Source organism: Candidatus Methylomirabilota bacterium (assembly GCA_035764725.1).
Lineage (GTDB): Bacteria > Methylomirabilota > Methylomirabilia > Rokubacteriales > CSP1-6 > DASRWT01.
On sequence record DASTYT010000052.1, the window covers coordinates 1 to 57,671 of the forward strand.

Consider the following 57,671-nt stretch of genomic DNA (forward strand, 5'->3'; position numbering starts at 1 on the left):
GGCGCCGAAAGAAAGTCAAGGTGGTCTCCCCGAAGCGCCGCGTCTTCCAGAGGCTCAGCACCCCGGGCGCGTCGGGCAGCGGCGACTTGGTGGCGTGCTGGAACACCACCACGGCATCCGGGGCGAGGCAGGCGCCGGTCGCGATGGCCTCCAGGACCGCGGCCGCCCGCGGCGACGCGTAGGGCGGATCGGCGAAGGCCACCGCGAAGCGGGCGCCGGCCGCTCCGAGCTCCTCGACCGCGCGCGCGGCGTCGTCGCGTATAATCCGCGCGCGATCGGCCAGGCTTAGTCGGTCCACGTTGTCGCGGAGGGCGCGCAGGGCGTGCGGGTCCTGCTCCACGAAGACCGCGGACGGGGCGCCGCGCGACAGCGCCTCGATCCCCACGCCGCCTGCCCCCGCGAACAGATCGAGGAAGGGGCCGTCAGTGAGATAGGGCATGAGCGTATCGAGGCACGCGATGCGCACCTGGTCCGTGGTGGGCCGGGTGACGCGGCCCTTCGGCGTCACGAGGCGCTGACCCTTGAGCGCGCCGGCGAGAACCTTCATCAGCCGACGCTTGCGAGGTCGAGCCGCCCGCGCCAACGGGCGAGCAGCGCCGCCCGGAGTCCACGGTGCTCGGACTGGGCGAGGTCCGGGTCGCGGGCAACGAGGGCGAAGGCCTCCTGCCGTGCTTCCTCAAGGAGCGCGGCGTCACGCCGGAGGTCGGCGATCCGGAAGGCGGGCAGCCCGGACTGGCGGGTGCCGATGAAGTCGCCGGGCCCGCGGATGTCGAGGTCGACCTCGGCGATCTTGAACCCATCGCCGGTCTCCTCCATGGCGGCCAGCCGCCGGCGCGCGTCGTCGGACGTCCCGGCGCTCATGAGGATACAGTAGCTCTTGTCGCTCCCCCGCCCCACGCGCCCGCGCAGCTGGTGGAGCTGGGAGAGCCCGAAGCGCTCGGCATGCTCCACGAGCATCACGGTGGCGTTCGACACGTCGATGCCCACCTCGATCACCGTGGTCGACACGAGGAGGTCGATGGCGCCGCGTCGGAACTCCGTCATGACCGCGTCCTTCTCGGCGAAGCCCATGCGTCCGTGGAGCAGCCCAACGCGGAACTCGGGAAAGACGTCGTCCTGCAGTCGCTTCGCCATGTCCGTGGCCGCACGCAGGTCCAGCACCTCCGACTCCTCGACGAGGGGATAGACCACGTAGACCTGCCGCCCGGCCCTCATCTGCTCCCGCAGGAAGGCGTAGACCCGGGGCCGACCCTTCTCATCGCGCACACCGGTGACGATGCGCTGACGGCCGGGCGGCATCTCGTCCAGCACGGAGACGTCGAGGTCACCGTAGAGTGTGAGGGCGAGCGTGCGCGGGATAGGCGTCGCCGTCATCACGAGCACGTCCGGGCTCTCGCCCTTCGCGCGCAGGACCGCGCGCTGGACCACGCCGAAGCGATGCTGCTCGTCGACGACGGCGAGCCCGAGACGCTTGAAGCCCACGGTCTTCTGCACGAGGGCGTGGGTGCCCACCACGCAGCCCGTCGCGCCCGCGCGCAGCGCGTCCAGCCGCTCGCGGCGGGCCTTGCCGCGCGTGGCATTGGTGAGCAGCGTGACGTCCACGCCCAGCGGTACAAGCAGGCGCCCCAGCGTCATGGCGTGCTGCTCTGCGAGGATCTCGGTAGGGGCCATGAGGGCAGCCTGGTAGCCGGACTCGATGGTGGTGAGGATCGCGAGGCAGGCCACGACCGTCTTGCCCGAGCCGACATCGCCCTGGAGCAGGCGGTTCATGGGATACGGCGCCGCCATATCCGCGCGGATTTCCTTCCACACCCGCTCCTGTGCGCCGGTGAGTGCGAACGGCAGAGCGGCCCGTAGTCGCCGCCCCAGCTCGCCGGGCGGGTTGAGCGAGAGTCCGGGCCGGCGCCCCTCGCGGCTGCGGCGAATGGCGAGCCCCACTTCGAGGAGAAGGAGATCGTCGAAGACCAGTCGCCGGCGGCCGGACGCCTGCTCCGCTTCCGTGGCGGGGAAGTGGCCAGCCCGGAGCGCGGCGCCGATGGGCAAGAGCCCCCGACGCGCCAGCACCCCGGGGGGCAACGGCTCCGGCATCGCCCCCGCGTGCGCGTCCACTAGGCGCTTCTGCAGGGCACGGAAGGGGCGCTGATTGAGGCCGGCCGTGCTCGGGTACACGGGGACGAGGCGACCCGTGTGAAGCGTCTCGTCCTCGGCGTCCTCGACGATCTCGTAGTCGTCCACGCGCATCTCGAGGGCGCCGCTCCCGCGATTGGGCGGCTGGATCTTGCCGTGCACGATGAGACGTTGACCGCGCTGGATGACCCGCGCGAGGTACGACTGCCCGAAGAAGACCGCTCGAAGAAAGCCGGTGGCGTCCCGCAGCGTGACGAAGAGGGGTATCTGGGGCCGGCCTCGCGGCGGCGGGCTCACGCCCGCCACCGTGCCCGCGCACGTGCGGGCCTCCGGCCCCACCGCGAGGCGCCCCAGCGGAGTGAGCTGGCTACGATCCTCGTGCCGCCGCGGCAGGTGCAGGAGCGCGTCCGCCACGGTATTGATCCCGAGCTTGGCGTAGAGCTTGGCGCGCTGGGGGCCGACGCCGCGGAGGAACTGGAGTGGGGTGTCGAGGTTTTCCGGCCGCGACGGGGAGGCGGGCGTCGTGGTTGAGACTATCGGGCGCTGCCGTTTGGTCGCCAACCGGTTGCCTCGCCTTGGACCCATGCTATAAAAAGGAGGCCGTCCCCCGCCACGTTTGGTATCACGCATCATCATCCTCAAGCAATTCCACCATCTTCCGAGGCACTGCGGTTGCCCGAAGTATGATCCTCCCGCCTGCCTGACCCTAGCCGCTGAGGACTGCGGGGCCTGCGCTTTAACCAGCGACCCCTGGGTTATGCTTCAGCCTCGCTGAACCCAATTCCAAAGGACACCAAGAACGCGGCCAAGGACGTACCCGAACGCCCCCGTTGTGGCGATCAAAGCGATGGCGCGCCCCAGGACGAACGAACCGACGGCGTATGGCGGCGTGATGAAGTGCAGCCAGAACACAAGATCGATGAATCCTTGCGCCCATCCCAGGAGTACGAGCACTGACCACATGAAGTGCCAGCCCGCGTAAAGGGACCCCAGCACCAGTCCGAGCTTGTGCGTATTCATCGCTCCTCCCTAGCCCTTGATGTTCCCGGCCCGAGGAAGGCGACCCTCCGCGATAGGTCGAACCGGTGAAGCACCTTCACGACCTCGCCGAGGTCCTTGTACGCGAAGCCCGCTTCCTCCGCGACGCCCGACTTCGAGGCGGCCCGGACCACGATCCCGCGCGCCTCCATGTCCCCCATGAGCTGCTCGCCCCAGACGCGCCGCTTCGCCTGGGCTCGGGACATCGTCCGGCCCGTACCATGGACGGTAGAGCCGAAGGTCTCCGTCATCGCGTGGGCGGTATCCCAGGAGGAGCGCCGAGCCGAATCGCTTCACGTAGTCCATGCCGATCTGGTGTCCGAACCCACAAGAGTCACCATGGAGCATCACAAGCACTTGGCCCGGCCGGTCGACGCCGAGAGCGCGAGCGAGCGCCGCGTGGAGCACTCCGTCCGGCGGCACCACCTGGATCTCGAGGTAGTGATTCCCGGATCTCAGCGTGCCGAGCTGCTGGAGGCCGCGCGAGATGGCCCGCTCGCTGACTTGCTCGGGGGCGGCACCGGGGAGACAGCCGCCGCCTTCGATCCCGTCGAGGTCCTCCGGCCAGCCGTATTCGCGGTCGATGCACCAGCGGGCGCCCTGCACCATGACGTCCCGGAACTCGCTGTTGTCGAGACGCACGAATACCCGTCCACCGACTCCGGTGGGAACGGCTGCAAGGAGCGCTTCGATCACCTCCGTCAGGCGAGGGCGCACCCCCGCCTCGGTGAGGGCGGTGCGGACGAGAGCATCCCGCAGTTGATGTCGAATCCGATTCCTCCCGGAGAGATGATGCCGGTGTCCGCGCGAAAGGCGGCGACCCCCCGATGGGGAAGCCGTAACCCCCGTGCCCGTCCGACATGCAGAGGGCGGCGCGGACGATGCCGGGCAGGCACGTGACATTGGTGACTTGCTCGAGCATGTCGAGCCGGCTGGCGGTCAGGATCACGCGGCGTTCCACGCGCCCGTCGAGAGTGGCGGCCTCGACCATGAGCTGAGCGAAGGCGCAAGCTGCCGTCTCGAGCACCCGCCATTGGCCCATGGAGGGCTCGCGGCCAACGGCCCGGCGCGCGGGGGAACGGTCACCGGCCGCCCCCGCGCACCGAGCTCCGGGCTACTCGGCCTTCACGGAGATCAGGTTGCCCTTGGCCCTCGGGGCTTTCGGCATCGCCACGGTGAGCAAGCCGTTCTTGTAAACGGCCGTGACCTTGCTCCCTTTTCCTCCTTCTCGTGCTTCTTCTCCCCCTTGATCATAAGCATCTGGCCCTCGAGGGACACCGAGATGTCCTTGGAGTCGATGCCTGGGATCTCGGCCTTCACTACGAGGGCGTCCTTGGTCTCCGAGATGTCCAGCATCGGCGTCCACTCACCGAACACGCGCATCTCGCCCACTGACTTTTCTTGCATCGCGGGCGCCACCGAGGATCAGCGGAAAGTCGCAGGCTTGGCGAGGCGGCCGGACCGGATGCTGGGGCATGCATGCCGCAGACCGCGAGAATGGCGTGGCCGCTGGGACCAGCAAAGATCTTGTCGTCGCGATACGGCAAGGGTTTCACGGGCTATCACCCTTTCCTTGGAGCTTCGCAATTGCGATGCCAGTTCCCGCATGGCGGCAATCGCATAGTTGCCATCGCTTTCGGGACCCGGCCCCGATCGCGAAGTGGGGCGCGGCTGTCCCGCCGGGACAAAATCGCACCAGGCTTCGTTCGGCGCTGCGGCGGATTCCGGTCGGTGCGAACTGGGTAACCGCACGCTCGGCCGAAGTCCTTTGGGAAGCGGGCTCGGCCCTTCAACTAGGCGCGCTCTCATGTCTTCTCGCTTCGAAGGGGACAACGCGCGGCCCCGCGCTTCGTCAGGACGTGACCTCTGCGCTACCGGCTGGCTCGGCGGTTGCACGTTCTGAGAGCTCAAAGGGGCGAGCGACCGGGGCGTTCGACGCTTCCGGACGAAAAAGGGGAACGCCATGCCGAAGACGATTGCGGTCAAGCCAGTGGTGACCGCCTCGACCCGGATGACGGTCGCCGAGGCTGCCCGGGCGATGCGGTCCAAGAACCTCGGCGCCCTGGTCGTGGTCAACGCCGGCCGGCCGGTGGGGGTGCTCACCGACCGCGACATCGTGATGAATGTGGTGGCGCAGGGGAAGGATCCAGACGAGGCTCGGGTCGGTGACGTAATGCACGGGAAGCCGACGGTTCTCCAGGAGGACGCGAGCCTACTCGATGCCGCGCAGATGTTCGCGCGGACTGGCGTCCGCCGGCTTCCGGTCGTCGACCGGCACGGCGAGCTTGCGGGAATCATCGCGATCGACGACCTCATCATCCTGCTCGGCAACGAGATGGGGCACGTCGCGGCAGCGCGGGCCGCGGGGCTGTGCCGTCCCGGAACTCGGTCGATCGGCGCCGCGTAGCCGCCGAGTCCGCGCCCGCGGGAAGGGCTGAATGATGGGGAACAAGGTCGGCGACCTGATGAGCAAGCCGCAAGCCTGGTCGTGGTCGAGAACGATCGACTGGTTGGGATCCTCACTGGGCGCGATCTGCTGCGCGCTCGGACGGACCCCCACCGCAAGGAGAACCACGTGAGGCTCACCATCTCCGTCATCAAGGCCGATGTGGGATCTATCGGGGGGCATACCAAGCCGTCCCAGCGGATGCTCGACTCGGCGAACCTGCGCATCCGTGACGCGATCAAGACGGGCCTCCTCATGGATGGCCTCGTGACTCACACGGGTGACGACATCGCCCTCATCATGAGCCATCCACTCACGCCAGGGACGCCCGCCGTCCACCGGTTCGCGTGGGATACCTTCCTGGCGGCCACGGACGTGGCCAAGGCGGCAGGGCTTTACGGGGCCGGCCAGGACCTCCTCGTTGACGCGCCCTCGGCCAATATCCGCGGCGCGGGGCCCGCGGTGGCGGAGATCGAGATCGACCGGGATCCCGCCGATAAAGAGCGTCCCGCCGAGCCCTTCCTGGTCTTCGCGGGGGACAAGTGCAGCCCCGGAGCCTACAACTATCCGCTCTATTCGGTCTTCTGCGACCCCATGCACAATGGCGGGCTCCTGCTGAGCCCCAAGCTCCACCGTGGCTTCACGTTGACCATCATCGACATGGATCACAAGGGTCACGACGGCGACCGCATCATCCACCTGGACGTCCCCGAGCGGGTGTGGGACGTGGCCGCCTTGCTCCAGAATCCGGACCGGTTTGCTATTGAAGCGATCCATTCTCGCCACAGCCCCGATGAGCAGATCGTCGCCGTCTCCGCGACTCGCCTTCACAATATCGCGGGCAAGTACACCGGCAAGGACGATCCCGTGGCCATCGTGCGGACGCAAGGAATCTTCCCCGCCCCGGAGGAAGTGATCGAACCCTATACCCTCGGCCACTTCGTGACGGGGGACTGCCGGGGCTCCCATGTCATGCCGCTGATGCCGGTGGCGATCAACACGGCCGTCGCGGGACCGTATTGCCTGCCCATCATCTCGTGCATTGCCTTCTCGATGGACGCGCGCGGCCGATTCACAGAGGAGTGGCTGGATCTGTTTGGCAACGTGGCATGGGATGCCACGCGGCTCAAGGTGCAGCAGAAGGCCGACGAATGGCGCCGCCAGGGCTTCCTCGGACCCACCATGGCCTCGCACGCCGAGCTGAGCTATACAGGCATCGTCGATACCCTGGAGACGCTCGAACGCGAGTTCACCTCGCGGGCCGAGCGCGAGCTGACCGCGCCGGTGGCCTGACGGCTGCCCCTCCCTCGGGCGGCTGGCCTAGCGCCCAGCCCTCGGCGCCGATCAGCGGGACGAAGGCGACCGCTTCGAGCTCCTCGCGCTCGTAGCGGTCGTCCCCCGCCCGGCCCGTGCACGTCCGTCGGACCAGCCGCTGCCCGACCCGCCAGCTTCCGACGGGCATCACCAGGCGACTGCCCACCGCGAGCTGGTCGAGCAGGGGCTGGGGCACTCGCGGGCCGCCGGCGGTGACGATGATGACGTCATACGGCGCATGTTCGGGCCAGCCAAGGGTTCCATTAGCGTGACGCACGTGGATAGACCTCCGCGACCAGGGTCGAGAGCACCGCCGTCGAGTAGCCGGAACCGGTGCCGATCTCGAGCGCCCGGTCGGCCGGCTGCGGGCGCGCCGCCTCGATCATGAGCGCTACGATGTACGGCTGCGAGATGGTCTGCCCTTCCTCGATGGGCAGGGGCTCGTCTGCGTACGCGTCCATCGCGGCGCCACTCGGGCACGAATCGCTCCCGCGGCACCGTACGCATGGCTTCCAGCACCGCCGGGTCGTGAACCCCGCGGCGGGCGATCTGCGTCTCCACCATGCGGTCGCGCTGGGCCTTGAAGTCGTTCATGTCGCCCCCGCCGGAGAGGTGGCAGGCGAGCCGGTCGAGACGGGTCGCCGATAGAGAGGTCTTTGAGTACGTCGCGCACTTCTCGCCGGTTCGCTTGCGCCGGAGCTTTTGGGTGGATGTGACTTCTTCCGCCGCTCCGACAACTCAGCCGAAGGGACCGTGGAGCACTTGATCCCCGCGTAAGGCGGCACCTTCGCGTTCGTATCGCGAATGTAGTCTCCCGGAGCTTGTCGAGCGACTCCTCGAACACGGTGACGAGCGCCGCGTGTACCCCCCGACGCGCCGCCAGAACAGCCGCGCGAGTGTGTCCTCGGCCACCTCTCCGGCCTCAGGCCTCGACGAGCTGGTTCTGAAGGGCGCGCAGGATGTCCACGTAGCTGATGATTCCCAGGACCTCGCGCGTGTCGGGTCGGATCACCGGGAGGGCCCCGACCCTGCCCTCGAGCAGGAGCCCGATCACGTCGGCCACCTCGGTCTCGGGGCGGACGGAGATGACGTCCGCGCTCATGCTTTCGATGACCGGGCGCGCGAGCTCGGCCCGGGCCGCGGAAGCCCCTCGAGGGCGAGCATGCGGCCGATGTCGAGGGTGCCGAGGTCTCGATCGCTCAACATGCCGACGAGAGCGCCGTCCTGGACCACCGGCACGTGCCGAATCTCCAACTCGCACATGAGGTCCCAGGCCTCGCCAATGCTCGCCTTGGGATCTACCGTCATCAGGTGGCGTGCAATCATGGCGTCCTCCCTCCTGTCATGGCCCTCCTTCCGGGGACCGAGCAAGGGGCCGCTTACCCTTCCGCTCCCCAGCGCTCGGGCTTCGAGAGCACGCCCTCCTCGAGGAGTGCCACGAAGCCACGGATGATATCGGTGGCCGTGAGCATGCCGACGAGCCGGTCTCCCTCGACTACCGGAAGGGCGCTGATCCGCTGCTCCCGGAGCATCTGAGCCGCGCGGCGGATGTCGGTATCGGGCCGGACGCTCACCACACCCCAGGTCATGACGTCACGAACGGTGAGGATGTTGAGGGCGCGGCTCATGTTGCCGAGCTGCTCCTGTATCGCCGGCTCGAGGATGACCTGTCGGAGATCCCGATCGCTCACGATCCCGGCCAGACGTTTTCCCTCCAGCACGGGCAGATGCCGGATCTTTCGGGTCTGCATCTGCTTCCAGGCCTTCCCCACGGGCGTGTCCAGGCCCACCGCCAACGAGGTGCGGGACATCAGATCCTTCACGCGCAGCGCACGCTCCGGCCAGCCGAGCGCCTCGATATCGGTCACCGCCCGTCCCCGGCGTTTGGCCGCCCTCGTCCGAATGTCACGGGTGAGTGCTCTCTTGGGATGCCGCATGAAATTCCTCCCCTCGTATCCACGGTGCATGTACCACCCGAGGGAGAGGGTGCATTGCAGGTGCCAAGCGGAGGTGCCGCCAAAACGGGGGCTTGGACGCGCCGTGATATCCTGCGGCACCGTGAACGATGAGTCCCTGGGGCGGCGGTGCCCACATGGGGAGCACGTGCCCCAGACGGGGGCGCACAAATCGAACGCGCCATCGGCCTTCTTCCAGCACGAATCTGGCCGTTCCGGGAGGGAGAGACCCCCGTGACTGACTCGGCGCATGACAACGAGCCCCGCTCTACCTCAGCGTTCGACGCCCTCCTCCCCCCTCGCATGGCCGAGCGCGCAGAGGAAACCGGGGCGCGGAAGGCCGCCCTGGACCTCCCCGCGCTCTCAGTCCTGAGCGTTCTGGCGGGAGCCTTCATCGCGCTCGGCGCGGTCTTCTTCACCGTCGCCCTCGCCGGCGCCGGCGACTCGCCCTCCGGATCCGTGCGTATCCTCGCGGGAGTCGCCTTCAGCCTCGGCCTGGTGCTCGTCATCGTGGGCGGTGCCGAGCTCTTTACCGGGAATAGCCTCGTCGTCATGGCATGGGCCGCGCGCCGCATCTCCGCGCGCTCGCTCCTCCGCAATTGGGCGATCACGTACGTCGGCAACTTCGCCGGCGCGGTCGCGACCGCCGGACTCGTGGTCATGGCAGGAACTTACCGGATCGAGGGCGTCGGTGACGTCGCGCTGCGAGTCGCCGCACACAAGGTCGATCTGGGCTTCGGACAGGCGATGGCCCTCGGCATACTCTGCAACGGTCTCGTCTGCCTAGCGGTCTGGCTCACCCACAGCGCCCGCTCCACCGCCGACCGCGTGCTCGTCATCGTGCCGCCCATCACGGCGTTCGTGGCCTCCGGGTTCGAGCACTCGATCGCCAACATGTACTTCGTGCCGTTCGCGCTGCTGCTCGCGTGGAGCGACCCTGCCTTCGTCGCCGCGCATGGTCCGGAACGGATCAGCGAGACGCTCACCTGGGGACGGTTCCTCGTCGCGAACCTCCTCCCGGTCACGCTCGGCAATCTCATTGGCGGCGTTGGGCTCGTGGGGGCGGTCTACTGGTTCGTGTATCTCCGGCGTCGCCTGGGCCCCTAAGCATCCGCGGGATCGCGCCCCAAGGATCGACCGGTCGGCCGCACGGATGCCTCACTTTCGACGGGTCGCATGGCGAGGGGGGCGGATAGATCCCGCGGGCGGCGCTCGCGCTCGCCGTGGCGACGGCGCGCCAGCTCCGGATCGTCCGCATCCGGCCCGGGCGGCCACGGCCGGGGCTCCAGCCGCAACACCTGGCGGTCGTGCGGGCGCTCGCCAAGGTCAGTGGCGCACGCGTGGAGGGTGATGCCCTCGACTCGACCGCGCTCACCTTCGAGCCGGGGCGTATCGCGGCCGGTGCCCATCGGATCGACATCGAGGCGATCCGTGGGAGCGCGGCTCCACGACGCTTGCTTACGAGGCCCTGCTGCCTCTCGCGCGCGCGGCCCTCCCCTCCACCCTCACCCTCACCGGCGCGGGCGGCGGGGGCGCTCGTCCCCGTCCGGGTCCGGGATCTGCACGTGCTCGTCAAGGAGCTGAAGCGAAGGGGCATCTACACCATCGCGCGGGTCGTTGCCAACGACGTGCTCGCCCGCCATCGGCCCGAGTGGGCGCTCACCGACGTCCGGACGGGCCGTCCCTGGGTGGACAACGAGCGTCTCGCCGGGCTCGACCCGTTCCGCGAGGAGGCGTGGGACTACATGATCGCGGTGGCGCGCGAGGCCGCCAGCAAGGGGTTCCAGGAGATCCAGTTCGACTACCTCCGTTTCCCCGCTGATGGTGAGCTCGGCCACGTGCGCTACTCCCGGCCGAGCACGCAATCGACCCGACACAGGCCATCACGGGTTTCCTCACTCGCGCCCGCACCGCCCTCGATGGGACCGGCGCCCTCATCGCCCTCGACATCTTCGGCTATGTGGCCTTCAACTCCACCGACAGCGAGATTGGCCAGCGGATCGAGGGTCTCGCCCCGTGGGTCGACGGCTGCTGCCCCATGGCCTACCCGTCGGCCTATCATCGGGGGATACCCGGCTCGGCTTTCCCCATCCCGTCGTCCACCCGGAGGAAGTCGTCTTCGAGACCGTTGAGCGAACGCGGGTGCGCGCCGCCCACGGCGGCGCACAGGTGCACCCATGGATCCAGGATTTTCGTGACTACGCCTTCGACCGGCGGTCCTTCACGGCCGCCGAGGTCCGGGCCAGATGCGCGCGGCCGAAGCGGCGGGCGCCGCGGGATGGATGATCTGGAATCCCCGGACGACTACACGGCTGAGGCGCTCGATCCTCGCCCTCCTCCATGAGTGGGCCGCCGCTTCCCGATGCGGCCGAGGAACGCGCGCTCGCCGCACGTGGGGACCCTGAGGCGGCACGCCTCCGACAGCTTCTCTCCCGGCTCCTCGCCCACCACCAGGAGGTCGGTCTTCCGCGACACGGAGTCGGTGACGCGGCCGCCCAGCGCCTCGATCCGGTCCCTCGCCTCGTCACGCGAGAAGCGCCGGAGCGTCCCGGTCAGCACCACGGTCTTCCCGGGGGGGGCCGCTGGCCCTCGGCGCCTCCCGCTCCTCCATCGCGACGCCACTCGCGGCGAGACGCTCGATGACCCACCAATTGCTGGACTCGCCCAGGAACTTCACGACCGACTGGCGATGGGGGGGGGCCGACGCCCCGGATGGCGGCGATCTCGGGGGCGGTGGCGCGAGCCAGCCCGGGGGAGGCTGTGGAAGCGACCGGCGAGGAGCTGCCCCGCGTGCTCGCCCACCATCCGGATGCCGAGACCGTGGAGCAGCCGACCGAGCCCTCGCCGCCGCGACCTCTCGATGGCGTCCACCAGGTTCTGCGCCGACTTCGTCGCGAAGCTGGAAGGCGCGTCAGCTGGGCCGGTGTCAGGCGGTAGAGATCGGCGAAGTCGCCGACGAGGCCGCGGTCCACGAGCGCGGCGATCGTCTGCTCGCCCAGGCCCTCGATGTCCATCGCGCGCCGCGAGCCCCAGTGGCGAAGACGCTCCTTGAGCTGCGCTGGGCAGGCGCTGTTCCGACACCGCCAGTAGGCTTCCCCCTCCGGGCGCATCGCGAGGCCGCCGCAGGCGGGGCAATGGGTGGGGAAATGGAATGGCCCGGCCCGTCCACGGCGCCGGCACCAGGAGGACGGTGTCCCCCACCCGGATGTCCTTGCGACGGATCTCGTCCTCGTTGTGCGGCTCGCGTTGCGGATCACCGCTCCCCCCACCGCCACCGGCTCGAGCGGGACCACCGGGGTCAGCGTCCCCGTCTTGCCGACCTGCACCTCGATGCCCCGCACCCCGCGTGGCGGCCTGTCGCGGGGTGAACTTCAGCGCGATCGCCCAGCGTGGGTGATGTCCGGTGGAGCCGAGTCGCTCCGGAAGGACAAGATCATCGACCTTGTTGCGCGGGTTGATCGTGAACCCGGCCCGACGGAGGGCCTCGAGCTCCTGCCAATGGGTGTCGAAGCGGCCGCCGCGCAGATGGCTGATCTGGTAGATGGAGAGGTCGAGAGGGCGGCGCGCGGTGACGGTGGGGTCCTTCTTACGCACCGAGCCCGCGGCGGCATTGCGCGGGCGAAGGCCTCTTCGCCGCGTGCCTCCAACCCTCGGTTCAGCCGCGCGAAGGCGGCCCGCGGCATGTAGATCTCGCCGCGGACCTCCACCTCGTCGGCGCCCCCCAGCGCGCCCGCGAGCGAAGCGAGCACCGCGGGGACGGTGCGGAGGTTCGGCGTGACACGTCCTCGCCGACGCGGCCATCGCCGCGCGTGGCCCCCCGCAAGAGCCGGCCCCGGCGATAGAGCAGCACAACCCCGAGGCCGTCGATCTTCGGCATGCCAGGGCGCCGTGACCGTCACGGATAGGCGCCGATGATCTCGGCGCACCCGGGAGTGCATACGCCGGACCGGACGATCAGCTGCAGCATGTCAGCCCACGTCCGAGCTCGCAGGGGCGCGTCATCATGGCCGGGCGTGAACCGAGAGCACCGGACACGGGGCGAGTCGCACCACGCGCTCGGCCACGCTGCCCAGCAGTGCGCGGGGGCCGCCCGATCGCCCCCGAGTGCCGATTACGACGAGGTCGGCGCGTTCGTCGGTCGTGAGATCCACGATCTCCTCGTATGGGATGCCGATCCGCACCGCCAGCCGTACGCGGCGACCCTCGGCCCTCGCGGTCTCCGCCCATTTCGTGAGCTTGTCGTCCGCCCAGCGGCGCAGCGCGGCCCGGACTTCGGCGAGCCGTGCTCGCGTGAGCGGTCCGCCCACAAGTCGAGGCGCCTCGGGTACGACATGGGTTAGGACGATCTCGGCATCCGAGAGCGCGGCCAGCCGCCTGGCATGGGCCCACGCCTCCTCGGATGCCGGGGAGAAGTCCACCGCGACGACGATACGATGATATCCAGTCCCGTCCATCGCGCGCGCCCTAGTGCGACAGCATATCGCCGTAGGTCGGCGTCAGAGATGGCGGCATCACGTTATAGCCCCGTCAGATGGGCCGGATGCTCGGCAGCCCGCGGGAAGGCCATGTCGAGGTGGCCGAGGAGGTCGGGCCATTGTTTGCGATGATAAGCGGATCCTTCAGCGACACGCCGTCCTCCTTGTGCGAGGGCCAGACGATCCAAACCTCTCTGCCGATGAACCACTCGTGAGAAGAGCAACGGCGATGCCACGAAGGGTTCAGCCGTATTTCGTGGATCTTGATCGCACTCCGCGAGGCCGCGGCGCGCGCCCGGGCCGAGGCCCGCTCGCCCCGATTGGGACAACCGTGCCCCGCGTGAATTGACTTGCGAAGGTCAGGGCCCCGCGCGTCTTTCGGTGCGAATCTGAGGAGCGTAGAGGAGCGTGCACGCACAGGGCTCAACCCTGTGTCGTGCCCGTCTACTTCGCCTACCATAATAAGGCCCTCTTTAGCTTTGCCACGGTTGGGCAAAAGATCGAGTGGATGCGTGCCAACCCTCGGGTTTGTGTCGAGGTCGACGAGATCGTGAGCCCGCAGCAATGGGTGAGTGTGGTCGTCCTCGGTCGCTACGAGGAACTGCCCGACACGCCAGAGTGGCAGAGTACCCGCGCCGTCGCACACAAGCTTCTCGAGAAATCTGCCATGTGGTGGGAGCCAGAGTACGTTGAATCGTCCGGGCCGCGCCCGCTGGTGCCGATCTTCTACCGCATTCGGGTCGATCGGATGACCGGCCACCGCGCCGTTCCTCGACCCGGTGGCATCGCCTGACACGAGGTTGTCGCATGAGGTCGCCAGGGATTCCTTGAATTCACTCCCGGTTTCGGCTATAAAAGGGCGCCGCATCCGACAACCTCGTCGGGACATCTCGGTCGCCACCACGAAGGAGCCAGCCCCATGCCTCAGCGCTGCGACATCTGCGGGAAGGGTCCCGCGGTCGGTCACCGCATCAGCCACGCGCACAACGTCACCGCCCGGCGCTGGATGCCCAATCTCGTGTCGATGCGGGGCAGCGTCGGCGGGGGCCGCCCCAAGCGCCTGCGCGTCTGCACGCGGTGCCTCAAGGCCGGCAAAGTGACGAAGGTCCTCTAGAGCAAGAAAACGGGGGGCTCGGCGCCCCCCGTTCTCCGTATGTAGGGTATGAGTCCCGGTGGGAGGCCGCCACCCCCCACCGCTCAGCACGTCGCTAACTTACTTCTTCTTCTTCTTGGCCGCCTTCTTCTTCGCCATCGGAGCGTCACCTCCTTTCGTGTGCGATCGTCGATGCGTCTACTTCCTCCTGCCCTTCTTCATCGCCTTCTTCTTCTTTCCGCCCTTCTTCGCGGCTCTACGCTTTGCCATGTGAGGCTCACCCCCTTCCCTTCCCGTCAGTACCCCATCGCCTCACGCCGCAAGTGGGCGGCCTGCTCCCGCCCGCGACGCTCATAGCGATAGAGATCGACGTACAGCTGGGGCAGGCACACGACCGGAAGCCCCCCCTTGGTCACCGGCGCGTAGAACACGCCGTCGTCATAGGGCTCAAGGAGATTGACGTTGCCTTCGCCTTCGGCGGGCCGCAGGCTGAGACCCGCCATCACCGGCGCGGGATCACCCTCGACGTAGCAGTGGATGGCGGGGAAGCGGACGCTCGGCGCGATCAGCGCGGCCCCGGCGTGGAGGGTGAACGCGTAGCGCCGGCCCTCGGCGTGACAGACCCGCGCCAGCTCGGCCACGAGTTTCCGGGTGATGCGCTCGGTCGTGAAGCAGCTCTCCGCGCGATTTTGCCGGAACGTATACGCGTCCCGCCAGGCCTCGAGTAGCTCACCGGCCTTGGAGAGACGGATGCGCTGATGCTCGCCCCGCTCGATCCAGGAGAGATCCTCCATCCGCTTCACGACGTTGTGGGCGTGTCCCAGGCTCACGTCGGCGGCCTTGGCGAGCTCCTCGAGGCGCCAGGCATGCTGGGGATCGACCAGCAGCACGCGCGCCACCCGGCTGGCTCGCGGCGCGAAGAGCGAGCGCAGCGGCCGTGTCGAGGGGCGGAGGTTCGGCCTCCCCTCCCTTTCGATCAGCACGTGATCGAAGGAGAGATAACAGTTTCCCGAGAGATCTAGATAGCCCATGCCGGCTCGGCGCAGCAGAGCGGCGCTCTGCGGGCTCACGTACTCGGCCACCGCGAGGGGATACGCACTCGGCAGGTCCCGGCGCAGCTCGCCCAAGCGCGAAATCGACTCGCGGATCTGACGGGGTTGTCCCACGGAAGTGAATTCGAGCACCAGCGTCGAGTCGACCGGTCCCATCTTGAAACGGACTAGAAGATCCGCACGTTGGCTGCCGACAGGGTATTCCTCCAGCTCTTCCCATGCTGCGGCGCGCGGGAAGAGCTCCCGGAGCCTTTGCCCCGCCAACTGCCTGATGTCTCGCGGCTTCGCCATGGTTTCACTTGTTCCGTCATTTTCAGCGTCTGCTGAAACAATACGAACAAACGAAATCCCTTGTCAAGCGAAAATCGGGGAAATTGGCTGGGAACGGGAGCGCGCAGGCTAGTCGCCCTGCTCGATCCCGTCCATGGTCTCGTCGTCGAGCCCGAAGTAGTGACCGACCTCGTGGATCACGACATCTCGCACGAGGTCAGCCATCTCCTGGGGGTCGGCGCAGTCTTCCTCGATGGGCCCCTGGTAGATGTGAATGGTGTCCGGCAAGACGTTCCCGTAGCCGGAGTCGCGCCGAGTGAGATCGACCCCGCGATAGAGGCCGTAGAGCGTGTCGGGAGGCTCGATGCCCATCTCGGCCAGGGTGGCCGCGTCGGCCCAGTCCTCGACGACGACGGCGACGTTCTCGATGCGATCGCGGAAGGGATGGGGCAGGCGGCGCAAGGCCCGATGAACGAGGGCCTCGAACTCGGCGCGCGTCATGGGCGGGGCGGAGGCTAGAGGCCTCTCACGCGCTCGACGTTGATGACGTCCTTGACGTCGCGGATGGCCTGCATGATGGCCTGAAGCTGCTTGAGATCCTCGACCTCGACTACGAAGTTGTTGATGCCCTTCCGGTCCTCGGTCACCGTGATGTCTGCCTTGGTGATGTTGCCCCTGCCCGAGGAGATGGCGGTGGTGATCTCGGCGAGGAGGCCTGGGCGGTCGCGCCCGATGTAGACGGCGATGCGGACGGGCCGCTTGGCCGGCCCGCTCCCCTCCCACTCCACCGCCACCAGCCGCTCCTTGTCCAGCACGTTCTTGGCCACGGTCAGGCAGTCGCGCGCGTGCACGGTGAGTCCGCGGCCGCGGGTGATGAACCCGACGATGCTGTCGCCGGGCACCGGCGAGCAGCACTTCCCGAACCGCACCATGAGGTCGTCGACCCCTCGGATCCGCACCGCGCTCTCGCTCTTGCGCGCGGCCTTGTGGGGCACACGCTCGACCTGCTCGTGCACCGCCCCGGGGGCGACTCGGCCCAGCACCTGCTGGACGGACGTCTTGCCGTAGCCGATCGACGCCAGGAGATCGTCCACGGTGGGGAAGCCGAGCTCGGCGCCGACCTTGCGGATGTCGTCGCCGGCCAGCAGGGTGGCCGACGTGAGGCGGTACTTCTTCGTCTCCCGCTCGAACAGCTCCCGCCCCAGCTCGAGCGATCGCGCGCGCTCCTCGACCTTGAGCCACTGGTTGATCTTGGCCCGGGCGCGGTTGGACTTGGCGATCTTGAGCCAGTCACGGCTCGGATGCTGCCCCGGGGAGGTGACGACCTCGACGATGTCGCCCTGCCGGAGCGTGTAGCGGAGGGGAACCAGCTTGCCATTGACCTTCGCGCCGACACAGTGATGGCCTACGTCGGTATGCACGGTGTAGGCGAAGTCGATGGGCGTGGCCCCCTCCGGGAGCGCCTTCACGTCGCCCTTCGGGGTGAACACGTAGACCTCGTCCGGGAAGAGGTCGAGGCGCACGGTGTCCAGGAACTCCTTGGGGTCCTTGACTTCCTTCTGGGACTCCATGAGCTGGCGGAGCCACGTGAATGCGTCGTCGAAGCGGTCCCGGTCGCTCCGGCGCTCCTTGTAGAGCCAGTGGGCCGCGATGCCCTCCTCCGCGATCCGGTGCATCTCGAGGGTGCGGATCTGGATCTCCACCGGGTCGCCCTTGGGACCGATCACGGTGGTGTGGAGGGACTGGTACATGTTCACCTTGGGCATCGCGATGAAGTCCTTGAAGCGGCCGGGCACCGGCTTCCACAGCGAGTGGATCACCCCGAGCGCCCCGTAGCAGTCGCGCACGGACTTCGTGATCACGCGGACCGCGGTGAGATCGTAGATCTCGTCGAACTCGCGCCCGCCCTCGTGCATCTTCTTCCAGATCGAGTAGAAGTGCTTGGGCCGGCCGCTGATCCGGGCCTCGATTCCCACCTCGCCGAGCTTGTCCTGGAGGAAGGCGATGACCTGGTTGATCTCGGCCTCGCGCTCGAGGCGCCGCTTGGCCACCCGCCGCATCAGCTCCTGGTAGGAGTCGGGGTGCATGACGCGGAGGGCGAGGTCCTCCAGCTCCGCCTTGACCTTGGCCATGCCGAGGCGGTGGGCGAGCGGCGCGTAGATGTCCAACGTCTCCTGGGCGATCTTCTTGGCCTTCTCGGGCGGCAGGTAGCCGAGCGTCCGCATGTTGTGGAGGCGGTCGGCGAGCTTGATCATGAGCACGCGGATGTCGCGCGCCATCGCCACCACCATCTTGCGAAAGTTCTCGGCCTGCCGCTCCTCGCGCGACGAGAAGGCCAGCTTGCCGATCTTGGTCACTCCGTCCACCAGCTCGGCGATGTCGGCGCCGAACTCGCGGACGAGGTCGTCCTTGGTGGTCTGGGTGTCCTCGAGAACGTCGTGGAGGAGGCCGGCGGTCACCGTCGTCACGTCCATCTTGAAGTCGACGAGGAGGCCGGCGACCTCCAGGGGATGCGAGAGGTAGGGCTCGCCGGAGGCGCGCTGCTGCCCGAGGTGGGATTGCTCGGAGAACCGGTAGGCGCGCTCGACGAGCCCCAGATCAGCCGTGGGCTGATACTTCGGGATCTCGTCGATCAGCGTCTGGAGCTGGGTCAACCCGTTCCCTCCCTAGGTTGACCATTAATGTTGCCACGTAAGTTGGCACAACGCCAGACATTTTTCGCGGTCGCGATCAGGCCTTGGCGGGGACCTTGCCTCCGGCGGGGGCCTTCCCGCGGCTCCAGTTCTCCCAGTCGAGGATCAGCGCCGCCGCCGCCACGGATGAGTAGGTCCCGGTGACCACCCCGATGACGAGGGCGAAGGCAAAGTCGCGCAGCACCTCGCCCCCGAAAAGGAAGAGGACGAAGGCCGAGAGGAACGTGGTGAACGAGGTCAGCAGGGTCCGGGACAGGGTCTGGTTGATGGCGGAGTTGATGAGGCCGGCCAGGCCGGGGCCCCGCCGCGTCCCCCGCCCGCGGGTCTCCCGAATGCGGTCGAACACCACGATGGTGTCGTTGATCGAGTAGCCGACGATGGTGAGGAGGGCGGCGAGGACGGGCAGCGAGATCTCGCGGCCGGTGATGGAGAGCGCGCCCAGCGTCACCATCACGTCGTGGGCCAACGCGAGGACGGAGACCACGCCGCCGCGGTAGTCGAACCGGATGGCGACGTAGACGAGGATGCCCGCCATGCCGGCGAGCACCGCGTAGAGCGCCTGGAGCTGGAGGTCGCGTCCCACCTGGGGTCCCACGAACTCCACCCGCCGGATCTCCAGCGCGCCGTCACCCGTCGCCGAGAGGGCGGTCTGCACCGCCTTGGTGAGCTCGTCCGACTTCCGGTCGCTCTGGGGCAGCCGCACCAGGTACTCCTGCGGATCGCCGAACTGCTGGATCACCGCGGTGCCGAGCCCGATGCGGTCCAGGCCTCGCCGCACGTGGTCCACGGTGACCGGCTTCTCGTAGCGCAGCTGGATCAAGGTGCCCCCGGTGAAGTCGATGCCGTAGTTGAGCCCGCCGTGCAGCACGATCGAGACGATCGAGACGATCACAGCGCCCAGCGACGCCAGATAGAACCAGCGCCGCTTGCCCACGAAGTCATAGTTGGTGTTGACGAAGATCTGCAGCATGCCGGCTCCGGTGTTCTCCTAGATCGAGATCGACTCGATGCGCCGCGGGCCCATGTAGATGAGGTCGAAGATCAGGCGGGTGAAGAACACCGCGGTGAAGAGGCTGGCGAGGATGCCGATGGCCAGCGAGACCGCGAAGCCCTTCACGGGGCCCGTGCCGAACTCGTAGAGGATGGCCGCGGACACGAGCACGGTCACGTGCGTATCGATGACGGTGCGGAAGGCCCGCGCGAAGCCCGCGTCGATGGCCGCGCGCACGGTCTTCCCCGCCCGCAGCTCCTCGCGGATGCGCTCGAAGATGAGGATGTTGGTATCCACCGCCATGCCGATCGTGAGCACGATGCCCGCGATGCCCGGCAGGGTCAGCGTCGCATGGAAGCCCGCCATGGCCGCGAGCAGGATCAGGAGGTTGAGGCCGAGGGCGAGGTTGGCGATGAGGCCGGACAGGCGATAGAAGATGAGCATGAACACGACCACCGAGGCGGCCGCGGCGATGGTGGACCACACGCCCCTCTGGATCGAGTCCACCCCGAGTGACGGCCCCACCGTGCGCTCCTCGAGCACCTGGACGGGCGCGGGCAGCGCGCCCGCGCGCAGCACGATGGCGAGGTCGGTGGCCTCCTCCGCGGTGAAGCCCCCGGTGATCTGCGCCTGTCCGGAGGGGATGCGCTCCCGGATCACCGGCGCCGAGTGGACGTTGCCGTCGAGGACGATGGCCAGCCGCTTGCCCACGCTGGCCTCGGTCAGCTCGGAGAACACCCGGGCCCCTGCGGGATTGAACTCCACCGACACGTAGGGCTCGCCGGTGTTCTGGTCGATGGACACCCGCGCGGTGGACAGATCCGCGCCGGTAAGCACCGCCTTCTTGCCCACCACGTAGGGGATGCGACGCTCCTCCCGCGTCTGCTTGTCCACCCGCCGCTGGATGAGGAGCTCGTCGCCCTCCGGCACCACGTTCTCGCGCGCCGCGCGCTCGGGATCCGCGCGCTCGTCCACCAGCTTGAACTCGAGGAGGGCGGTCTTGCCGATGAGAGCCTTGGCCCGCTCGGGCTCCTGCACCCCGGGAAGCTGCACCAGGATGCGATTCTCACCCTGCTGCTGGATGGACGGCTCGGCGACGCCGAACTGGTCCACGCGGTTGCGGATGGTCTCCAGGGCCTGCCGCACCGAGAGGTCCTTGAGCGTGCTGACCTCGCGCGCCCGCATGGCGAGGACGAAGCGGCCCGCCGCCTGATCGGGCTCCTTCACCTCGAAGTTGGCCAGCTCCGAGACCGCGGTCTGCGCGGCGCCCCACGATTGCGGCGAAGCGAGCTGGACCTCGATGTCGGTGGTGCCCCGACGCTGGACCCGCGTCACCGCGATGCCCTTCTTGTCCAGCGTCCCCCGCACCGAGCTCACCGCGCGCTCGGTCTGCGACTCGATGGCCTTGTCCAGGTCCACCCCGAGCACGAGATGGATTCCGCCCTGGAGGTCGAGCCCGAGATTGAGGGTTGACGGCAGGAGAACGTGGGGCCTCGCCGGTACCGCGCTCCCGTAGAGCCACGTCCGCAGGAACGGCGGCGGGTAGAGATACGCCAGCGACCCGAGGATGACGACGGCGACGATCGCGATGCGGAGGCCGAGCTGTCGCCGCATCAGCTCGACCCGTCCTTCTCTCCCTGGGCGGGAACGATCCGCCCTACTGCGGCCCGGTCGAAGGTGAGCTTCACCTGGTCTCCCACGCGGAGCGTGATGGTGTGCTCGTCCAGGCCGGCCACGGTGCCGTGTATCCCGCTGGTGGTCACGACGCGATCGCCCTTCTTGATCGCGCCGAGCATCGCATCGCGGTCACGCTTCTGCTTCTGCTGCGGGCGGATGACGATGAAGTACATGATGGCGAACATGCCAACCATGAGCGGCAGGATCGACAGGATGCCGCCACCGTTCGCACCGCTTCCGCCCGGCGCCTGCGCCATCGCGTAGGCGAGATCGACCATTGACGCTCAGACCTCCCCGTCCGTCGAGATGTCGTCGGAACTTGGAACACCGTCGCGACCAGCGTGCGATTTTACCCCATATCGATCCAGAAACCGAGTGCGGAATGGGTCGAAGCGGCCCTCCGCGATGGCCGCGCGCATCGCCCCAACGAGCCGTTGATAGAAGGTGATGTTGTGGACTGACAGCAGCCGGTACGCGAGGAGCTCGCGGGCCATGAAGAGGTGGCGCAGATAGGCGCGCGAGAATCCTCGGCACGCCTCGCACGAGCACTCGGCGTCGAGCGGCGCGGCGTCGCGCGCGTAGCGCGCGTTCCGGATGGCCAGGGGCCCGTCGGCGGTGAACACCTGACCGTTGCGCGCGTTGCGGGTGGGGAGCGCGCAGTCGAAGCAGTCCACGCCGCGCGCCACCGCCTCCACCAGATCCGGCGGCTTTCCCACGCCCATCAGGTAGCGCGGGCGGTCTTTCGGCAGGAGCGCGGCGGTGACGGCGGTGATGTCGAGGAGCACGGGCTTCGGCTCGCCCACCGCGAGGCCACCGATGGCATAGCCGGGAAGGTCGAGGGCGGCCGCGTCTTCCACCGCGCGACGGCGCAGCGCGGGGTAGACGCCTCCCTGCACGATGCCGAAGAGCGCCTGCCCGCCGGGCCCCCGCCGGTCTGCCGCCACAGAGCGTCGCAGCCAGCGCTGGGTCAGCGCGAGCGAGCGCTCGGTCTCGGCCTCGGTGGCGGGGTGACCCAGACACTCGTCGAGCGGATGAATGATGTCGACACCGAGCGCCTGCTGGATCTCGATGGACAGCTCGGGGGTGAGGAAGCGGCGCGAGCCGTCGACGTGCGAGCGGAACTCCACGCCGTCCTCGCCCAGGCGGCGCAGAGCGGCCAGGCTCCATACCTGGAAGCCGCCGGAGTCGGTGAGGATGGGCCCATCCCAGCCCATGAAACGGTGGAGGCCGCCCAGCTCTCGCACGAGCTCGTGCCCCGGCCGGAGGAAGAGGTGGTAGGTATTCGACAGCACGAGCTGAGCGCCGGCGGCGCGGATGTCGGCGGGCGCGAGGCTCTTCACCGAGCCGAGCGTGGCCACCGGCATGAAGGCGGGCGTGTCGACCGTGCCGTGCGCGGTGCGGATGCGCCCGCGGCGCGCGGCGCCGTCGACGGCCAGAAGCTCGAAGCCGAACGCGCCCATCGCCCCTACACGACCAGCATCGCGTCGCCGTAGGAATAGAATCGGTATCCCGCCGCCGCCGCGTGGCGATACGCGGCTAGCATCAGCTCGCGGCCGGTGAGGGCCGCCACCAGCATGAGGAGGGTCGAGCGCGGGAGGTGGAAGTTCGTCACGAGCGCATCCACCGCGCGGAAGGCATACGGCGGGTGGATGAAGAGGTCGGCACAGCCCGCGCCGGCGACCACCTGGCCCGTCCCCGCCGCCGCCCACTCGAGGGCGCGCGTCGTGGTCGTGCCCACCGCGATCACGCGGCGGCCGGCCGCACGTGCCGCGTTCACCGCCGCCGCGGTCGCGGCGGGAATCTCCACCGCCTCGCCATCCATCCGATGGCCCTCCACGCTGGCGGACGTCACGGGACGGAAGGTGCCGGGCCCCACGTGGAGCGTCAGCGCGTGCACCTCGACGCCGCGCGCGCGCACGGCATCGAGCAGCGCGGTGGTGAAGTGCAGACCGGCGGTGGGGGCAGCCACCGAGCCGTCCGCGCGCGCATACACGGTCTGGTAGCGCTCGTGATCCTCCGGCGTGGGCGCGCGGTGGCGCGCGATGTAGGGCGGGAGCGGCGGGAGCCCGTGGCGGGCGAGCAGCTCGCGCGCGTCCCCGGGAGCCTCGAGGGTGATCACCCGGAGGCCGCGCTCGCCCTCGGCGGTGACGGTGGCGGACGCCGTCCCTCCGCCCAGCGCGATGCGGGCCCCCCGGCGACAGCGACGGCCGGGCCACGCCAGTGCTTCCCAGCGCGCCGGGCCGATCTCGCGAACGAGCAGCAGCTCCACCGGGCGGCCGTCGTCTTCCCTCGCGCCGAGCAAGCGAGCGGGAATCACCCGGCTCTCGTTGACGACCAGGCAATCGCCGGCGCGCAGGAGACCAGGCAGGTCGGCGAAGCGGCGGTCCTCCCACGCGCCCCGCGCACGATCGAGGACGAGGAGGCGCGACGCATCCCGCGGCGTGACCGGCTCCTGCGCGATGGCCGAGGGGGGAAGGTCGTAGTCGAACTGCGCGACATCCATCCGGAATCCGAGTCTAGCAAATCAGCCGATGCGCGCGCCCGGGGCCACCTCGAAGTCCGGCCGCAGCAGGATGACCTCGCCGCGCTCGTCATACGCGCCTAGCACGAGGACCTCCGAGACGAACGGCCCGATCTGCTTGGGAGGAAAGTTGACGACGGCGATCACGCGCCGACCGACGAGGTCGCCGAGGGCGTAACGGTGGGTGATCTGCGCGCTGGACCGCTTTACGCCGAGCGGCCCGAAGTCCACCCACAGCTTGTACGCGGGCCGGCGCGCCTCCGGGAACCGCTGGGCGTCGACGACCGTGCCCACGCGCATGTCGACCTTCCCGAACTCCGCCCAGGTCAGGCTCATCCGGGAGGGCGCTACGGGAGGGAGGCGAACTCCGCGCCCGGATAGTAGTACTCGATGATCTGACGCGCAGAGTAGCCGAGCTGCGCCATCGTCTTGGCCCCGGCCTGGTCCATGCCCACCCCGTGGCCGTAGCCTCGGCCGGCGAACCGCGCGGTGGTGTCGTCGACCGCCACCGCGAAGAGGGTGCTCTTGAGCGTGTCGTAGCCGACGATCCGCCGCAGATCATTCCCGCGCAGGACGACCTCCCCTGCCGATCCGGTCACGAGGATGCGGGTGACGCGGAGGGATGCGCTTCGCTCGAGCACCTCGAGTCCGGTGACGCGCCCCACTCCGGCGCCGGCGCGCTGCAGCGCGGCCGACAACTCGGCGAGCGGGAGGTCGAGATTCCAGAGATGGTGCGGAGAATCCGACGGGAAGTCGACCCTCACGCCGCGCAGCGCCGGCATGTTGGCGGCGGCGAACACCACGCGCGGATCCTCGGTGTGCCCGCCGCTGTCCGTGTGGTAGAACGCCGGGAAGAGCTCGCCTTCCCACAGGAGCACCTGCCCTCGCGTCTCCCGCACCGCCGTCCAGACCGGGGAGCTCGCCCCCACGCGACCGACGTACTGCTGATGCGCGGTGGTGGCCACAATCTCGTAGGGCTTGCCGGCATTGAGCCGGCGGTGATAGGCGGCATAGGTGCGGGCGACGATGGCCTGGGCCTTGAGCATCTCCAGCGGCATCGACTCGCCCGCCTCCGCCTTCACGCTGCCGCCCACGTACTCCTCGAGGGGCAGCGTGTTGACGACGAGGAGGCCGTCGGCGGCGCGGCGGATCTCGATCGCGCCGGGATAGTCGAGCGCGTTGACGCGCACGGCGCCGCCCGGCGCGGCGGTCACGCGGAGGGCGTCGAGCCGCAGGACCTCGCGGCCCAGCCCGCGCACCTCGAGACTGTCGCCGCGCCCCACCACCCGGATCCACGTCGGGCTGTGCCGCGTGAGCGAGCGTCCCACGAGATTGCGCAGGGTCAAGGGCCCGCCGCCGAGCTCGACCGAGCGCGCACCCTCGACGAGCGCCACGCGGATGTCCCCGTTCGCCCACGCCGGCCCGGCCGCCACCGCGAGGAGCGCGAGGAGCGCGGCGAGGGCCAGCGCACGCGGGCGGCTCACCGCCGCCCGATGAGGATGAATAGCAGGGTCAACAGGATCGAGACGAGGATCGACGTCGCGAGGGGGAAGTAGAAGCGGAAATTGCCGCGCTCGATGTAGATGTCGCCGGGCAGTCGGCCGATCCATGGCACCTTTCCCAGAAAGCCGCCCGCGAGCCACAGGGCTGCTCCCAGGATTACCATGACGACCCCGACGCCGAGGAGGATTTTGCCGAGGTCGGTCATGCCGCCACCGCCGGAAATGCCCGCGCGGGTCAGAGCGGGAGCTCGCCCTGCCCGGTGGCGGGCGCTGGGCGAGCGACGCCGAGATGCGCGTAGGCGCTGGGCGTGGCCCGGCGCCCGGAGGGCGTGCGCACGACGAAGCCGATCTTCAGGAGGAAAGGCTCGACCACCTCGACAAGTGTCTCCGCCTCGTCGTTGATGGTCGCGGCGATCGCCTCCAGCCCGGCCGGACCGCCGCCGTACTGCTCGATGAGCGCGGTGAGGAAGCGGCGATCCAGACGGTCCAGGCCCGCCTCGTCCACCCCTTCCCGATCCAGGGCATCGCGCGCGATGGCGGCCGTCACCACCCCGTTCGCCTTGACCTGGGCGTAGTCGCGGACGCGCCGGAGCAAGCGGTTGGCGATGCGCGGCGTACCGCGGGACCGGCGCGCGATGGCGCCGGCGCCATCGCCCTCGAGCGGCGCCTCCAGAATCGCCGCCGAGCGCGTCACGATCGCGCTCAGCTCGTCGTGCTCGTAGAAGTCCAGATGGTGGAAGATGCCGAAGCGCTCGCGGAGGGGGGAGGTCAGGAGCCCCGGCCGCGTGGTGGCGGCCACCAGCGTGAACGGGCGCAGCGGGATGCGCATGGTGCGCGCGTTCAGCCCCTTGTCCATCACGAAGTTGACCGCAAAGTCCTCCATCGCGGGATAGAGCAGCTCCTCGACCACGCGCGGCAGCCGGTGGATCTCGTCGATGAACAGCACATCCCGCTCGCCGAGGTTTGTGAGGATGCCCATGAGATCGGCGCCGCGGTCCAGCGAGGGGCCGGCGGTGGTGACGAGCGCCGCGCCCATCTCGTTGGCCATGATGGTGGCCAGCGTGGTCTTGCCCAGCCCGGGCGGGCCGGAGAGAAGCACGTGGTCGAGCGGCTCGCCGCGCCGGCGCGCTGCCTCGACCGAGATGCGGAGGCTCTCCACCGCGGCGCGCTGCCCCACGTACTCGTCGAGGCGCTGCGGCCGGAGCTGGCGCTCGAGCTGCGCCTCCTCGGGCAGCGCCACGCGGCTCATCACGCGGGCCTCGTCGCTCACCGCGCCTCCCCGCCGTGCACGCCGGCCGCCGGCGCCCCGGCGCCCCGGTAGATCTCCTCGAAGAGCTCCTCGGGTGTGGTCAGATCCGGGCGGCGCTCGAGCGCGCGGTCGATCAGCCCCGCCGCCTCGCTGGGCCGGTGCCCCAGTTGCTTCACGAGGACCTCGAAGACCATGGCACGGAGGCCTTCCTCGTCGAGCGCGCGCGCCGGGCGGCGGGCCGGCGCCGCCTCGGCGGCCTCGGCCATCAGCGCGAACTTGGCGACCTTGCTCGAGAGCTGCGCCACGATGTTCTTGGCCTTCTGGGGCCCGATGCCGGGAAGCCGGCGGAGATAGCCCTCGTCCTGACGCGCGATCGCGGCGGCGATCTCACCCACCGGCGCGGCAAGGGCGCGCGCGGCGACGAGCGGCCCCACGTCCTTCACCGTGATCAGCTTTTCGAAGAACTCCTTGTCGAGCTCGGAGGTGAAGCCGATGAGCACCGGGCGCGGCTGATTCTGCGTGGCGTGATAGTGGATGGCGAGCACGACCTCGGGGCCGTCCGCGCTGGGCTCTGGCTTCACGTCCACGAGCGCCCGCTGGGTCACCGGCGGCAGGAAGACTTCGTAGCCCACTCCCGCCGCCTCCAGGATCACGCGATCCTCGAGCTTCGCGCGCACGCAGCCGCGGAGCGACGCGATCATGTATCCGCTCGCCTCGCCTGCGGCTCCGGCTCGCCAAGCCACGTATCCGCTCGCCTCGCCTGCGGCTCCGGCTCGCCAAGCAACTGCGGCAGTCGATGCGGGCGCTCGAAGGGCGCGCGGCCGGTGATACGGGACATGCCGGTGAGGGCGAGGCCGAGGGCGTCGGCAACGTGGGACGGGCGCGGCAGCTCGGCGAGGCCGAGGAGGGTCTGCACGCCGCGCTGCATCTGCCCCTTGCCGGCGGCGCCGTTGCCGGTCACCGCACGCTTGACTTCGGAGGCGGCGAGGGCCAGCACCGACACCCCACACTGGCGCGCGGCGAGATAGATCACCCCTCGGGCATGGCCCATCAGGATGGCGGTTCGGGGAAACCGGTATTCGGTGTAGAGGTCCTCGACGACGAGCAACCCCGGCTCGCGCGCCTCGATGAGGCGCCGCACCGCACCGTGAATCGCGTTGAGCCGGGCTTCCAGCGACTGGCCAGCGGCGCTACTGACGACACCGGCGTCCACGACGGCAAGCCCCCCGGGCCCGGCCTCGAGGACCCCGAATCCGGTGTCCACCAGGCCCGGGTCCACGCCCATGACCCGCAGCGCGCTAGGCCGCGGAGATGGCGTCGAGGACCTCGTCGGGAATGTCGTAGTTCGAGTAGACGGCCTGGACGTCGTCCTGCTCCTCGAGGGCCTCGATGAGCCGCAGCACCGCCGCGGCGTCCTTGCCCTCCACGCGCACGGTGGACTGCGGGACCATGACCGCGGACGCCTCCAGCACGGGGACGCCCTGCGTCTCCAGCGCGCTCCGCACCATTTCTATTTCATCAGGGGCCGTGCTGATCTCGAAAGCTTTTTCCACCTTCTTCACGTCGTCGGCGCCCGCCTCGAGCGCCTTCTCGAGCAGATCGTCCTCCTTGATCCGCTCCGCGTCCACCTGGATGACCCCGCGCCGGTCGAACATCCAGGCGACGCACCCCGATGTGCCCATCCGCCCGCTCTGCTTCTCGAAAAGGTGCCGCAGCTCCGGCCCCGTGCGGTTCTTGTTATCGGTCACCACCTGCACCAGCACCGCGACCCCGCCGGGTCCGTAGCCCTCGTACGTGATCTCCTCGTAGCTCTCGCCTGGCAGCTCGCCGGTGCCCTTCTGGATCGCCCGCTTGACGTTGTCGGCGGGCATGTTGGCCGCCTTCGCCGACTCCATGGCGGCCTTGAGCCGGAGATTGCCCTTCGGATCGCCGCCGCCGTTGCGGGCGGCGACGGTGATCTCGCGGAGGATCTTGGAGAAGAGCTTCCCCCGCTGGACGTCCGTCTTGCCCTTCTTCCGCTTGATCTGCGACCACCGTGAATGTCCCGACATGGCCTCTCACCTTCCCTCGTTGATCGATGCCCGGAGCGCCTTCACCCGGGCCAGCCGCCGCGTCCGCCGCTCGAGCGCCTCGCCCCACCGCCGCTGCTCCTCCGGCGTCTCCGGCGTGAAGGGGGTGCACGGGCGCGGGCGGAGGTCGGGCCCCAGATGCACATAGGTCAGGTAGGCGGTGCACGCGTGCCGGATCTCGCCGGTGATGGGGACCTCGGTGAGGACCTTCACGCCCACCTCGAGCGAGGATGTCCCCACGTGGTTCAGCCCGGCCTTGAACGTCACGACCTCGTGGGACGAGATTGGGGCATAGAAGTCCAGGGCATCCAGGCATGCGGTCATCACGAGACCGCGATTGTAGCGCATCGAGAGGATGCCCCCCGCCTCGTCCACGTCCATGAGGAGCTTGCCCGGGAACATGGTGTTCCCGAACAGCGTGTCCTCGGGCAGCACCGAGCGGCTCGACTCGAACTTCCACCGGAGCCCGCCCGTCCCGTCATCGCCGATCTCCCGCGCCCGCGCCGATCGCCGAGCCAGTCGCTCCTGGCGATGCTGCCGACGGTCGAGCGCCGCCGCGTAGAGCGCCTCCTCCTCGCGGCCCTCGGGCTCGATCCGCGCGGGGACGGGCTGAGGATGGAGCCGCTCGTCCACCTTGATGAAGACCAGGTGCGAGTTGAGCGTCACCGCCCGCGCCCCCGTGTGCACGTTCTCCGAGAACACCCGCACTCCGACCTCGAGTGAGCTCCGCCCCACCAACTCCACCTGCGCCCGGAGCACCGCGACCTCGCCAACCTTGACCGGGTGGAGGAAGTCGATGTCGTCCATGGCGCCCAGGGCCACATTGCCGCGCGCGACCCGTGAGGCGGCGATCGTGCCCACGGTGGCGATCCACTGCATCATTCGCCCGCCATGGATCTGCCCGGGCGCGCCCGCGTGCTCGGGGAACACCCACTGGACCATCTCGGTGACGGTATCGCTGACCGATGGCATCGGCGTGACGGGTAAAGGCCCCCGGTTCCTCGTGTTTCTATCATGCGGCTCCGGGCAAGTCCACCGGGCCGCCTCGCCTCGACGCGCGCTCGTCAGGGGCTCAGGACGACGCGGTCGAGCCGGTGGAACCCGCTGGGGTGCAGGCGAAGATTCCGGACCTCGGGCCGGGTCACGACCCAGTGCAACCGGACGTAGAGCGGGAGCCAGGGCGCCTCCTCGGCGAGGAGGCTCTGCGCCCGCGCGTACACCCGCTGGCGCTCGAGACGGCTGGAGAGCTGACTGCCCCGGATGAGCAGATCGTCGAGGCGCGGATTCCGGTAGAAGGACAGGTTCCAGGCCAGCGCGCCCTTGCGCGCGCCCTCGCTGGTCGACAGCGGGTAGAGCAGCAAGTGGGGATCGCCGCCGTCCACCTGTGCCTCGGCCAGCGCCACTTGATGCTCTCCATTCTGGGCGAGCTTGAGCGCAGTCTCGGGCTGAAGCGCGGCCACCGTGAGGGTCACGCCCCTCGGTGCAAGCGCCTCGCGCAGGGCCTCCGCCAGCCGGGCGCCCTCGATGGGGGCGGCCAACGGCGTCACCGTGAGTCCGACCGAGATGGCACGCAGCGCCCCGCCCTCGACGAGCAGGCGCCGGGCCGTCTCCCCACGATCTTCGGGCGGCTTGGGGGCAGGCTGCGCCGCCCATACGCCCGGAGGCAGCAGCGCGGTCAGCGGCACCGCGTAGGGCTCGAGCGCGGCGGCCAGCGCGCCCTGATCGAGCGCGGCGGCCATCCCCTGGCGTATGCGCTTGCGGAGGAATGGCTCGCGCTCGGTCTGGAGCGCCAGGTACCCGATACGCCAGCCGGGGATGGCGAGCGCCCCGGTCATGCGCGCCGGCGCCCCGGCAGGCACGTAGAGATCGAGGGCGCGGGCGTCGAGCTCGGTGGCGGCGCGCACGTCGTCGCCCTGCTCGAGGAGGACCATGCGACTCGAGCGCGGAGGCCCGCCCCAGTACGCCGGATTGGCCTCGAGCACCATGCGCCCCGGTGCCGTCTCTGCAACCAGAAATGCGCCCGTGCCCAGCCAGCGTGCGGCGCCGTCGGGGCCCTTGGTCACCCGGACGATGGACATCGCGGGGTGGGCGAGCACGGTGAGCAGCGGCGCATAGGGAAGGTTCAGGACGATCTGCACGGTACGGGCATCCGGCGTCTTCACCGCCTTCACGACGCCCGGGGCCCCGCGCAGCAGACGGGGCACCACCGGATTCGCCGACGGCGCGTGTGACGCGCCGGGAAAGAGCAGGCGCTCGAGGCTCGCCGCGACCTCGGCCGAAGTCAGCGGGGTGCCGTCGTGGAAGCGCACGCCCTCTCGCAGCCGGAACGACCAGGCCAAGCCGTCGCGTGAGACCTGCCACTGGGTGGCCAGGCCGGGCTCCACGTCGCTCGTTCCATCTCTGTACTGGAGGAGCGTGTCGAAGATCTGGCGGACGACGAGCCCTGCAGGCGTTTCCACGGCAAGAGCCGGATCCAGCGTGGCCGGGAGTGCGGACAGCCCCACGCGGAGGATGCCGCCCTGGGCGAAGGCGCGCCCGTCGGCGATCGCGAGCACGAGGGCGAGCGCAGCGACGACGCGGCCTGCGCGCGAGGGCATGTCGTAGTTATACGCCCGCCCTCGGCAAATTTTCGTCGTTCCGTCGGCACTTTTTTGATGCTTTCTGTCGGTCCGGCCGAGGGGCGTGCGATCATGTCAAGGCCCATGTCATTGGATACGCAGCATTCCAGGATCGGCCCGGACGTGGCACAGAGCTTGCCCCGAAGGAATTGCAGGGTCGCGTCGGCGAGCGAGACGGCGCGACGCACGGGGCTTCACGAGCGAGGAACCGAGCCCGAGAACCCGGCGTTTGACACGGTGAGCGGTGATGGAGCGGCAGCGGTCAGAGCAAGGGAAAGTTCAAATGAATTCGATGGATGTGAATGGTCATTCAGGGCCAATTCCCTTGACTTGCCGCAAAACCGACCCCTATACTGAGGTCGCGTGTGGGGACTTTCGCCCCCGAAGATGGGCGCGCCTAACGCGAAGCCCGCTGAATCACTGAGAAAGGAACGGGCGGACATGAAGGAGTTCGAGAAGAAACCGAACCCGAGTCGAGAGCCCGCGTCGGATGGGATGAAGGGGCTCTCCAAGTTCCTTCCCATGACCGATTCGAACTACCGCCGCCGTCTCACCGAGTACGAGGTGCAGGTCCAGGATCTCCAGACCTACGTGCGCTCGCTCGAGGCGGAGACGGTGCGCCTGCGGAAGAAGGTCGAGGACGCGCCCAAGGAGTCGATGGTCCTCGAGAACAAGCTGCGCGAGGCGAACCGCCAGCTCGTGCAGTCGTTCAACCAGAACGAGAAGCTCGTCAACGCGCTCTACGAGGCGCGCGAGCAGATCTCCTCGCTGCGCGAGGAAGTCGACAAGCTCTGCGCGCCGCCGTCGACGTACGGCGTGTATCTCTCCGTCAACGAGGACGCCACCGTCAACATCCTCTCGCAGGGGCGCAAGGTGAAGGTCAACCTGCATCCCTCGATCAAGGCCGAGGACATCAAGCCCGGCCAGGAGCTGGTGCTGAACGAGGGCCTCAACGTCGTCGAGACGGCAGGCTACGAGATCCAGGGCGAGGTGGTCATCCTCAAGGAGCTCCTCGACGAAGCGCGCGCGGTGGTCACTCTCCGCGCCGACGAGGACAAGGTCGGTATAATCGCCGACCCGCTCCGGAGCGAGAAGCTGAAGGTCGGCGACCACATCCTGATGGACGGCAAGAGCGGCTACCTGCTCGAGAAGCTTCCCAAGAGCGAAGTCGAGGACCTCACGCTCGAGGAAGTGCCGGACATCAGCTACGAGAACATCGGCGGCCTGTCCACCCAGCTCGAGACCATCAAGGACGCGGTGGAGCTGCCGTACCTCTACGCCGACTACTACAAGGAGCATCACCTCGCCCCGCCGAAGGGGGTGCTGCTCTACGGGCCTCCCGGCTGCGGCAAGACCATGATCGCGAAGGCGGTGGCCAACAACCTCGCCGCGCGCATCTCGGAGAAGCGCGGCGAGAAGGTGAAGGGCTTCTTCCTCAACATCAAGGGCCCCGAGCTGCTCAACAAGTACGTGGGCGAGACCGAGCGGAAGATCCGCGAGATCTTCATCAAGGCCCGCGAGAAGGCCGCCGAGGACGTGCCGGTGGTGGTGTTCTTCGATGAGATGGACGCCCTCTTCCGCACCCGCGGCTCCGGCATCTCGTCGGACGTCGAGACCACGATCGTGCCGCAGCTCCTCGCCGAGATCGACGGCGTCGAGCACCTGCGCAACGTGATCGTGATCGGCGCCTCCAACCGCCAGGACCTCATCGACCCCGCCATCCTGCGGCCGGGTCGGCTGGACGTGAAGATCAAGATCGAGCGTCCGGACGGGACGGCGGCGGTGGAAATCTTCAACAAGTACATGACGACCGAGCTCCCCATCCACCAAGACGAGGTGCGCCAGAGCAGCGGCGACGCCCAGGCCGCGGTGGATCGCATGATCGCGGCCACCGTCGAGGAGATGTACAACCTCGGCGAGGACAACCGCTTCCTCGAGGTGACCTACGCCAACGGCGACAAGGAGGTGCTCTACTTCAAGGACTTCTCGTCCGGGGCAATGATCGAGTCCATCGTGCGGCGGGCCAAGAAGCTGGCGCTCAAGCGCTACATCCAGTCCGCCGAGAAGGGCATCAAGGTCGACGACCTGATCAACGCCGTTCGCGAGGAGTTCAAGGAGAACGAGGATCTCCCGAACACCACGAATCCCGACGACTGGGCCAAGATCGCCGGCAAGAAGGGCGAGCGCATCGTCTACGTGAAGCCGCTCATGGGCGAGACCAAGGAAAAGAAGCGCGACGTCGAGCGCGTCATCAATACCGGTCAGTACCTCTAATGGCGTAGCCGCACTGGCGTAACCGCGGCGGGGGCCCTGCGCCCCCGCCGCGCCTCCGCGCCCCCCTCCGCCCCCGAGTCGGCGAGGTGGTGTCGGCGGAGGCCGAGCCGTCGTCGCAACCCCGGGGGATTCATGGCGCTTCCGAAGGTGATGGGCATCGAGACCGAGTACGGCATCCTCGTCCGGAACCAGCCCGACTTCAATCCGATCCTGTCCTCGCTGCTCCTCATCAACTCCTACGAGACCTACCGCTCGTCCCGCATCCGGTGGGACTACGAGGCGGAGAGCCCGCTGCGCGACGCCCGAGGCTTCGAGTACGCCGAGGACAAGGATGTTCCCTCCAAGGAAGAGTCGCGCCTGATCAACCTGATCCTGTCCAACGGCGCGCGTTTCTACGTGGACCACGCGCACCCGGAGTATTCCTCGCCCGAGACCACGAACCCGCGCGACTGCGTGATCTGGGATCGCGCGGGGGAGCGGATCCTCGACCTCGCCCGCACCCGGGCCGAGGCGGTGTCCCCGCCCGAGCAGCGGATCCTGATCTACAAGAACAATACCGACTCCAAGGGCAACTCCTACGGCACCCACGAGAACTACTTGATGGACCGCAAGGTCCCCTTCGCCCGGATCGTCCAGCATCTCCTCCCCTTCTTCGTGAGTCGCCAGATCTACACCGGCGTGGGCAAGGTCGGCGCCGAGAACAACACCGAGCACTGCGACTTCCAGATCTCCCAGCGAGCGGACTTCCTGGAGACCGAGGTGGGGCTGGAGACGATGCACAGCCGGCCGATCATCAACACCCGGGACGAGCCGCACGCCGACCCCGAGAAGTACCGGCGGCTCCACGTGATCGTGGGCGACGCCAACATGTGCGAGATCGCCAACTACCTCAAGTGCGGGACCCTCGCCCTCGTGCTCGGCCTCATCGAGGACGACGTGCTCGACAAGGACCTGTCGCTGGAGAATCCCGTCCTCAGCTACCGAAAGGTCTCGCGAGATCTCACCTGCCGCGAGACGCTCCGCCTCAAGGACGGGCGCGAGATGAGCGCCATCGACATCCAGTGGGAGTTCTACCGGCAGGCGCGGCGGTACTACGAGCGGGCGCCGGAGTCGTGGGTGCGGGACGTGCTGGATCGCTGGGAGGGGATACTGACTCGCCTCGGCCGCGATCCCCTCTCCTGCGATCGCGAGATCGACTGGGTGATCAAGTACCAGCTCATCGAGCGGTACCGCGAGAAGCACGCGCTCAGCTGGTCCGACTCCCGCGTGGCGATGATCGACCTTCAGTACCATGACATCCGCCCCGGGCGCGGGCTCTTCCTCAAGCTCGAGGAATCCGACGCGGTGGACCGCCTCGTCACCGAGGACGAGGTGACCAAGGCCATCTACGATCCGCCCAAGGACACCCGCGCGTACTTCCGCGGGATGTGCCTGCAGAAGTACTCCGACGAGGTGGTGTCGGCCTCCTGGGACTCCGTGATCTTCGACCTCAAGGAAGGCCCCCTCAAGAAGATCTTCATGCTGGAGCCGCTGCGCGGCACCGAGGCCCACGTCCGGCAGCTCTTCGCAGACTCGCCGACCGCCGGCGATCTCCTGCGGAACCTCGGCAAGCCGGCCGGCGACGTATGACGCTCGGGTCCTGGGAGCGCGCATTCCAGAACCGGTCCTCCTCGAGCTTCTTCGAGCATCTCCGCCAGACCGCGCCGCACCTGCTGCCCGGCGGGGAGGCGATTCCCGGTGAACCCTTCAGCCCCGGCGCGATGCCGTCCGTGCCCCACGGCACCACCGTGCTGGCGCTGCGCTATCGCGACGGTGTCGTCATCGCGGGTGACCGCCAGGCCAGCGAGGGCTATCAGGTCGCCCACCGCCGCATCGAGAAGATCTTCAAGGCCGACGATCTCTCCGCCGTCGGGATCGCGGGCGCGGCGGGGCCGGCGATGGAGATGGCACGGCTCTTCCAGACCGAGCTCGAGCACTACGAGAAGGTGGAGGGCGAGAACCTCTCGCTCGACGGCAAGGCCAACCGCCTGGGGGCGATGATCCGCGCGAACCTCCCCATGGCCATGCAAGGCCTCGTGGTCGTGCCGATCTTCGCCGGCTTCGACGAGCGGGCGGGCGTGGGCCGGCTCTTCAAGTACGACGTGACCGGCGGCCGCTACGAGGAGGCCGATTATTTCGCGCAGGGCTCCGGCGGCAAGGATGCCCGTGACTCGCTGAAGAAGAGCTTCCGGCGGGACATGCCGAAGGACGACGCGATGCGGGCGGCCCTCGAGGCGCTGGTCGACGCCGCCGACGAGGACCTCGGCACCGGCGGCCCGGACTTCCAGCGCGGCATCTACCCCACCGTGAAGACGATCACGCGGTCGGGAATCACCGACCTGGCCGACGAGGACATCCGCCGCACCCTTGAGGCCATCCTGAACACCCGAGGGCGCAACTGATGCCGCGACGGCTTCGCGAGGCGCAGCCGAAGTCGAGCCGAGCGCATTCCACCAGTCTGTTCGGAGGCCTCGCCTGATGCCGCTGCCGTACTACGTGTCGCCGGAACAAATGATGAAGGACAAGGCGGAGTATGCCCGCAAGGGCATCTCCCGCGGCAAGGCTATCGTGGCCATCGAGTACCGCGACGGCATCCTGCTCGTGGCCGAGAACCCCTCGACGCTGCTGCACAAGATCTCCGAGATCTACGACCGCATCGCGTTCGCCGGGGTCGGCAAGTACAACGAGTTCGAGAACCTGCGGGTCGCAGGGGTCCGGCACGCCGACGTGAAGGGGTACTCGTACTCCCGCGGTGATGTGAGCGCCAAGGCCCTCGCCAACGCCTACTCGCAGGGGCTCGGCAACATCTTCACCCAGGACATCAAGCCGTTCGAGGTGGAGGTGCTGGTGTGTGAGGTGGGCGACAGCAACAACGGCGGCAAGAACGAGATCTACCACATCCTCTATGACGGGACGATCGAGGACGAGAAGAACTACGCTGCCATGGGTGGCCAGTCGGACGAGATCCGGCGCTACCTCAAGGACAACTTCAAGGACGGCCTGGACCTCGCCGCCTCCCTCCAGCTCGGTGTCCGGGCCCTCATGGTGACCCAGAACAAGACGCTGACCGAACGCGACCTCGAAGTGGCGGTGCTCGATCGCACCAAGGAGCGGCGGAAGTTCCGCCGCATCCCCGCCGAGGTGCTCGACCAGCTGCTCCGCGCCCCCGCGTGAGCGCATCGCACCCCCTCCCGATTCTTGCGCCCAGCCTCCCAGCCTGATACCCTGAGGGCCACATGAAACGGCGCATCTTCGGGATGGAGAACGAGTACGGCCTGACCTGCACGCTCAACGGTCAGCGCCGGCTCTCGCCCGATAACGTCGCCCGGTACCTGTTCGAGAAAGTCATCCCCGGCGCCCGCAACGCCAACGTCTTCCTGGAGAACGGCGCCCGGCTCTATCTCGACACCGGCTTCCACCCCGAGTACGCGACGCCGGAGTGCGACGACATCGTCGAGCTCGTGACCCACGACAAGGCGGGCGAGCGGATCGTCGAGGACCTGCTCCACCAGGCGGAGAAGCGCCTGCGCGAGGACGGGATTTCGGGGAACATCCTCCTCTTCAAGAACAACACCGACTCCGCCGGGAACTCGTACGGCTGCCACGAGAACTACCTGGTCAGCCGCGACGTCTCGTTCCAGCGGCTCGCCGAGGGGCTGATCCCCTTCTTCGTCACCCGCCAGATCTTCGCGGGCGCGGGCAAGGTGCTGCAGACCCCGCGCGGCTTCCACTACTGCCTCTCCCAGCGCGCTCAGCACATCTGCCAGGAGATCTCCGGCGCGACCACCTCGTCGCGCTCGATCATCAACACGCGGGACGAGCCGCATGCCGACGCCGAGCGGTACCGCCGGCTCCACGTGATCGTGGGCGACTCGAACATGTCCGAGGTGGCGACCTACCTCAAGGTGGGGACGACCGCGCTCATCCTGGACATGATCGAAGACGGGCACTTCGACAAGGACTACAGCCTCCAATCCCCCGTCCAGGCCATCCGCGACATCAGCCACGACGCGACCCTGCGCGAGACGGTGCGGCTCAAGGACGGCCGGTCCATCACTGCCCTCGACCTCCAGACCGAATATCTCGAGCACGCCACGCGCTACGTGGCCGCTATCGACGCCGACCCGGTCACCCGGGACGTGCTCGCGCGCTGGACGAACGTCATCGAGGCCCTGCACACCGATCCCATGAAGCTCGAGCGCGAGGTGGACTGGGTCATCAAGTACAAGATGATCGACGCCTACATGGTCAAGCACCGCCTGTCGTGGCGCGATCCCAAGGTCTCCCTGATGGACCTGCAGTACCACGACATCCGCCCCGACCGCGGGCTCTACTTCCGGCTCGCCCAGCGGGATCTCCTCGACCGGATCACCAGCGACGAGGCCATTGAGCGGGCCAAGCACATCCCGCCGCAGACCACGCGGGCCCGGCTGCGGGGCGAGTTCATCCGCCAGGCGAACCTCAAGGGCAAGGACTATCGCGTGGATTGGGTCTATCTCAAGCTCAACGACCCGGAGCGCGAGACCATTCTCTGCAAGGATCCATTCCAGAGCCACGACGAGCGCGTCGAGCGCCTCATCCGCTCGTTCTAGCCGCACCCGGCGCGCGTCCCGCGTGCCCGTTCTCGCGCATCCCTCCGGTACAATGACGCCGTGAGCCTTTCCGTCGACGCCGTGCGCGCGCTCGTGAACGGCGAGCACGGAGACCCATTTTCCGTGCTGGGCCCCCATGCGGAGGCCGACGGCGGCCTCGCATCGTTCCTCTACCGGCTCCGGGTCACCGATCGCGACGGCGCCGTCGCTGAGGTCGAGGATCCCTATCGGTTCCCTTCCTCGCTCTCCGACCTCGATCTCCACCTCCTCGGCGAGGGCACGCACTACCGCGTCTACGACGCGCTCGGCGCGCATCCCGTGCGCCTCGGCGGCGTCGAGGGGTATCGCTTCGCGGTGTGGGCACCGAACGCGCGTCGAGTGAGCGTTGTGGGCGACTGGAACGGTTGGGACGGGCGGCGGCACCCAATGCGCCTGCACCCAGGCAACGGGGTGTGGGAGCTCTTCATCCCCGCGCTCGGCCCGGACCTCCGCCACAAGTTCGAGGTCCTCTCGCGGTCCGGCGCGCCCATCGCGCAGAAGGCCGATCCCTTCGCGTTCGCCTTCGAGTCCGAGACGCCGCGCACCGCCGCGGTGACCACGCCCATCCCCCAGCATGAATGGGGTGACGCCGGGCGGATGGCCGAGCGGGGACGGCGCCAGGCGCTTGATGCGCCGCTGAGCATCTACGAGGTGCACCTGGGCTCCTGGCGCCGCGTGCCCGAGGAGGGCCATCGCGTCCTCAGCTACCGGGAGCTCGCATCACGCCTCGCGGACTACGTGCTCGGGCTTCACCCACGTCGAGCTGCTCCCCATGATGGAGCATCCGTTCTATGGCTCATGGGGCTACCAGACCATCGGCTACTACGCGCCGACCAGACGATACGGTGAACCAACCGACTTCATGTCCTTCGTTGACCATTTGCATCAACGGGGGATCGGAGTTCTTCTCGACTGGGTGCCCGCGCACTTCCCCAAGGATCCCCACGGGCTCGTCTACTTCGACGGGACGCATCTCTACGAGCATGCCGACCCGCGCCTGCGTGAGCATCCCGACTGGGGCACCCGCGTGTTCAATTTCGGGCGCACCGAAGTGGCGAACTTCCTCATCGGCAACGCGCTCTTCTGGCTCGATCGGTATCACCTCGACGGGCTGCGCGTCGACGCCGTCGCGTCCATGCTCTACCTCGACTACTCGCGCAAGCTCGGCCAGTGGCTGCCCAACCGGCACGGCGGCCGCGAGAACCTCGAGGCGATGACATTCATCAAGCGCCTCAACGAGGTGGTCTACGGTCACCATCCCGACGTGCTGATGGTCGCGGAGGAATCGACCTCGTGGCCCCAGGTGTCGCGCCCGGTATACGTGGGCGGGCTCGGCTTCGGGCTCAAGTGGAACATGGGCTGGATGCACGACGTGCTCGACTATGTCCACCGGGCGCCCGTGCACCGGAAATTCCACCAAAACCAGCTCACCTTCGGCATGCTCTACGCCTGGTCGGAGCACTTCGTGCTGCCGTTGTCCCACGACGAGGTGGTGCACGGCAAGGGCTCGCTGATCGCCAAGATGCCGGGTGACGAGTGGCAGCGCGCTGCGAACCTCCGTCTGCTCTACGGGTTCATGTGGGCGTACCCGGGGCGGAAGCTCCTCTTCATGGGCGGCGAGTTCGGGCAATCCGCCGAGTGGAACCACGACCGGAGCCTCGATTGGCACCTTCTCGACGCGGGGCCCTATCATCGAGGCGTCCAGAGCGTGGTGGCCTTCTGCCGGTTCGCCCGCGACCCAGCGAGCCTCGTGCTCTGCGTGGCGAGCTTCACCCCGGTGGTTCGCCGCGGCTATCGCGTGGGGGTCCCGCAAGCCGGCTATTACGCGGAGGCCGTCAACACCGACAGCGAGCACTACGCCGGGAGCAACGTCGGCAACGGGCCCGGCGTGCGCAGCGAGCCGGTGCCGTGGCACGGGCAGCCGCAGTCGGTCACGCTGGACCTTCCGCCGCTGGGCGCCCTGCTCTTCCGCTGGACGGGCCCCTGACGCCATGGCGCAGCCCTCCCGACTCCGCCCTGGCTCCCCCGTCCCGCTCGGCGCGACATGGGACGGCAGCGGCGTCAACGTCGCGATCTGGAGCGAGCATGCGACCGCGGTGGAGCTGTGCCTCTTCGACGCCGAGGATCCCGGCCGCGAGAAGGAGCGCATCCGGCTGACCGAGCGCACCGACCAGGTCTGGCACGGCCGCGTGGCCGGTCTCGCACCCGGCGCGCTCTATGGCTACCGCGCGCACGGCCCGTACGCGCCGCGCGACGGCCATCGCTTCAACCCCGCCAAGCTCCTGCTCGACCCGTACGCGCGCGCCATCACCGGCAACGTGACGTGGCACGACGCCCTCCTGGGCGGCCGTGGGTCCGCCGACGCGGAGCCGGACGGTCGCGACAGCGCCCCCTACACCCCGCGCAGCGTCGTGGTGGACGGCGCCTTCGACTGGGGCGATGACCGCCCGCCCGCCACGCCGTGGCACCGCACGGTGATCTACGAGGCTCACGTGAAGGGCCTCACCGCGCGACATCCCGATCTGCCGGCCGCCCTCCGAGGAACCTACGCGGGGCTGGGTGCCCCGCCCGTCATCGACTATCTCCGCAGCCTCGGCGTGACCGCGGTGGAGCTCCTCCCCGTGCACCACGCCCTCGCCGAGCGTGCGCTTGTCGCGCGCGGCCTCACGAACTACTGGGGCTACAACTCGATCGGCTATTTCGCGCCCGACGCGCGCTTCGCCGCCTCGGGCTCGCGCGGCGAGCAAGTCACCGAGTTCAAGGCGATGGTGCGCGCCCTGCACCGTGCGGGCATCGAGGTGATCCTCGACGTGGTGTACAACCACACCGCGGAGGGTGGCCGGCGCGGCCCGACGCTGTCGTTCCGCGGCCTCGGCGATGGCGCCTACTACTGGCTCGACCCCGCCGACGGTGCCGAGTACGTCGACTGGACCGGCTGCGGCAATAGCTGGCACACGCCGCACCCGCGTGCGCTGCAGCTTGTGATGGATAGCCTTCGCTATTGGGTGCAGGTGATGCGGGTCGACGGCTTCCGCTTCGACCTGGCGGCCGTGCTCGCGCGCACCGGGCTCGGCGACGTGAACCTCTACGCGCCCTTCCTCGGCGCCATCCGGCAGGATCCGGCGCTCGCCGGCGTGAAGATCATCGCGGAGGCCTGGGATGTGGGCCCCGACGGCTATCTCGTGGGCCGCTTTCCCGCGGGCTGGGCCGAGTGGAACGGCCGCTACCGGGACACCGTGCGCCGCTTCTGGCGCGGCGACGCCGGGCAGGCCGCCGACCTCGGCTTCCGGCTCACCGGGTCGAGCGACCTCTACGCCGCGAGCGGCCGACAGCCGTCCGCGAGCGTCAACTTCGTCACCGCGCACGACGGCTTCACCCTTGCCGACGTCGTGAGCTACGAGCACAAGCGGAACGCCGCCAATGGCGAGGACAATCGCGACGGCACCGACGACAATCTGTCCTGGAACTGGGGGGTCGAGGGGCCGACCTCCGATCCCGCCGTCGTCGCCCTCCGCGAGCGGCAGATGCGGAACTTCCTGGCCACACTGCTGCTGTCTCAGGGGGTGCCCATGCTGGCTCACGGAGACGAGGTGGCACGCACCCAGGCCGGGAACAACAATACCTACTGCCAGGACGGACCGATCAGTTGGCTCGGCTGGGATCCGTCGCCGTCGGCGGACGCGCAGCGCGCCTTCACGCGGCGCCTCATCGAGCTCCGCCGGGCGGAGCCGGTGTTCCGGCGCCGGACCTTCAGCACCGCCCGGGCGCTTACCTGGTTGCGCCCCGACGGCAAGGAGATGACGGCGGCGGACTGGAACGCGCCGGCCACGCGCGCGCTCGGCCTGCTCCTGCGCGGCGACCGCATCGACGAGGTGGACGAGGCGGGGGAGCCCATCGTGGGTGCCACCTTCCTGGTCCTCCTCAACGCCGCCGCCGCCGCCGTGCCCTTCATCGTGCCCGCGCCCCCCGGCGCCGCGCGCTGGACCGCCGTGCTCGACACCCGCCAGTGGGAGCCCCCGGCCGCGCCCGCCCTGCCCGCGGGCGGCACCTTCGCGCTCGCCGAGCGTTCCCTCGCCGTGCTGCGTTTGGACGTGGAAGGAGAGTGGCCGTGACCCACATCGACGAGTTCGAATCCGATCTGCACCGGACGGCCCTATCACAGCTCGATCGCGTGGCCGCGCGCCTGGGCCTCGACACCGACATCCACGTGCGCCTGCGGGCGCCGCGACGGGCGATGGTCGTGTCCATTCCCGTCCGCATGGACTCGGGGCGGACCGAAGTGTTCACCGGCTACCGCGTCCACCACTCCACCGTGCTGGGGCCCACCAAGGGCGGCCTCCGCTACGACGCGGACGTGAGCCTGGGCGAGGTTACCGCGCTCGCGATGCTGATGAGCTGGAAGTGCGCGCTGATGTCGCTGCCCTACGGGGGCGCCAAGGGGGGCGTACGCTGCAACCCGCGCGCGATGTCGGCAACCGAGCGCGAGAACCTCACGCGCCGCTACACCGCCGAGATCATCCTGATGATCGGTCCCGATCTCGACATCCCCGCCCCCGATCTCGGCACCGACGAGCAGACGATGGCCTGGATGATGGACACATACTCGATGACCCAGGGCAAGAGCGTGCCCGGTGTCGTCACCGGCAAGCCGCTCATCGTGGGCGGCTCGGCGGGACGGCGCGAGGCCACTGGCCGCGGCATCGTGTACTGCCTCTACCAGGCAGCCCACCACACCGGCCAGCAGCTGCGCGGCAAGTCGGTGGTGATCCAGGGCTTCGGCAACGTGGGGAGCGTGGCCGCCCGCCTTCTCTGGCGCGACGGCGCGGTGGTGGCGGGCGTGAGCGACGTGAAGGGCGCGGTCTGGAATCCCAACGGCCTCGACATCCGGCAGCTCGAGGCGCACGTGGCCGCCACGGGGAGCGTGGTGGGATTCCCCGGCGCCGACCCGCTCGACAACGCCGTCCTCCTGGAGCAGCCGTGCGACATCCTGATTCCCGCCGCGGTCGGCTCGCAAATCCATGCGGGCAACGCCGAGCGTATCCGCGCCCACATCGTGGCCGAGGGCGCCAACGGCCCCACCACGCCCGAAGCCGACGTGATCCTCCACGACCGCGGGGTCACCGTCATCCCGGACATCCTGTGCAACGCGGGCGGTGTGGTCGTGTCCTACTTCGAGTGGGTGCAGGGGCTGCAGTACTACTTCTGGAAGGAAAGCGAGATCACGGCCCGCCTGCAGGAAGTCATGGCTCGCGCGTTCAATCGTGTGTGGGGCGTGGGCCAGAAGGAGGGCGTGGATCTGCGCACCGCCGCTCTGATGGAAGGTGTCCGTCGGGTGGCCGAGGGCTACCGAGTCCGCGGCCTCTACCCCTGAAAGCGCCGGCTCCCATTCGCCGGGACGGCCCTCGTCGCCGGCGCTCGCTGATGCAGAACCGCGCCTTTGCCGCCTGGTTCGGGGTGCTCGGCTCCGGATTCACGGTGCTGCTCGCGGGCGAGCTGGAGACCTGGGCCGCGGTGTTCGGGCGCACGCTCACCACGCGCCACGTCACTCGCCGCGCTGTGGACGGGCTGGGGCCGGGTGCTCGTCGCAGGGCTCCTGATCTTCGCCGGCACCGAGCTGTTCGAGCGGCGGCTCCACTTGATCATGCCCGCAGTGTTCCCCCGGACTTACCTCGACGAGGGGCTGGAGCTGCTCGCGAACACGTTCTTCGTGCTGGCCCTGTGGGAGCGGGAGCGCGTCGAGCCGGTGCGCCCCTGGCCGAAGGGCGTGCCCTACGCGTCGCGGTCGATCGTGTAGCGCAGCGCGCGGCGCTGCATCCAGCGCACGACGAGCAGATCGTGAAATCCACGGCTCGCACGGCCGAGCCCGAACTTCGACGCGCCGAACCGCCGCGCCCGATGCACCACCGGCACCTCCGACACTCGGTAGCCGGCCATCCGCAGCAGCGTGGGAACGAAGCGGTGCATGCCGTTGTAGGGCAGCAGGGCCGTCCGGCATTCACGGCGGAACGCGCGCAGCGTGCAGGCGCTGTCGCGCACGTGCTCGTGGGTGAGCGCGTTCCGCACCGTATTGGCGATTCGCGAGGACCAGCGCTTGACGAGCGTGTCGTCGCGGCGGATGCGCGACCCCATGGCGGCATCGGCGCCCTCGAGCGCGGCGACGAGACGGGGAATGTCGGCCGGGTTGCTCTGGAGATCGCTGTCGAGCGTCACGAAGATGGGGGAGGTCACGCGCTGGTACCCCGCGTCGAGGGCGGCGGTGAGCCCGGCGTGCCGGGCCAGCCGGACGTACCGCACCCGCGGGTCCTTCTCGGCGAGCGCGCGGAGCCAGGCGCCGCTCCCGTCGGTGCTGGCATCGTCGACGAAGACCACCTCAACGCGGCTCCAGTGGGCGTCCAGCACCGTGGAGAGCTCGTCCCAGAGCACGGGCAAGCTCTCCACCTCGTTGAAGACCGGCAGCACCACCTGCAGCTCGAGCGGATCGAGCGTCACCGGCAGGGCCCCACCATCACGACCGACCGCGTGCCGCGCCCAGCCTGACCCATCACGCACCAGCTGCGGTGCGCGTGCGGACGCAGCTCATGCCACGTGGACGGGCGCAGGAGCAAGTTGCCGCTGGCCGGATAGTCGAGGGTCGCGCGAATGACGTTGACCTTCGCCACCTCTTGCACGGGGTGATCGAGGTAGAAGTCGAACGCGAGATTGGCGTCGGGGAAGCCCAGGATCGGCACGTCCTTCTCGAGCCGCGGCCGCATCGCCTCGGCGAACGCCTCGATGGGCATCTGCTCGTTCATCCGGGCGGGATAGAGCCCGCCCTCGACGAAGAGCACGCAGGCCATGGCGGCGGCGATCCACCCGACCGCCGCGGCCGGCGAGCCGCGGGTCCACAGGGCATGGAGCGCCAGCAGGAGGCCGACGAGCACCAGCAGAACGAGCAGGGGGCCTTCGCGAGACACGTCGAGCATCGAAGTCAGCTGCGTGGCGTTGTGCCCCGCCCGCCGCCCGAGCACCAGGCGGGTGGCCTGCACGAGGGCAAGCGCCGCGAGGATCAGCACGATACCGGTATTGACGCGCATGAGGGCCCGCGTCCTCGCGGTGATCCCGGTGACCGCGGCGGCCACGAGCACAGCGAAGACGGGGTAAACCGGCAGGACATACCGAGCCCGCTGTTGGACGGCCAGCGCGATCAGGACCATCGTGACGGCCGCCCAGGCGACGACCGGACGGTAGGCTACGCGCTCCGGAGCGCGGCGCCACCACGCCACGAGCACCGCGCCCCAGAGCGTCCACGGCAGGAACGAGATCAGCCCCCCGGTGAGCGGGATCGATGACACGCGATCGAAGCGGTTGAGGTACCAGGCGAGCGCGGTTCCGGCGTCGGTGGACTGCCCGCTGTCGTGGCCGGGCGTCAGCAGATACGGAATGGCCCAGGGCAGCATGAGCACCGCGACCACGGCGAATCCGAGGAGGGGCCGCAGCGGTGCGAAACCCGAGCGGCCACGCGCCGCGAGCACGGCAGCGGCGCCGGCCGGCACCACCAGCAAGGCGGGCAGGCCCTTGATCCACATCGCCCCCGCGATGCAGCCGTAGAGCCCGAGCAGATGGGCGCGGCTGGGCGTCTCGTCCCGCACGGCGGCGAGCAGGAAGTACAGCACCCAGGTCAGCCACGCCGTAAGTGCCATGTCGGGCAGCAGCGCGTGGCTGTGGAGGTAGAAGCCCGGGCTCGTGCCGACCAGGGCCACCGCCACGAGCCCGGCCACGGGGCCCGACAGGAGCCGCGCGATCGCGAACGTCCCGGCCAGGGCGACGAGGGCGGCGACCACCGAGGGGATCGCGGCGGTGTGCTGGGACACGTGACCGCTCGGCCAGGACACCAGCGCGACGCTCCAGAAGTAGAGCGGCGGCTTGTTGAGATAGGCCTCGTCGCGGACCTTCACGGGGAGCCGGACGCCGTGGCGGAGGGTCGCGCGCGCGAGCAAGGCCTGGCGCGCCTCGTCCTGGTTCCAGAGCGAACGCTCGCCGAGCGGGATCACGTAGATGACGAGCGCCAGCGCGAGCAGCGCGACGAGCGCGAGGCGAGGCCGCGCGACGAGCCGGGACGCCGCGTCGTGCCGTTCGCGTTCGAGCGCCTGAGCGGACAGCTCCACGGCGCTAGCGGCCCCGCTCGTGCAGCCAGCGGGTGTGCTTCTTGATCACGCGCAGCACGGCGGCCACGACGAGGCTCAGCAAGAGCAGGAGCGGCCACATGTAGTCGGAGCGGGCCCACTCGTCGAGCGGCGTGCCCTCGAAGACTAGGTCCGTGAAGGCGTCGATCACGAAGAAGCTGGCGGTGATGACGAGCAGCCCGTGATACTCGCGGCGGAGCACGGTGCGCCAGGAGAACGGCAGATCGGGCGGCCGCCACAGGGACAGCCGCGGGATGAACGCCGGCGTGTGCTCCACCCACCGCAGGTACTCGGCGCCGAAGCGCTCGGCCAGGAACTCCTCCTCGGCGGCGACGATGCGCTCGAGGTAGAGCCAGCCGGCGAGGGCGACGATGGCGGCCAGCCACCAGACCTTGATGGCCAGGACGAGCCCGAGCGCGATGATCGCGTTCCCCAGGTAGAGCGGATTCCGAACGATCGAGTAGATGCCGGTGGTGTTGAGGCAATCGGCGCGCAAGTGACGCGTGCCGCGTCCGGAGGTGCCCCGGGGCGTGTAGCCGATGGTGTAGCAGCGGATCCCCAGCCCGACGAGCGCCACCGCGAGACACGCCCCCGCCCAGAGCGTCTCGAGGCTCTCTCCCATCATCGCGTTGAGCTGGGCGCTCTCACGGAGCGAGAGCGCGAGCACCGGGAGGAGGAGGAGCGGCAGGAAGCTCCGCCAGCGGAACAGGAAGCGGCCGTTGCCGACCAGCACGTCCTTGATCCTCACAGCACGCCTCCTTCCCCTCGGAGCGGGAGAGGCCACGACTGCCGAGCGAGGAAGCGGTCGATGCCCGCGTGACCCTCGTCGGACGCCACCGCGCGGCCGAAGACACGCGCCTCGAAGGCGAGGCCATCGGCCAGGCCCTTCTCGAGCCCGACCCGCACCGCGTCCAGGATGGCTCGTGCGGGGGCCATTCTGGGCACCGCCTCATGATGGGCGAGGAGCCGCCTGATCTCGGGCGTGTCAGCGACGGGACCGGGCAGACCGCGCGTCTCGAGCGCCGCACCTTCCGCGAGCGGCGACCAGCGCGCCTCCCGCCATTCCCCGAGCGCGATGCGGCGGGCCACACCGAGAGCGTGGGACAGCGCGTCGGCGGGTGCAGCCTCGTCCACCAGCCCCAGGGCCAGCGCGACGTCGACGCCGCGCCGGCGGCCATCCAGCAGCATGACCAGCGCGGCGAGGAGAGCCTCCGCGTCGGGCCGCCCGGCGGCACGCGCCCGCCGGAGGGCGAGGCGCGGCAGCGACTGGGTGCCGCCGAAGCCCGGCAGCACGTGAAGGTTCATCTCCGGCTGTCCCCACTCGGCCCGCGCCGCGCCGACCCGCCAGGCACACGCCATCTGGAGCTCGTTGCCGCCGCCCAGCGCATAGCCGTCGACCGCGGCGATGACGGGCGCGCGAAGCCCTGCGATTCGCTGAAAGAGCCGCTGGACGCGCAGGGTGAACGCCTCCACGTCGGCGGCGCTGCCGAAGGCGCGCAGCGCGCGGATATCAGCGCCCGCCACGAACATGGTGCCGGAGCCCGCCAGCACCGCCGCCCGGAGCCCTGGCTCGCGCTCGAGGGCCTCCACCGCGCGCTCCAGGTCCTCGAGCACCGCGCGGCCGATCGCGTTCGCCGGCGGCGAGTCCACGGTGACGAGGGCGACCAGGCCCGACGAGCCGGGGCGCACGGGATCGAGGCGTACCCTCACGATCTTGCCGTCGAGGTAGCGCGATCCCCAGGATTCATACACCTGGCGGGCGGTGCGCGCACCATCCAGCGCGGCCCCTGCGCCTACCCGCACGGTGAACGTGCCGGTGTGTCGGTTCTCGTGCATGAGCTGATGACACTCGGCGAGCGCGCTCCAGTCACGCACCAGCGGGGCGTGGACGCGGAGGGCCCCCGCGTCGAGGAGCCGCACCACCTGATCGGCCTGATGCGCATTGGACAGATGCGAGCCCAGCACGGCGAACGCGGGGTACAGCACGCGCTTCTCGTGCATCCACACGTTGGGCGCGTAGAACGAGAAGCGGCGCCCCTCGCTGTCCTCGACGTACACGACGCGGCCCGTGAAGGGCCGGGCGAGGAACGTGCTGATGCCGAGGGTGTCCTGCGCGGCGCGCTCGATCACCACGTCCGGGCTCCCTCGGGGATTGTCCGGGGTGGCGAGGAGCCGGCCCACCGCCTGGCCGAAGGGCTTGAGCGTCGCGTCCTGGTAGGCGCGATAGGCGTCCCGGTCGGTATCGTAGTCGGGCATGGCCGCGGGCCAGCGAAGCCCGCTCTCTCGCGCCAGCGCCTCGATGCTCACCACGCCGTGAGGGCCCGCGGCCTTCGCGGCGGCGGCCTGCGCGTCGGTCCGCGCGGCCACGACCACGCGCGCGCCACTGGCCAGGGCCGCCGCGACCGCCTCCGCCGCAACGGAATCGTCGGTCCCGCCGGACTCCGTGCCCCAGTACAGGAGCACCCCCTCGCCCGGCCGGAGGTCGGCCCGCCGCAGCATCTCGGCCGGTGTCGAGCGGCCCGGCTTGCCCAGGAAGGTGAGCGTGTAGCCGCTGGTGGCGCCGTAGAAGACCAGCCGCCCTCCGGGGCCGAGGAGATCGATCATCCGCGCGAAGAGATCCCGGCCCACGGACGAGACGACGACGTCCACGGGCTCGCCGCCCTGCCCGGCCCTCACGCGCTCACGGAAGGGCTCGCCGCGGGCGCGCCATGCGTCCTGGTCGCCCGCCGCCAGGGGCGCCGGCGTGAAGAGGCCGGCCAGCTCCGGCGCCGTGCGGTTCACGAAGGCGTGGCCGCCCGCCGCGAGCACCAAGCGGCCCTTGTCGTCGGTCGAGACGAGCCCGGTGACGCGCGCGCCGCGCAACGCTGCCACCGCCACGGCATAGATACCCGTGCCTCCCGCCGCGCCCTCCACGAAGACCCGCTCGCCCGGCTGCACGCGCGCCACGTCGTAGAGCGCCTTGTACACGGTCTCGAGGTCGAGCATGTACGAGGAGCCCTCGGCACGCGTGAGCCGTTCCGAGTGCGCGAGCCACTGCGGAGCTTGCCCGCGGACGAACTGGGCGAACGACCCATCGGGGGTCTCGTAACCCTGGATCTTGAAGTCCGCGTGCATCGGGTCCTCGCCCGCCCGCGGCGAGAGGAGATTGGACACGCCGGGGTAGAGCACGCGAAGCTCGCCCACGCGCAGGCGGCCCTCGCGCGCCACCTGGCTCCCGAGCGCAGCCAGGAGCGCCACCGCGCCCGAGCCGGCCACGTGCAGGTCGCGGTCGTGGAGGTCGAACACCGAGATGGGCACGCCGCGAGCGGCGAAGATGCCGTTGTAGGTGAGCCCGGCGTGGAGCACGTAGCCCAGCGCCTCGTCGGGCCCGATGGCGGGCACCGGCGCGCGTACCTCGCGCAGCGCGTCCCGCGGCTCGCCGTGCGCGGGGCGGCCCCAGCGATCCTTCACGACCGCCCACACGCGCTGATGCGTGGGGAGCGGGTCGAGACCCGGCCGGAACGGGGCGCCGAGCGGGACCGCGCGCGCACCCGACGCGGCCGGGGGCCACCACGCCGCGTCGACGTCCCTCGAAACTTCCGCCATCACGATCTCCTTGCGATCCGGGTCATCGCTGAGGTCGAATGGGGCATGGCGACTCCAAACAGAGTGTCACCTCATCCGCCAATCGGCAAGGCCGATCCCACGACCCTGGACGACGATCTCCGGCGAATGTTCGCCGGCTGGGGCGAGAAGGCCTACCACGACCATACCCTCTTCCTCACCATGGCCCGCCGGCCAGGTGTGCTCCGCGCCACCATGGGGTTCGTCCGTTACATGTATGGGGAGAGCCTCATCGACCGCCGGCTCACGGAGATGGTGCGGATCCGGACTGCCTGGAACAACCGCTGCCGGCATTGAAGCACGGTGCGGTCCGCATCGGTGATGCGGACGGGGCTCCTGACCGAGGCGACCATCCAGAAGATGCACGACTACGAGGCCTCGGACCTGAGCGAGCGCGAGAAGGCGGCACTGGCGCTCGCGGACCGGCTGGCCTTCGACCATCGGAACGTCGACGCGCCGCTGCTGGCGCGGCTACGCGCCTCGTTCAGCGAGGAGGAGCTGCTCGACCTCGGCATGTCGATCGGCTTCCTGCTGGGGTGGGGCCGCGTCATCGAGGCCTTCGGCATACTGCCGGAAGCTTGGGTGGAGGGCACGGAGCCCTGGGCGCCGCTTAGCGGGGACTCCCCCGCCGACCAGGCCCGATCCTGAACTCGACGAGGCCGTCGGCGGCCGGCGGCGCCACCGTCAGCGCGAGCCGGCGGTCGTGGACGGCGAGGGCGCCGCGCCACAGCTCGGTCCAGGCCTCGAAGGCCACGGGGTCGAGGCCCTGCACACCCGCCATGAGCCGCCAGCCCCGCTGCCGAACGCGGGCCTCGCCGCCGCCCGTGTCCACCTCCACCTCCTCGCCCTGGGCGCGGGCGAGGGCGGCGAGATAGCCGGCGAACGAGGCGGCATCGCGGCCGCGGATGCCCAGGAGCGCCGCGGTCTCGTCGTGAAGCTGCATGCCGATGAGGCGCGCGGCGTGGCCCAGCAGGCGGCGCGTGTCGTCGGGGCCGAGGAGCTCGAGCGCCACCGGGAGCAGCGTCCGTACGTACTCCATCGCGTAGCGCGCCACGACCTTGTCCAGGCGCTCTGGCGTCCACACCGCGGGATCGAGGCGCGGGGCGTGGGCGGGGTCGGGATGGGGCGCGACCTCGCCGTAGGCGAACCGCACCCGCTCCTCGGGGGCGAGATCGCGCTCATGCTCGAGGTAGTAGCCCTCGAGGCCGGGGAAGCCGTCCACCGTCTGGCCGGTGCACACGAAGCCCAGCCGCGGGTTGCCGAGGCTGACGCCGTTGTGCCCGTGCCAGCCGTGGAGCATGGCGGCATTGACGCGCGATGGGACCGCACAGATGGCGGCGCCGCTCCAGATCCACCGCGGCGGCGGGTAGCGCACCCACGCCTTTCGATCGGACTCGTAGATGTACTCGGTCTTGACGCCGCCGATCCGGTTGGAGAGATCGTGATACTGGGCGCAGGCCACCGCGTGCGGGAGCCGGTCGAGCCCGAGCTTGGCGAGGCCGGGCAGGAACTTCTCGAGATGCTGCCGGCGGAAGTGGCGGAAGACGAGCTCGGCCGCGAGGTCCTCGCCCCGCCGCGTGATCAGGGTGAGGACCGCGCCGGTCATGAACCCCTGGTAGAGCCCCGAGACGGCGCGATTGGCGGCAGAGGCCGCGGGGTCACTCATGGCGCGGGCGGGTCGGCACGCAGGGCTTCGGCGCGCACCGGCAGCCGCGTCACCGCCACCCCGAGCGGCCGCACGGCGTCCGCCACCGCGTTGGCGATGGCGGCGGGCGCGCCGATGGTACCCCCCTCGCCCATGCCCTTGTAGCCGCCGGGCGTCAGCGGCGAGGGCGTCTCGAGATGCCCGAGCCTGAACGACGGCAGATCGGCGGCGGCGGGGACGGCATAGTCCATCAAGGTCCCGGTGAGGAGCTGGCCATCGCCGTCATAGACCAGGCGCTCGCTGAGAGCCTCGCCGATGCCCTGTGCGAGCGCGCCGTGGACCTGCCCCTCGACGATCATCGGATTGATCATCGGGCCGCAGTCCTCGACCACGGTGTAGTCGCGGATCGCGACACGCCCGGTGTCCGCGTCCACCTCGACGGTGGCCACGTGTACCGCGCCCGAGAAGGTCGGGCCGGGCAGATCGTAGGATTCACTCTCGGCGACGGGCCCAGCGCCCCGCACGAGATCGCCGATGGAGATGCCGCGCCCGGGCACGCCGCGCACGCGTACGGATCCCTCCACCAGCTCCAGGTCGGCGGCGCTGGCCTCGAGCCGGACGGCGCCGAGCGCGAGCAAGCGGTCGCGCACACGACGGGCGGCGCCGTCGGCGGCGCCGCTGGTTGCCACGGCCCCGCGGCTCGCGAACGTGCCACTCCCGTCGGGCGCGCGCGAGGTGTCGGGCTGGCGCACCGTCACGCGCTCGAGCGCAACGCCCATTCGGTCGGCGATGACCTGCGCGACCGTGGTCGCGTGGCCCTGGCCCTGTGAGGGGAACGAGAGCTCGCAGCAGACCCCGCCCTCGACGTCGACGGTCACCGTCGCCGCCTCGTGGCCGCTCACCTCGACCATCCCGCGGCCGCGGTACACCGTGGGGCCGATGCCCGTGTACTCCGTGTAGCACGCGAGACCGATCCCGATCAGCCGTCCCCTCCCGCGCGCCGCTGCCTGCTCGGCGCGCAGGCGGTCATAGCCGGCGAGCGCGATCGCGTCCGCCAGCGCGCGCGGAAAGTCGCCGCTGTCGTACACGAAGCCGGAGGCGGCGGTGAAGGGATAGGCTTCCGCCGGGATCAGATTGCGCCGCCGGATCTCCGCGGGATCGAGGCCCATCCGGGCGGCGAGGAGATCGAGGAGCCGCTCCATGATGAAGGCCCCGAAGGTCATGCCCACGCCGCGGTAGGCGGCGAGCGGCGGCTTGTTGGTGGCCACCGCGGAGGCCTGCCACGCATAGGCGGGCGTGCGATAGGGACCCGGCAGGATGCTCGCCGTGCCCAGGGGCTCGAGCGCCTGGGTGAGGGGGAACACGTGATATGCACCGGCGTCGGACGTGACCCGCGCGCGGAGCGCGAGGAGCACGCCGCGCGCGTCCGCCGCTGCCTCGACCTCGGCGCGCCCCTCGCGGGCGTGCGTGGCGGCGGCCAGGTTCTCGCGCCGCGTCTCGATCCACTTCACCGGCCGCCCCGTCGCGCGCGCCAGCACCGCCACCGCCAGCTCCTCGGGCAGCACGCACATCTTCTGGCCGAAGCCGCCGCCGGTATCGGGCACGATGACGCGGACGGCGTCGGGCGAGAGACCCAGGGCGCGCGCCATACCGGCGCGCACCATGTGGGGCACCTGCGTGTTGATCCAGAGGACGAGGCGCTCGCCCTCCCAGGTCGCGACGATCCCGCGCGGCTCGAGGGGCGAGGCAGACACCCGATCGTGATGGAAGGTCTCGGCGAGGTGCACCGCCGCGCGCGCGAAGCCGCCGTCGACGTCGCCGCGCGAGAACGCCCGCTCGAAGAGGAGGTTGCCCGGCAGGGCGTCGTGGACGCGCGGCGCGCCGGGGGCGCGGGCGGAGGCCAGATCGGCGAGCACGGGCAGCGGCGCGTAGTCCGCCTCGATGCATTCGGCGCCGTCGACGGCGGCATACGGATCTTCCGCCGCCACCACCGCCACCGCCTCTCCGGCGAACCGCGCGCGCTCGGGCGCGAGCGCAGACCAGGCGGTCGGAAAGAAGCCCCCGCCCTCGAGCCGCGGCGCGATCGGCGCCACGCGACCGGCGAGGTCGCGGCCGCTCAGCACGGCGGCCACCCCCGGCCGCGCGCGAGCGGCCGCCGACTCAACGACGAGCACTCGCGCGTGCGCGTATGGGCTCCGCACGAAGACGGCGTGCAGGCAGCCCGCGGGGCGGAGGTCGTCGAGATACGATCCGCGCCCCGACACGAGGCGCGGATCCTCCCGCCGCGCGACGGCGGCGCCGGTGTAACGGACGGTGGCGGAGCTCAGCGCTTCGCCACGCGCGGCAGCACCTCGCCGGCGAGCAGCTCGAGCTGCTCCGTGCCCCAGTTGAGGGGATTCAGGACGATGGACTCGCACCCGCCCAGCGTCTCGACCTTCTTCCGGATCTTCTCGGCCACCTCCTCGGCCTCGCCGAGCAGGTAGAACTCCTTCCAGTACGGAAGGTCCATGCCCGAGTAGACCTTGAAATGGGGAATGGCGGACTCGGGGCGCTCCCCGTTCTTCAGCACCCAGACGAAGTTCGAGTAGACACGCGTCATGTCACCCGGCTTGCGGCCGTACTCGGCCATGAAGCGCTGAATCTTGTCCCAGTCCCCTTTGACCATGTCCGCGGTGGAGGACGAGTGCGGCACCCAGGTCTTCGCGTACTTCGCGATGCGCCGCAGCACCGGATCGATGTTGGCGACGGTCTGCGCGTAGATCTTCTCCGAGGGCTGGGTGCCGCCGCCGATCCAGATGGGGGGATGCGGCTTCTGCAGGGGCTTGGGGTCGATCGTGAGGTTCTCGAACGCGTAGTAGCGGCCGTTGTAGGTGACGCGGTCGCCTGCCCAGAGGGCGGTCACCGCCTCCAGCATCTCGTCCATGCGCCGCCCGCGCTCCTTGTGCGGCACGCCCATCAGCGCGAACTCCTCCTCGTGCCAGCCGACGCCGACGCCCAGGATGGAGCGCCCGCCCGAGAGCAAATCGAGCGTCGCCCACTCCTTGGCGAAGTAGGCCGGGCTACGCAGCGGCAGCACCAGCACCATGGTCCCGAGCTTGATCGTGCGCGTGACGCCGGCGAGCGCGGAGAGCAGCGCCACCGGCTCGAGCCAGGTGCAGGCGTACGCGGGCGGCGTGAGCAGCAGGTGGTCGATGGACACCGCGCAGTCGAAGCCGAGGTCCTCGGCGCGGCGGAGATAGGCACCCATCTCGGCGAGCGTGGCCGTCTTCGCGCCCAGCGCGAAGCTCGGGATGCGGAGGCCGAAGTTCATCGCAGCCCATCCTCCTTCTTGGCCTCGGCTACGGTGAGCCCGCCCACCCGCGCGTGCGGGCGGCCGCCGTCGGTCACGACGAGCGCGACGAGGATCTCGTTGGCGCGGGGCGCGTCGACCAGGCGTACCTCCATGGCGTCGAAATGGGTGCGGACGAACGCCGCGTCCTTGAAGTGCAGCGGCACGTCGATGGGCGTCCCCGGGCCGCCGAGCTTCTTCGACGAGGGAATGATGGCCTTCCCGCCGTCGACGACGGCGCGGAACGGGGTGCCCAGCGTGGGGTGCAGGATGGCGGCGGCGTGCTCGTACTCGCCATCAACGCCCACCACCGCCGCCTTGCCGTACGAGTGCACGGGCGCGCCCAGCGCGGTCACGGCCCGGCGGCCCAGCAGGTCGCCCAGCTCCTCGCCCGTCTTCACCAGGGGCGTGAGGTCCTCGACGTAGCGACCTGCGAACGGATTCTCGATCACCGCCACCGCCGCCACCTTCCGAAGCGGCTTCGCGGCGGCCCGGCCACCGTCTTCGAGTATTTCCTCGATCACCGTCAGGAACTTGCGAATTTTCATAGCCTTTCCCCTCTCAATGTCCGCCTCCGGCTGGTCCGTGTCCCTTCACCACCTCGGCGGCGCGCGCGGCCGGCGGCGTGTTGCGGCTGCGCCCGATCCGGATCTGTCCGTCGATCAATACCATGGAGATGCCGAAGAGGTCGCCGGCCCGCAGCGCCTCGAGCGCGGTGCGGCCAACCGAGCCAACCGGCGCATCCACGATGCAGCAGTCCGCCTCGCGGCCGGGGGCGATCGTTCCGACAGGGAGCCGGTACACCCGCGCGGTGTTTCCCGTGGCCATGGCGATGGCGGTCTCCGGGGCGACGCCGCCCAGGGAGACGAGGTGGGCGAGCACGCGCAGGATGCCGAGCGGCACCACGCCGGTGCCCGAGGGCGCGTCGTTGCCGAGGATCACCCGGCCGAGGGCCCGCGCGTCGGTGGCGCGCGCGAGGGTGTGCAGGGCGGTCTTGCCGTTGCCGCAGTGGACGATCTCGAGCGCCATGCTGGTGGCCATCAGTGAGTCGATCTCGCGCTCGCTCATCGACGTGGTCCCGCCATTGATGTGGCCGACGACGTGAGGATCGGCTTCGAGCACCACCTCGGCGCTGATGGGGTTGGAGCCGGCGATGGAGGGCCCGCCGGTGTGAATGGTGACGGTCATCCCGTGCTGCTTGGCCCAGCGCACCATGGGCGCCGCGTCCTTGCCCGTCTTGACCGAGCCGAGCCCAATCTCGCCCACGAGCTTCACGCCGGCCTTGGCCATCTCGGCGAAGTCCGCCTCGACCATGCCGAGCTCCAGGATGGGCGCCCCACCGTGCACTTTCACCCCGGCGGGGCGCAGGTTGGCGTAGGCCTTGGCGGCCACGATGGCGAGCGCCTTCAAGCCGACGATGTCCTTGGGCCTCCCGGGCAGATGCACCTCCCCGGCGGAGATCATGGTCGTGAGCCCGCCGTTGAGCCCCGACTCGATGAAGTCCATCGTGCGCTGCCGGGGCGTGAAGTCGCCGAACACCGGATGGCAGTGCGAGTCGATGAGACCGGGGATGAGCGTCGATCCATGGGCATCGATCACCGTGTCGGCGTCACCGTCGAGTGCGCGCCCGATCGCGACGAACTTGCCGTCCTCGATCACGACCGAGTCGCCGTCGAGGAGCGGCCGCTCGATGTCGCCCGACACGATCTGCCCGATGCCCTTGATGAGGGTGCGCATGACGGATGCTCCTAGACCGACAGGTAGGCGCGGCGCGCGGCCTCGTCGGCCATGAGGCGCGCCATGGGACCTTCCCAGCGAATCTGCCCCTTCTCGATCACGTACGCGCGGTCGGCGAGCCGGGCGGCGAACCGGAGGTTCTGCTCGGAGAGCAGGATGGTGAGACCCTCGCGCTTGAGCGCGGCGATCTGTTCGCTCAGCGTCCGCACGACCACCGGTGCCAGGCCCTCCGACGGCTCGTCGAGCAGGACGATGCGCGGGTTGCCCATGAGGGTGCGGGCGACCGTGAGCATCTGCTGCTCGCCGCCCGACAGGCTGCCCGCGCGGCGCCAAGCCAGCTCGGCGAGCTTGGGGAACAGCGTGGTCACGCGCCCGACCGTCCACACGCCGCCGCCCTTCGCGCCCACGCGCAGGTTCTCCTCCACGGTGAGCTCGGTGAAGATGCGCCGGTCCTCGGGCACCCAGCCGACGCCCAGCCGGCTGATCTCGTGCGTGGGGCGGCCGCGCAAGGCCAGGTCATTCAACCGGATCTCGCCACCCGTGACGTCGATGAGACCCATGATGGCCTTGAGGGTGCTCGACTTCCCCGCCCCGTTGCGACCGAGCAGGGACACCACCTCACCGGCCCCGGCGGTCAAGGTGACGCCGTGGAGCACCCGCGAGGGGCCGTACGCGGCGTGCACCTGGGTGAGCTCCAGCACTACGTCTTGTCCTTGTCCGCGTAGCTCACGGCGAGTCCAGCCGCCGCGTCGCTCTGGATCCCATAGGGCGGGATGGGATAGCGGAGGCCGTTCTTCGACAGCGCCGCCAGCCCCTCGATCACCTTGGGCAGGAAGCGCGGCGGGATGGCCATGAGCAGCTCGTCGTCGGCCACGCCGCCGTAACGCCGCTCGGCGTAGCACGGGATCGTCAGCGCGGGCTCGCCGGTCTTGAGCGCCTTGCCCCACGAGTCGGCGCACGCCGACTCGCCCACCGACGTGAACGACATCTTCTTGTAGCCCGTCCACTGGAGCCCGTTGATGAAGAAGATCATCTGCCCCGGCGTTCCGTAGATCAGGCAGATGTCCGGCGGATTGAGCCGTCCCGAGGTGAGCGGCGCCACCGCCATCGCGCGGTAGCGGCCGTAGGGCACGCAGTCCATGGCCTGCTGGTGCAGGCTCGC

At 69.5% G+C, this 57,671-nt stretch carries 52 protein-coding genes and 3 pseudogenes (1 of these 55 running past the window's edge); 17 read left to right on the forward strand and 38 right to left on the reverse strand.

Annotation, left to right across the window (positions count from 1 at the left end):
- From rsmD to VFX14_09205, 4 genes are all read right to left on the reverse strand, one after another.
- Positions 1-547 (reverse strand): 16S rRNA (guanine(966)-N(2))-methyltransferase RsmD (rsmD, locus tag VFX14_09190; protein ID HEU5189851.1); only part of this gene is annotated, 547 nt, incomplete at its 3' end.
- Complete coding sequence (gene recG, locus VFX14_09195; protein ID HEU5189852.1) at positions 547-2,688, reverse strand: ATP-dependent DNA helicase RecG; 2,142 nt, start codon at positions 2,686-2,688, stop codon at positions 547-549. The genes recG and rsmD, both read right to left, overlap by 1 nt.
- A gap of 201 nt (positions 2,689-2,889) precedes the next feature.
- On the reverse strand, positions 2,890-3,147 hold the full coding sequence (locus VFX14_09200; GenBank protein ID HEU5189853.1) for a hypothetical protein: 258 nt from the start codon (positions 3,145-3,147) through the stop codon (positions 2,890-2,892).
- Positions 3,144-3,416 (reverse strand): RtcB family protein, encoded by a 273-nt coding sequence (locus tag VFX14_09205; protein ID HEU5189854.1) that lies wholly within the window; start codon positions 3,414-3,416, stop codon positions 3,144-3,146. The genes VFX14_09200 and VFX14_09205 overlap by 4 nt, the downstream gene beginning before the upstream one ends.
- A 1,712-nt stretch (positions 3,417-5,128) precedes the next feature.
- Here VFX14_09205 and VFX14_09210 point away from each other — a divergent pair.
- Both VFX14_09210 and VFX14_09215 read left to right on the forward strand, forming a co-directional pair.
- Positions 5,129-5,572, forward strand: coding sequence for a CBS domain-containing protein (locus tag VFX14_09210; GenBank protein HEU5189855.1), 444 nt, complete (start codon positions 5,129-5,131; stop codon positions 5,570-5,572).
- Between the two features lie 168 nt (positions 5,573-5,740).
- Positions 5,741-6,904 carry a fructose 1,6-bisphosphatase gene (locus VFX14_09215; protein HEU5189856.1) on the forward strand — a complete coding sequence of 388 codons (1,164 nt, stop codon included), beginning with the start codon at positions 5,741-5,743 and terminating at the stop codon, positions 6,902-6,904.
- On the opposite strand, the pseudogene VFX14_09220 reads toward VFX14_09215, so the two are convergent.
- The 4 genes and pseudogenes from VFX14_09220 to VFX14_09235 form a co-directional block, all read right to left on the reverse strand.
- Positions 6,861-7,386, reverse strand: a pseudogene (locus VFX14_09220) (hypothetical protein). The gene VFX14_09215 and the pseudogene VFX14_09220 sit on opposite strands and share 44 nt — an antisense overlap.
- A gap of 461 nt (positions 7,387-7,847) precedes the next feature.
- Positions 7,848-8,027 carry a CBS domain-containing protein gene (locus VFX14_09225; GenBank protein ID HEU5189857.1) on the reverse strand — a complete coding sequence of 60 codons (180 nt, stop codon included), beginning with the start codon at positions 8,025-8,027 and terminating at the stop codon, positions 7,848-7,850.
- Positions 8,024-8,251: a CBS domain-containing protein gene (locus tag VFX14_09230; GenBank protein ID HEU5189858.1), complete on the reverse strand. Its 228-nt coding sequence runs from the start codon at positions 8,249-8,251 to the stop codon at positions 8,024-8,026. The genes VFX14_09225 and VFX14_09230 overlap by 4 nt, the downstream gene beginning before the upstream one ends.
- A 53-nt stretch (positions 8,252-8,304) precedes the next feature.
- Positions 8,305-8,793, reverse strand: coding sequence for a CBS domain-containing protein (locus VFX14_09235; protein ID HEU5189859.1), 489 nt, complete (start codon positions 8,791-8,793; stop codon positions 8,305-8,307).
- A gap of 321 nt (positions 8,794-9,114) precedes the next feature.
- On the opposite strand from VFX14_09235, the gene VFX14_09240 reads away from it, so the two are divergent.
- Complete coding sequence (locus VFX14_09240; GenBank protein ID HEU5189860.1) at positions 9,115-9,987, forward strand: formate/nitrite transporter family protein; 873 nt, start codon at positions 9,115-9,117, stop codon at positions 9,985-9,987.
- Between the two features lie 1,197 nt (positions 9,988-11,184).
- Here VFX14_09240 and VFX14_09245 read toward each other — a convergent pair.
- Entirely contained in the window at positions 11,185-11,439 is a 255-nt protein-coding gene (locus VFX14_09245; protein ID HEU5189861.1) for a BRCT domain-containing protein, read from the reverse strand.
- Between the two features lie 1,442 nt (positions 11,440-12,881).
- Positions 12,882-13,334: a universal stress protein gene (locus tag VFX14_09250; GenBank protein HEU5189862.1), complete on the reverse strand. Its 453-nt coding sequence runs from the start codon at positions 13,332-13,334 to the stop codon at positions 12,882-12,884.
- 439 nt (positions 13,335-13,773) lie between these two features.
- On the opposite strand from VFX14_09250, the pseudogene VFX14_09255 reads away from it, so the two are divergent.
- From VFX14_09255 to VFX14_09265, 3 genes and pseudogenes are all read left to right on the forward strand, one after another.
- Positions 13,774-14,148, forward strand: a pseudogene (locus VFX14_09255) (pyridoxamine 5'-phosphate oxidase family protein).
- Positions 14,149-14,274: 126 nt separating this feature from the next.
- Entirely contained in the window at positions 14,275-14,469 is a 195-nt protein-coding gene (gene rpmB, locus VFX14_09260; GenBank protein ID HEU5189863.1) for a 50S ribosomal protein L28, read from the forward strand.
- Positions 14,470-14,527: 58 nt separating this feature from the next.
- A complete protein-coding gene (locus VFX14_09265; protein HEU5189864.1) occupies positions 14,528-14,722 on the forward strand; it encodes a hypothetical protein in 195 nt (64 codons plus the stop codon).
- 22 nt (positions 14,723-14,744) lie between these two features.
- On the opposite strand, the gene VFX14_09270 is transcribed toward VFX14_09265, so the two are convergent.
- From VFX14_09270 to VFX14_09350, 17 genes are all read right to left on the reverse strand, one after another.
- Complete coding sequence (locus VFX14_09270) at positions 14,745-15,632, reverse strand: type IV toxin-antitoxin system AbiEi family antitoxin (GenBank protein HEU5189865.1); 888 nt, start codon at positions 15,630-15,632, stop codon at positions 14,745-14,747.
- A gap of 267 nt (positions 15,633-15,899) precedes the next feature.
- Positions 15,900-16,271 (reverse strand): metallopeptidase family protein, encoded by a 372-nt coding sequence (locus tag VFX14_09275; GenBank protein ID HEU5189866.1) that lies wholly within the window; start codon positions 16,269-16,271, stop codon positions 15,900-15,902.
- A gap of 14 nt (positions 16,272-16,285) precedes the next feature.
- Positions 16,286-18,424: a bifunctional (p)ppGpp synthetase/guanosine-3',5'-bis(diphosphate) 3'-pyrophosphohydrolase gene (locus VFX14_09280; protein HEU5189867.1), complete on the reverse strand. Its 2,139-nt coding sequence runs from the start codon at positions 18,422-18,424 to the stop codon at positions 16,286-16,288.
- 76 nt (positions 18,425-18,500) lie between these two features.
- Complete coding sequence (gene secF, locus VFX14_09285) at positions 18,501-19,433, reverse strand: protein translocase subunit SecF (protein ID HEU5189868.1); 933 nt, start codon at positions 19,431-19,433, stop codon at positions 18,501-18,503.
- 18 nt (positions 19,434-19,451) lie between these two features.
- Positions 19,452-21,068: a protein translocase subunit SecD gene (gene secD, locus VFX14_09290; GenBank protein ID HEU5189869.1), complete on the reverse strand. Its 1,617-nt coding sequence runs from the start codon at positions 21,066-21,068 to the stop codon at positions 19,452-19,454.
- On the reverse strand, positions 21,068-21,409 hold the full coding sequence (gene yajC, locus VFX14_09295) for a preprotein translocase subunit YajC (GenBank protein HEU5189870.1): 342 nt from the start codon (positions 21,407-21,409) through the stop codon (positions 21,068-21,070). The genes secD and yajC overlap by 1 nt, the downstream gene beginning before the upstream one ends.
- Positions 21,410-21,415: 6 nt before the next feature.
- The gene (gene tgt / locus VFX14_09300) at positions 21,416-22,591 is read right to left on the reverse strand and encodes a tRNA guanosine(34) transglycosylase Tgt (GenBank protein ID HEU5189871.1); all 1,176 of its coding nucleotides are present in this window, start codon (positions 22,589-22,591) and stop codon (positions 21,416-21,418) included.
- Positions 22,592-22,596: 5 nt separating this feature from the next.
- A complete protein-coding gene (gene queA, locus VFX14_09305; GenBank protein HEU5189872.1) occupies positions 22,597-23,634 on the reverse strand; it encodes a tRNA preQ1(34) S-adenosylmethionine ribosyltransferase-isomerase QueA in 1,038 nt (345 codons plus the stop codon).
- Between the two features lie 21 nt (positions 23,635-23,655).
- Positions 23,656-23,988, reverse strand: coding sequence for a tRNA-binding protein (locus tag VFX14_09310; GenBank protein ID HEU5189873.1), 333 nt, complete (start codon positions 23,986-23,988; stop codon positions 23,656-23,658).
- 11 nt (positions 23,989-23,999) lie between these two features.
- Positions 24,000-25,136, reverse strand: coding sequence for a SpoIID/LytB domain-containing protein (locus tag VFX14_09315; protein HEU5189874.1), 1,137 nt, complete (start codon positions 25,134-25,136; stop codon positions 24,000-24,002).
- Complete coding sequence (locus VFX14_09320; protein HEU5189875.1) at positions 25,133-25,360, reverse strand: DUF2905 domain-containing protein; 228 nt, start codon at positions 25,358-25,360, stop codon at positions 25,133-25,135. The genes VFX14_09315 and VFX14_09320 overlap by 4 nt, the downstream gene beginning before the upstream one ends.
- 29 nt (positions 25,361-25,389) lie before the next feature.
- Positions 25,390-26,424, reverse strand: a complete 1,035-nt coding sequence (gene ruvB / locus VFX14_09325) for a Holliday junction branch migration DNA helicase RuvB (GenBank protein ID HEU5189876.1) — start codon at positions 26,422-26,424, stop codon at positions 25,390-25,392.
- On the reverse strand, positions 26,421-27,104 hold the full coding sequence (ruvA, locus tag VFX14_09330) for a Holliday junction branch migration protein RuvA (GenBank protein HEU5189877.1): 684 nt from the start codon (positions 27,102-27,104) through the stop codon (positions 26,421-26,423). The genes ruvB and ruvA overlap by 4 nt, the downstream gene beginning before the upstream one ends.
- On the reverse strand, positions 27,101-27,688 hold the full coding sequence (locus tag VFX14_09335) for a crossover junction endodeoxyribonuclease RuvC (GenBank protein HEU5189878.1): 588 nt from the start codon (positions 27,686-27,688) through the stop codon (positions 27,101-27,103). Before VFX14_09335 ends, ruvA begins: the two co-directional genes overlap by 4 nt.
- 13 nt (positions 27,689-27,701) lie before the next feature.
- Positions 27,702-28,454 (reverse strand): YebC/PmpR family DNA-binding transcriptional regulator, encoded by a 753-nt coding sequence (locus VFX14_09340; GenBank protein ID HEU5189879.1) that lies wholly within the window; start codon positions 28,452-28,454, stop codon positions 27,702-27,704.
- A gap of 6 nt (positions 28,455-28,460) precedes the next feature.
- Positions 28,461-29,444 (reverse strand): hotdog domain-containing protein, encoded by a 984-nt coding sequence (locus VFX14_09345; GenBank protein ID HEU5189880.1) that lies wholly within the window; start codon positions 29,442-29,444, stop codon positions 28,461-28,463.
- A gap of 92 nt (positions 29,445-29,536) precedes the next feature.
- Positions 29,537-31,069, reverse strand: a complete 1,533-nt coding sequence (locus VFX14_09350; protein HEU5189881.1) for an ABC transporter substrate-binding protein — start codon at positions 31,067-31,069, stop codon at positions 29,537-29,539.
- Between the two features lie 543 nt (positions 31,070-31,612).
- Between VFX14_09350 and arc the strand changes: the two genes are divergently transcribed.
- From arc to VFX14_09395, 9 genes and pseudogenes are all read left to right on the forward strand, one after another.
- The gene (gene arc / locus VFX14_09355; GenBank protein HEU5189882.1) at positions 31,613-33,364 is read left to right on the forward strand and encodes a proteasome ATPase; all 1,752 of its coding nucleotides are present in this window, start codon (positions 31,613-31,615) and stop codon (positions 33,362-33,364) included.
- 132 nt (positions 33,365-33,496) lie between these two features.
- Positions 33,497-34,993, forward strand: coding sequence for a depupylase/deamidase Dop (dop, locus tag VFX14_09360; protein ID HEU5189883.1), 1,497 nt, complete (start codon positions 33,497-33,499; stop codon positions 34,991-34,993).
- Positions 34,990-35,805 carry a proteasome subunit beta gene (prcB, locus tag VFX14_09365; protein ID HEU5189884.1) on the forward strand — a complete coding sequence of 272 codons (816 nt, stop codon included), beginning with the start codon at positions 34,990-34,992 and terminating at the stop codon, positions 35,803-35,805. The genes dop and prcB overlap by 4 nt, the downstream gene beginning before the upstream one ends.
- Before the next feature lie 76 nt (positions 35,806-35,881).
- Positions 35,882-36,577: a proteasome subunit alpha gene (prcA, locus tag VFX14_09370; protein ID HEU5189885.1), complete on the forward strand. Its 696-nt coding sequence runs from the start codon at positions 35,882-35,884 to the stop codon at positions 36,575-36,577.
- A gap of 62 nt (positions 36,578-36,639) precedes the next feature.
- Positions 36,640-37,995, forward strand: a complete 1,356-nt coding sequence (pafA, locus tag VFX14_09375; GenBank protein HEU5189886.1) for a Pup--protein ligase — start codon at positions 36,640-36,642, stop codon at positions 37,993-37,995.
- Positions 37,996-38,055: 60 nt separating this feature from the next.
- Positions 38,056-40,021, forward strand: a pseudogene (gene glgB / locus VFX14_09380) (1,4-alpha-glucan branching protein GlgB).
- Positions 40,022-40,025: 4 nt separating this feature from the next.
- The gene (gene glgX, locus VFX14_09385) at positions 40,026-42,146 is read left to right on the forward strand and encodes a glycogen debranching protein GlgX (protein ID HEU5189887.1); all 2,121 of its coding nucleotides are present in this window, start codon (positions 40,026-40,028) and stop codon (positions 42,144-42,146) included.
- Positions 42,143-43,405, forward strand: a complete 1,263-nt coding sequence (locus VFX14_09390; protein HEU5189888.1) for a Glu/Leu/Phe/Val dehydrogenase — start codon at positions 42,143-42,145, stop codon at positions 43,403-43,405. Before glgX ends, VFX14_09390 begins: the two co-directional genes overlap by 4 nt.
- Before the next feature lie 204 nt (positions 43,406-43,609).
- The gene (locus tag VFX14_09395) at positions 43,610-43,828 is read left to right on the forward strand and encodes a hypothetical protein (GenBank protein ID HEU5189889.1); all 219 of its coding nucleotides are present in this window, start codon (positions 43,610-43,612) and stop codon (positions 43,826-43,828) included.
- On the opposite strand, the gene VFX14_09400 is transcribed toward VFX14_09395, so the two are convergent.
- The 4 genes from VFX14_09400 to VFX14_09415 are packed head-to-tail and all read right to left on the reverse strand — an operon-like array spanning position 43,804 to position 49,781.
- Positions 43,804-44,523: a glycosyltransferase family 2 protein gene (locus VFX14_09400; GenBank protein HEU5189890.1), complete on the reverse strand. Its 720-nt coding sequence runs from the start codon at positions 44,521-44,523 to the stop codon at positions 43,804-43,806. The two genes, VFX14_09395 and VFX14_09400, sit on opposite strands and share 25 nt — an antisense overlap.
- Positions 44,520-46,178 carry a glycosyltransferase family 39 protein gene (locus VFX14_09405; protein ID HEU5189891.1) on the reverse strand — a complete coding sequence of 553 codons (1,659 nt, stop codon included), beginning with the start codon at positions 46,176-46,178 and terminating at the stop codon, positions 44,520-44,522. The genes VFX14_09400 and VFX14_09405 overlap by 4 nt, the downstream gene beginning before the upstream one ends.
- Positions 46,179-46,182: 4 nt before the next feature.
- Positions 46,183-46,944, reverse strand: coding sequence for an isoprenylcysteine carboxylmethyltransferase family protein (locus VFX14_09410; protein HEU5189892.1), 762 nt, complete (start codon positions 46,942-46,944; stop codon positions 46,183-46,185).
- The gene (locus tag VFX14_09415; GenBank protein ID HEU5189893.1) at positions 46,941-49,781 is read right to left on the reverse strand and encodes an enoyl-CoA hydratase-related protein; all 2,841 of its coding nucleotides are present in this window, start codon (positions 49,779-49,781) and stop codon (positions 46,941-46,943) included. The genes VFX14_09410 and VFX14_09415 overlap by 4 nt, the downstream gene beginning before the upstream one ends.
- A 63-nt stretch (positions 49,782-49,844) precedes the next feature.
- On the opposite strand from VFX14_09415, the gene VFX14_09420 reads away from it, so the two are divergent.
- Both VFX14_09420 and VFX14_09425 read left to right on the forward strand, forming a co-directional pair.
- Positions 49,845-50,096, forward strand: a complete 252-nt coding sequence (locus VFX14_09420; protein HEU5189894.1) for a hypothetical protein — start codon at positions 49,845-49,847, stop codon at positions 50,094-50,096.
- Between the two features lie 24 nt (positions 50,097-50,120).
- Complete coding sequence (locus VFX14_09425; protein HEU5189895.1) at positions 50,121-50,447, forward strand: hypothetical protein; 327 nt, start codon at positions 50,121-50,123, stop codon at positions 50,445-50,447.
- Here VFX14_09425 and VFX14_09430 read toward each other — a convergent pair.
- The 7 genes in view from VFX14_09430 to VFX14_09460 are tightly spaced (at most 59 nt apart) and all read right to left on the reverse strand, a layout consistent with a single transcriptional unit that may run on beyond the window.
- The gene (locus VFX14_09430) at positions 50,410-51,465 is read right to left on the reverse strand and encodes a hypothetical protein (protein ID HEU5189896.1); all 1,056 of its coding nucleotides are present in this window, start codon (positions 51,463-51,465) and stop codon (positions 50,410-50,412) included. The two genes, VFX14_09425 and VFX14_09430, sit on opposite strands and share 38 nt — an antisense overlap.
- Positions 51,462-53,708, reverse strand: coding sequence for a xanthine dehydrogenase family protein molybdopterin-binding subunit (locus VFX14_09435; GenBank protein ID HEU5189897.1), 2,247 nt, complete (start codon positions 53,706-53,708; stop codon positions 51,462-51,464). The genes VFX14_09430 and VFX14_09435 overlap by 4 nt, the downstream gene beginning before the upstream one ends.
- A 59-nt stretch (positions 53,709-53,767) precedes the next feature.
- Positions 53,768-54,754, reverse strand: a complete 987-nt coding sequence (locus VFX14_09440; protein ID HEU5189898.1) for a TIGR03619 family F420-dependent LLM class oxidoreductase — start codon at positions 54,752-54,754, stop codon at positions 53,768-53,770.
- Positions 54,751-55,320 carry an amino acid synthesis family protein gene (locus VFX14_09445; GenBank protein HEU5189899.1) on the reverse strand — a complete coding sequence of 190 codons (570 nt, stop codon included), beginning with the start codon at positions 55,318-55,320 and terminating at the stop codon, positions 54,751-54,753. The genes VFX14_09440 and VFX14_09445 overlap by 4 nt, the downstream gene beginning before the upstream one ends.
- 13 nt (positions 55,321-55,333) lie before the next feature.
- A complete protein-coding gene (locus tag VFX14_09450) occupies positions 55,334-56,509 on the reverse strand; it encodes an amidohydrolase family protein (protein ID HEU5189900.1) in 1,176 nt (391 codons plus the stop codon).
- 11 nt (positions 56,510-56,520) lie between these two features.
- Complete coding sequence (locus VFX14_09455) at positions 56,521-57,210, reverse strand: ABC transporter ATP-binding protein (GenBank protein ID HEU5189901.1); 690 nt, start codon at positions 57,208-57,210, stop codon at positions 56,521-56,523.
- On the reverse strand, positions 57,210-57,671 hold the 3' portion of the coding sequence (locus VFX14_09460; GenBank protein ID HEU5189902.1) for a DUF169 domain-containing protein. The gene runs 327 nt beyond the window's last position; 462 of the gene's 789 nt are visible here — the last part of the coding sequence; its start codon lies off the right edge, out of view — the gene reads right to left on this strand; its stop codon occupies positions 57,210-57,212. Before VFX14_09460 ends, VFX14_09455 begins: the two co-directional genes overlap by 1 nt.

Bases quoted from the DNA above. Each gene is read 5' to 3' on its own strand.
- VFX14_09200 (HEU5189853.1), bottom strand. From the start codon at position 3,147: ATGAATACGCACAAGCTCGGACTGGTGCTGGGGTCCCTTTACGCGGGC.
- VFX14_09205 (HEU5189854.1), bottom strand. From the start codon at position 3,416: ATGACGGAGACCTTCGGCTCTACCGTCCATGGTACGGGCCGGACGATG.
- VFX14_09210 (HEU5189855.1), top strand. From the start codon at position 5,129: ATGCCGAAGACGATTGCGGTCAAGCCAGTGGTGACCGCCTCGACCCGG.
- VFX14_09225 (HEU5189857.1), bottom strand. From the start codon at position 8,027: ATGAGCGCGGACGTCATCTCCGTCCGCCCCGAGACCGAGGTGGCCGAC.
- VFX14_09230 (HEU5189858.1), bottom strand. From the start codon at position 8,251: ATGATTGCACGCCACCTGATGACGGTAGATCCCAAGGCGAGCATTGGC.
- VFX14_09250 (HEU5189862.1), bottom strand. From the start codon at position 13,334: ATGGACGGGACTGGATATCATCGTATCGTCGTCGCGGTGGACTTCTCC.
- rpmB (HEU5189863.1), top strand. From the start codon at position 14,275: ATGCCTCAGCGCTGCGACATCTGCGGGAAGGGTCCCGCGGTCGGTCAC.
- VFX14_09275 (HEU5189866.1), bottom strand. From the start codon at position 16,271: ATGACGCGCGCCGAGTTCGAGGCCCTCGTTCATCGGGCCTTGCGCCGC.
- secF (HEU5189868.1), bottom strand. From the start codon at position 19,433: ATGCTGCAGATCTTCGTCAACACCAACTATGACTTCGTGGGCAAGCGG.
- secD (HEU5189869.1), bottom strand. From the start codon at position 21,068: ATGCGGCGACAGCTCGGCCTCCGCATCGCGATCGTCGCCGTCGTCATC.
- yajC (HEU5189870.1), bottom strand. From the start codon at position 21,409: ATGGTCGATCTCGCCTACGCGATGGCGCAGGCGCCGGGCGGAAGCGGT.
- tgt (HEU5189871.1), bottom strand. From the start codon at position 22,591: ATGGGCGCGTTCGGCTTCGAGCTTCTGGCCGTCGACGGCGCCGCGCGC.
- queA (HEU5189872.1), bottom strand. From the start codon at position 23,634: ATGGATGTCGCGCAGTTCGACTACGACCTTCCCCCCTCGGCCATCGCG.
- VFX14_09310 (HEU5189873.1), bottom strand. From the start codon at position 23,988: ATGAGCCTGACCTGGGCGGAGTTCGGGAAGGTCGACATGCGCGTGGGC.
- VFX14_09320 (HEU5189875.1), bottom strand. From the start codon at position 25,360: ATGACCGACCTCGGCAAAATCCTCCTCGGCGTCGGGGTCGTCATGGTA.
- ruvA (HEU5189877.1), bottom strand. From the start codon at position 27,104: ATGATCGCGTCGCTCCGCGGCTGCGTGCGCGCGAAGCTCGAGGATCGC.
- VFX14_09335 (HEU5189878.1), bottom strand. From the start codon at position 27,688: ATGGGCGTGGACCCGGGCCTGGTGGACACCGGATTCGGGGTCCTCGAG.
- VFX14_09340 (HEU5189879.1), bottom strand. From the start codon at position 28,454: ATGTCGGGACATTCACGGTGGTCGCAGATCAAGCGGAAGAAGGGCAAG.
- VFX14_09345 (HEU5189880.1), bottom strand. From the start codon at position 29,444: ATGCCATCGGTCAGCGATACCGTCACCGAGATGGTCCAGTGGGTGTTC.
- VFX14_09350 (HEU5189881.1), bottom strand. From the start codon at position 31,069: ATGCCCTCGCGCGCAGGCCGCGTCGTCGCTGCGCTCGCCCTCGTGCTC.
- arc (HEU5189882.1), top strand. From the start codon at position 31,613: ATGACCGATTCGAACTACCGCCGCCGTCTCACCGAGTACGAGGTGCAG.
- dop (HEU5189883.1), top strand. From the start codon at position 33,497: ATGGCGCTTCCGAAGGTGATGGGCATCGAGACCGAGTACGGCATCCTC.
- prcB (HEU5189884.1), top strand. From the start codon at position 34,990: ATGACGCTCGGGTCCTGGGAGCGCGCATTCCAGAACCGGTCCTCCTCG.
- prcA (HEU5189885.1), top strand. From the start codon at position 35,882: ATGCCGCTGCCGTACTACGTGTCGCCGGAACAAATGATGAAGGACAAG.
- pafA (HEU5189886.1), top strand. From the start codon at position 36,640: ATGAAACGGCGCATCTTCGGGATGGAGAACGAGTACGGCCTGACCTGC.
- glgX (HEU5189887.1), top strand. From the start codon at position 40,026: ATGGCGCAGCCCTCCCGACTCCGCCCTGGCTCCCCCGTCCCGCTCGGC.
- VFX14_09415 (HEU5189893.1), bottom strand. From the start codon at position 49,781: ATGGCGGAAGTTTCGAGGGACGTCGACGCGGCGTGGTGGCCCCCGGCC.
- VFX14_09425 (HEU5189895.1), top strand. From the start codon at position 50,121: ATGCGGACGGGGCTCCTGACCGAGGCGACCATCCAGAAGATGCACGAC.
- VFX14_09430 (HEU5189896.1), bottom strand. From the start codon at position 51,465: ATGAGTGACCCCGCGGCCTCTGCCGCCAATCGCGCCGTCTCGGGGCTC.
- VFX14_09440 (HEU5189898.1), bottom strand. From the start codon at position 54,754: ATGAACTTCGGCCTCCGCATCCCGAGCTTCGCGCTGGGCGCGAAGACG.
- VFX14_09445 (HEU5189899.1), bottom strand. From the start codon at position 55,320: ATGAAAATTCGCAAGTTCCTGACGGTGATCGAGGAAATACTCGAAGAC.
- VFX14_09450 (HEU5189900.1), bottom strand. From the start codon at position 56,509: ATGCGCACCCTCATCAAGGGCATCGGGCAGATCGTGTCGGGCGACATC.